Origin of the sequence: Ramlibacter cellulosilyticus (assembly GCF_014297465.1) — a bacterium.
Taxonomy (GTDB): domain Bacteria; phylum Pseudomonadota; class Gammaproteobacteria; order Burkholderiales; family Burkholderiaceae_C; genus Ramlibacter; species Ramlibacter cellulosilyticus.
This window is the reverse complement of the sequence record NZ_JACORT010000002.1, coordinates 223,686-279,897: the sequence shown is the minus strand read 5'-3', so window position 1 is coordinate 279,897 and position 56,212 is coordinate 223,686. Positions and strand designations below refer to the sequence as shown.

The window sequence follows — 56,212 nt, the reverse complement described above, 5'->3', positions numbered from 1 at the left end:
TTGGCCGCGTACGGCAGGTTCTGGCGCGACAGCAGCAAGGCGGTCGGGCGGTTCGCGTTCTCCAGCGCGACGCCCCAGGCGACGGCGGTCTCGGCCGTGTCGGCCGGACGCCAGACGTCCAGGCCGGGAATCAGGCGCAGGCTCGCGGCGTGCTCGATCGACTGGTGCGTCGGGCCGTCCTCGCCGAGGCCGATGGAGTCGTGCGTGAACACGTGGATCACGCGCCGCTTCATCAGCGCCGCCATGCGGATCGCGTTGCGGCTGTAGTCGCTGAAGGTCAGGAACGTGCCGCCGTAAGGGATGTAGCCGCCGTGCAGCGCCACGCCGTTCATGATCGCGGCCATGCCGAACTCGCGCACGCCGTAGTTGATGTGGCGGCCGACCTTGCCGTCGGCCAGCACCACGTCGCCGGACTGGTCGAAGCGCAGCGCAGGCGTCCTCTTCGTGTTCGTGAGGTTGGAGCCGGTGAGGTCGGCCGAGCCGCCCAGCATCTCGGGCAGGGCGGCGGTGAAGGCTTCCAGCGCGATCTGCGAGGCCTTGCGCGAAGCGACGGTCTCGGCCTTCTCGTTGGCGGAGGCGACGGCCTGCGCCACGATGTCGGCGAAGTTGGCGGGCAGCTGGCCCTTCATGCGGCGCACGAATTCGGCGGCGAGCTCCGGATGCTCGGCGCGGTAGGCGGCGAAACGCGCGTCCCAGGCGGACTCCAGCTCGTCGCCCTTGGCGCGCGCGTCCCACTCGTCGTACACGCCTTGCGGCAGCACGAAGGGCTCGTGCTCCCAGCCCAGCGCCGTGCGCGTGAGCTTGATCTCGTCGGCGCCCAGCGGCTCGCCGTGCGCCTTGGCGGTGTTGGCGCGGTTGGGCGAGCCCTTGCCGATGTGCGTCTTGCACACGACCAGCGTCGGCTTCTCCGCGCTGCGGCGCGCGTCGGCGATCGCGCGGTCCACGGCCTCGATGTCGTGCCCGTCGATGGGGCCGATCACGTTCCAGCCGTAGGCGCGGAAGCGCGCGGGGGTGTCGTCGATGAACCAGGGCGTGACCTGGCCGTCGATGGAAATGCCGTTGTCGTCGTAGAGGGCAACCAGCTTGTTCAGCTTCCAGGCGCCGGCGAGCGCGCAGGCTTCGTGGCTGATGCCTTCCATGAGGCAGCCGTCGCCCAGGAACACATACGTGTGGTGGTCGACGACGGCGTGGCCGGGCTTGTTGAATTCAGCGGCCAGCAGCTTCTCGGCGAGCGCCATGCCCACGGCATTCGTGATGCCCTGGCCCAGCGGGCCGGTGGTGGTCTCGATGCCGGGGGTCACGTCCACTTCGGGGTGGCCGGGGGTCTTGCTGTGCAGCTGGCGGAAGCCCTTGAGCTCGCCCACGGGGAGGTCGTAGCCCGTGAGGTGCAGCAACGCGTACACCAGCATCGAGGCGTGGCCGTTGGACAGCACGAAGCGGTCGCGGTCGGCCCAGTGGGGGTTCTTCGGGTTGTGCCGCAGGTGGCGGTGCCAGAGGGCGACGGCGATGTCCGCCATGCCCATGGGCGCGCCCGGGTGGCCCGAGTTCGCTTGTTGCACGGCGTCCATGGCCAACGCGCGGATCGCGTTCGCCATCAGGGATTCGTTGGCCATTCGGGGGCAGCTCCGGGAGGGGTGTCAGGGGAAACCCGGCATTTTAAAGGAGCGGGCCGGCGCGACTTCCTTGGCAGGTCAATGCGGCTGCTTGGCATACATTCAGGGCATGAAGGGCCTGCACCTGACCGCCGACCTGTACCGCTGCCGCTGCGAAGCGGCGTGGCTCACGGACGCGGCGAAGCTCGGCGCCTGGTGCGTGGAGGCCGTGCAGGCCGTCGGCCTGGAGGCCGTGGACCACTTGTTCCACACCTTTCCCGCCACGGCCAAGGGCCCGGGCGGCGTCACCGCCACGGTGCTGCTGGCCGAGTCGCACGTCTGCCTGCACACCTGGCCCGAGGAGCGGGCCGTGACCTGCGACGTGTACGTCTGCAATTTCAGCGGCGACCACTCCGCCAAGGCGCGGGGGCTGATGTACGCGCTGGTGAACCGCTTCCAGCCCGAATGGACCGAACAACGCTCCCTCGACCGGGGAGAGGAATGACATGAGCATCGCGCAGGCCATGATCCTGGCCGCAGGGAGGGGCGAGCGCATGCGCCCCCTCACCGACACCTGCCCCAAGCCCCTGCTGAAGGTCAAGGGCAAGCCCCTGCTCGAATACCACCTGGATGCCTTCGCGCAGGGCGGCTTCCGCGACGTGGTCGTCAACACGGCCTGGCTCGGCGAGCAGATCGAGGACCACTACGGCCACGAGACCGCGCAAGGCGCGCGCATCGTGTACTCGCACGAGGGCAAGGACTTCGGGGGCGCGCTGGAGACGGCCGGCGGCATCGCCCGTGCGTTGCCCAAGCTGGCGGACGCCTTCTGGCTCGTCGCGGGGGACGTCTGGATGCCCGGCTTCCTCTTCACGCGGGCGGCCTACGACCGCTTCTGCGCGAGCGGCGACCTCGCGCACCTGATCCTCGTGCCCAACCCGGCGCACAACCCGAAGGGCGACTTCGGCCTGTCGCCGGACGGCCGCGCGCTGAACCAGGCGGACACGCGCCACACCTATTCCACCGTGGCGCTGCTGCGGAAGGACCTGTTCGCGTCGCTGCCCGCGGGCAATCCGCAGGGCCTGAAGGTCAAGCTCGCCCCCTTGCTGCGAACCGCCATGGACCAGGGGCGTGTCGGCGCGGAGCTCTACCACGGCCCCTGGGTGGACGTGGGCACCCCCGAGCGGCTGGCCCAGCTCAACGCCTGATTCCCGGACAATGACCCCATGAACACCACCGTGCCCACCTCCGTCTACGCGCAGCGCCGCGCACGCATGGCGGCGCAGCTTGGCGCCAACGGCATCGCGCTGATCCCCACCGCGCCCGAGCGCCAGCGCAACCGCGATTCCGACTTCCTCTTCCGGCACGACAGCTACTTCTACTACCTGACCGGCTTCACCGAGCCGAACGCGTGGCTGGTGGTGACAGGCGACGGCAGGAGCACGCTCTTCTGCCAGCCCAAGGACCTGGAACGGGAGATCTGGGACGGCTACCGCCTCGGCCCCGAAGCGGCCGTAGGCGCCCTCGGCGTCGATGCCGCCTTCTCCATCGGCGAGCTGGACCAGCAGCTGCCCCGCCTGCTGGAAAACCGCGACACGGTGTGGTTCCCCTTCGCCACGCACCAGGGCCTGGAGCAGCGCGTGGCGGGCTGGCTGAACCAGGTGCGCGCCCGCGTCCGCTACGGCGCGTTGTGCCCCGAGCAGCAGCGCGACCTGTGCGCCGTGCTCGACGAGATGCGCCTCGTGAAGGACGCGCACGAGCAGGACATCATGCGCCGCGCCGCGGCCATCAGCGCCCGCGCCCACGTGCGGGCCATGCAGGCCAGCGCCCGCATGCTGCGCGAAGGCAGGGACGTGCGCGAGTACCACCTCGACGCGGAGCTGATGCACGAGTTCCGCATGGGCGGTTCGCAATATCCCGCCTACAGCTCCATCGTCGCCGCCGGTCCCAACGCCTGCGTTCTGCACTACCGCGCCGACGTGGCGCCGGTGCGCCCCGGCGAGCTGGTGCTGATCGACGCCGGCTGCGAGCTCGATGGCTACGCCAGCGACATCACGCGCACCTTCCCCGCCGACGGCAGGTTCACCGGAGCGCAGCGCGCGCTCTACGACCTGGTGCTGGCCTCGCAGGAAGCGGCGGTCGCGGCCACGAAGCCCGGCGCGCGCTTCACCGACCCGCACGAGGCGGCGGTGAAGGTGCTGGCGCAAGGCATGCTGGACGTGAAGCTGCTGGACGCGAACAAGGTCGGCACGCTGGACGACGTGATCGAGAAGCGCGCCTACTTCCCCTTCTACATGCACCGCACCGGCCACTGGCTGGGGATGGATGTCCACGACTGCGGCAGCTACGTGGAGCCGGGCGAGGTGGGGCAGGTGAGCGAGCGCAAGGACCCGCTCTCGGGCGAGACCATCAAGAACCGCCCGAGCCGCATCCTGCAGCCGGGCATGGTGCTCACCATCGAGCCGGGCATCTACGTGCGCCCCGGCGAAGGCGTGCCGGAGCAGTTCCACCACATCGGCATCCGCATCGAGGACGACGCCATCGTGACGCCGCAGGGCTGCGAGCTGATCACGCGGGGCGTGCCGGTCAAGGCGGACGAGATCGAAGCGCTGATGCGGCCCTGAGCGGTCGCGGGCTTAGCCCGAAATTGTTCAGTTGTGACAATTCCTGTCAGCCGGGGCGGCCCGGTCGTGCGGTTTTTCACGTTTGTCGCCTTGGCATGCCGCTTGCCTTTCCGCCCGACAAGGCATTTGGGGGCCGCGAGCATGGGAAGACGCAATCAGGCGGGGTTCAGCATCGTCGAAGTGGTCATCACGGCCTGCGTGGTGGCCGTCCTCTCGTCCGTCGCGCTCACGCAGTACCGGGAGTTCACGCGGCGGGCCAAGGTCTCCGAAGTGGTCCTGGCCGGCAACCAGTGCAAGACCATGGTGTCGGAGGCCTACCCGGTGCGTGACACCGCGCCGCCGGCCGGAGGCTGGGGATGCGAGACGGCCAGCGCGGGCACGAAGTACGCCGGCGCGGTCCGGACTTCCTCGAACGGCGTCATCCGCGTGACGATCGAGAACGTCGAGCCGCTGCTGAACGGTCGCCACGTCTTCTTCGTGCCTTCCAAGCCGGGTTCGGACGCGGGCCTCGTCACGCCCAACGACCTGGGGGTCAGCGTGCGCGCCTGGATCTGCGGGTCCGACTGGGAACCGGCGCGGAACTCGCTGCCGGCGAACTGCCGCATCGACACGACCACGTTCGCGTCCGACGACTTCGAGTGAACCTCGTCCGGCAACGCTGAGCCATCGTGGCTCAGCGTTGTGCATCCGGATACACAAGCACCACAAACCGATACGCCTCTTCCAGACTGGGCGCGTGCTCCGCACAGGGAGGCGTCCATGGCAGTCGCGCGCGCACCGGCACAGGCCGGCTTCACCCTCATCGAGTTGATGATCGCGGTGGCCATCATCGGCCTGCTCGCGGCCATCGCGCTGGGACAGTGGCGGGACTACACGCGACGCGCGCGCATGTCGGAGGCCGTGCTCGCGGCCACCACCTGCAAGACGCGCGTGAGCGAGTCCTACCTGTCGCTGCCGGAGCCGCCGGCGAGCGCGGGCGCGTGGGGCTGCTCCGGCGGCAGTTCGCATTTCGTGTCGGAGGTGCAGACCTCCCCGCGCGGCGTGATCCGCGTGACCGTCGCGAACCTCGACCCGGCCGTGAACGGCCTGCACCTGCACCTCGTGCCGATGCGCGCCGATGGCAGCGCGGCGCTCGATCCCGCCGCGGACCTCGGCAACGCCGTGGGCCAGTGGCTGTGCGGCTCGGACGCCGAGCAGGTGCGCAACGCGCTGCCCGCCAACTGCCGCCAGGACACGAGCACCTTCGCTGCCGAGACGTTCGAATAGGCGCGGCCGCTCACGCCGCGGCGCGATGCCCCAGCGTGAATGCCTCCTCGAAGATCGAATACCCCGCCCAGTCGGAATGCGCGAAGCGCAGGCGCCCCGAGGCGCGCGGCTGCGGCAGGGCCGCGAGCGTGCCGGGCACCGGGATGGCCATCGCGTGCCCGTAGCGCGCGACCGCGACGTGCGTGACCGTGCGAGCGAACTCAGGGTGCGGCACCGACAGCTCCGCCAGCACGCGTTCGCGCCAGTGCGTCCACGGCAGGCGCAGCACGTCGCCCCGCGCGGCCTCGCCCGGCGCGCAGTACCAGCTCAGCACGGTCGGGCCGGGCGCCGGGTCCAGCGACTGGTGCGTGGCCACGACGTAGCCGAGGCTGTCGCCCGCGCCGTACACGACGTTGTCCCAGGCGAGCGGCGCGCCGCCGCGCACCCAGGGCGGTTCGCGCAGGTGCAGGTTGGCGACGATCCAGGGCGCGTGCCGCGTGCGCGCCGCGAGCGAGCGCAGCGCGGGCGGCGCGTTCTCCACGACGCGCGCCGCCACGAATGCCGGCAGGGCCACGACGCACTGCTTCGCCTGCCAGCGCTCCAGCCGCTGCGCGGCGACGTCCCAGGCGTCCACCTCGACGCCGTGGCGCGTCTCGGCGATGCGCAGCACCACGCGGCCGCCGCGGAAGCGGTCGCCGAGCGGCCGCGCGAGCGCGCGCGAGAGGAAGCCGTTGCCCTCGGGCCAGGTGAGCAGCGCGTCGCGCTCGCCGCTTTCGTCGAATCCCGGCGGATGGAAGCCGTGGCGCGCGGCGAAGTAGTGCACCCCCGCCCACGCGGACACGATGGACGTGCCGGCACCGTAGTCGTCGCGGCAGCAGTAGTCCAGGTACCAGCGCAGCTGCGGGTCGGTGAAGCCGCGCGCGTCCAGCCAGTGCGCGAAAGTCTCGCCGTCGAGCGCCGCGAGCGGCTCGCGCCGGCGCAGCGGAATCGCGAAGCGGCGCGTGCGGCGCGCCGCCTCGACCTCCTGCGCGAAACGCACGTACTGCGCCCGCGTCGTCGCGCCGACGCCGGTCCAGGGCAGCAGCCCTTCCTGCCACTCGCCCTCGAAGTACAGCCGCTCCTGCGGTGCGTGGCACAGGTGGCGCTCGTCGGGCTGCCAGCGGCCCGCCACGCGGCGCAGGAGCCCCAGCTCCTGCAGCAGGTCCTGCACTTCGGGGGCGCCGTCGCCGGGCACGGGCAGGTAGTGCGCACCGAGCGGGCACGCGATGCCGCGCAGTTCGCCGGCGCGGCTGTTGCCGCCCGCGGTGTCCTCGAGGTCCAGCACGGCGAAGTCCTCGCGCCCGCGCAGGCGCAGGTGGCGCGCGGCGGCGAGCCCCGCGATGCCGGCACCCGCGACCACCACATCGGCCCGCAGCGACAGCACGGGCCCCTGCGGACGCGCAGCTCGCAGCAGGTGACCGCGTTCCACCGAAGCGCCCGTGAAGCCGCCTTCGACCGCGGGCAGCCGCTGGCAGCCCGCCACCAGCGCAGCCGCACCCGCGAGCGCCGTGCGCCGGGTGATCAAGGGTGCAGCTTGCCCCATTCGCGTTCGTAGGTCGTCACCAGCACCTGGTTGGCGAGCCGGTTCACGTCGGTGGGCACGCGCGCCATGTCGCGCGGGAAGTCGAAGAGCGGCGGAACGCCTTCCACCGTCAGGAAGCGCAGGCCGTCCGGCAGCGCGTCCGGCTTGCGCCACGGCCGGCGGCTCGCGACGACGAAGCCCCATTCGCCGAAGCTGGGCACGTTGGCGTGGTAGGGGAAGGTGCGCAGCCCCACCGACTCGATGGTGTTCACCACCGTCCAGAAACTCTCGCGCGCGACGAGGGGCGACGTAGTCTGCACCACGGCGTAGCCGCTGGCGGCCAGCCGCTTCTCAAGCAGCGCGTAGAAGGCGTTCGTGTACAGCTTGCCGATGGAGAAGTTGGTGGGGTCGGGGAAGTCGACGAGGATCACGTCGAACACCTCGCCCTCTCCCTGCAGCCAGCGGAAGGCATCGGTGTTGACGACGCGCACCTTGGGCGAGCGCAGCGCGCCGTCGTTCAGCGCGACGAGCGCCGGGTCCGTCGAGAACAGGCGCGTCATGTTGGGGTCGAGGTCCACCAACGTGATGCTCTCGACCTGCGGGTAGCGCAGCAGCTCGCGGACGGCGAGGCCGTCGCCGCCGCCCAGCACCGCCACCTTGCGCGGCGCGCCGTGCGCCGCCATCACGGGATGCACGAGCGCCTCGTGGTAGCGGTATTCGTCGGACTGCGAGAACTGGAGGTTGCCATTGAGGAACAGGCGCAGGCCCGCGCGCCCCTGCGTCACCACGATGCGCTGCCAGGGGGAGCTCTCCGCGACCACGATGCGGTCCTGGTAGAAGCGGTCTTCCGCGAGCGAGGTGATCTGCTGCGAGCCCGCCATCGCCGCGCCCAGCGCCCCCACGGTCAGCAGGCACGCGACCACGTGGGCGGCGAAGCGGCGCAGCTCGTGCCGGAACAGCCACAGCGCCCACAACGCCACGATCGCGTTCATCAGGCCGAACAGCAACCCCGTGCGGATCAGCCCGAGCTGCGGCACCAGCAGCAGCGGGAACGCGATCGACACCGCCAGCGCGCCGAGGTAGTCGAAGGTGAGGACCTGCGAGACCAGCTCGCGCAACTGCACGTTGCGCTTCAGGATCCGCATCACGAGCGGGATCTCCAGGCCGACCAGCAGCCCGACCAGCAGCACCAGCCCGTACAGCAGCGGCCGGAACGCTTCCGGCTGCCACGCGTGCGTGAGGAACAGCACCGCCGGCAGCCCGCCGCCCACCAGCGCCACCAGCAGCTCGATGCGCAGGAAGTGCGCGGGCAGCTGGCGCTCGAAGAAGCGCGAGAGCCAGGAGCCCACGCCCATCGCGAACAGGTAGGTGCCGATCACCGTGGAGAACTGCAGCACCGAGTCGCCCAGCACGTAGGAGGCGAGCGCGCCGGCGGCGAGCTCGTACACCAGGCCGCAGGCGGCGACGACGAAGACGGATGCGAGCAGCGCGACCTCGAGCGGCCGCGGCCCCGGAGCCTCCTTCATCCGTGCACGGCGGCCGCGACGATGATGGACACGCCGAGCGCCATCGCGCCGACCACGATGGCGAGCGCCATGTTCTGCTTCTCCACGATCTCCTCCCACAGCTTGTACGGGGTGAGCTTGTCGATGGCGACGAAGCTGACCCAGAACACGATCACGCCGATCAGGGCGTAGAGGATGGAGCCGAAGAAGGCGCTGGGCTTGAGCCATTCGAGCATGGCGATCTCCTGGGTTGAAATCATTTGTGCGAACCGCCGCCGGACCAGCTGCCGCCGCTGCTGCGATAGCTGCTGCCGCTGCTGGTCCTGCAGGTGAGTGTGCCGTCGGGGTTGCGGTAGCAATCCTCGTCGCAGGCCCTGAGCACCACCACGAGGAAGGCCAGCACGAGGAGGATGAGGAACAGCGTGCCGCAACCGCAGCCGAGCCCGCCTTTCGCCGCGGTGACCGGGCCGGCGTCGCCGCCGCCGCGCGCGAGCAGGTCCTTCCTGTTCCACAGCCCGAAGGCCCTGGCGACCTCGTCGCTGTCCACCCGGGTGCCGGCGGACCAGGTGCGCTCGCGCGGCGTCTCCTCCAGCGACAGCTGCTTGCCGCCGGCGGCGTAGTCGCGGTTGAAGGTGCGCTGGCCACGCTCCACGGGCCAGTAGAACTCGCCTTCGACGAACGTGACCTGCGCGTCGTAGGCGTACTGCTGCTGGTACCGCGTGCCCAGCCAGGTGGCGGCGGTCAGGTCCGAGGACAGCTGCGGCGCGCCGGTGAGCGTCTTCACGAAGCTCCAGCCGTCGCTCGTGTCCAGCAGGAAGCTGAAGCCCTGCGTGCGGTTGTAGAGCAGGTATTCGTCCCAGCCGAAGTGCTCGTCGGGGTCGTCCGGCTCGGTGCCGAGGCGATGCTGGTAGCCCACCACCTGCCACTCGCGGCCCTTGAACTTCCCCACCGTCCCGAGCGGGATCAGCGGCTCCACCGGCTCGTCCTGCTCCGCGTGGCGCAGTTCGCCCCCCAGCCCCTGCGTCAGGTCGATCAGGCTCTTGCAGGCGGGGCACGTGATCGCCTTCGAGTCCGCGAAGCGCGGCGTGACCTGCGCGCCGCAGTGCGGGCAGGCGAACTGGCGGCCCTGCTCGGTCTTTTCGCTCTGCTCGCGCAGGCCGGTGAAGCGCAACTCCTCCAGCGCCACCGGGCGACCGCGTGCGAGGGAAGGCGGCGTGCTGCCGTAGTCCACGGACAGCACTTCGTTGCCGGCGCTGCGCAGTTCCAGCATCGCGAACGGCACGCCCTCCGCGGGCAGGCGCGGCAGCTCGCCTTCGGCGGCCACGAGCCGGACCTGCTCGTTGGAGGCGACCTGGTAGCTGTTGCCGTTGATGGCGGTGGTGGCGCCGATGCGGAAGTGCGACGGCTGCGGCACCTCGCGCTGCGTGCTGGCGGGGAAGGACAGCACGTACTGGCCGTTGTCTTCCGCCAGCCAGGCGGTACCGCCATCTTCAAAGAGGCAGTGCCACTCGGTCCAGGGCCCGCTGGGCGCCCGGTACTGCAGGCGCCCCACCAGCGCGAAGGGCCGCCCCTCGTGCACGCCGCGGGCGTGCAGCTGCAGCGGGCTGTGGTTGTCGAACAGCTCCGCCATCTTCCCGATGCGCGAGAGCACCTCGCCCTGCCGCGCAACCGTGCTGCGGCAATAGCTGCACACCGCGAAGGCGGACTGCGCGCTGCGGAACTCGACCGGGGCACCGCACCCCGGGCAAGGGGCGGTGTAGCTGCGTTGCGTCGCCAACGCGGGGCTAGCTGATCTTCTTCAGGAGTTCGGCCTTCTTGGCGTCGAACTCTTCCTGCGTCAGGATGCCCTTGGCCTTGAGCTCGCCGAGCTTCTCCAGCGTGGCCATGACGTCCTCGGGACGCACGGTGGCCGCCGGTGCGGCTTCCGTCGCGGCCGGGGGCTGCAGCCCCTTCTGCAGGTTCTGCGCGAGCACCTGGCCGAGCGCGACGCCGGCACCCAGCCCCATCGCGTCACCCGCGATCCCGCCGCCGCCGCTGCCCGCGGTCTTCGCGAACTCGGGGATGGACTGCGCGGTCTGGTACTGCATGAACTTGCCCATGTCGTTGCCGACCATGCCCATGCCGATACGCTGGTCCAGCACCTTCTGCAGTTCCTCCGGCAGCGACACGTTCTGCACGGTCATGCCTTCCAGCTTCAGTCCGATGGCCTCGAAGGCCGGGCCGAGCTCCTTCTCGAGCGCCCGGGCGAACTCCACCTGGTTGGCCGCGAGGTCCAGGAAAGGCACGCCGCTCTGCGCGATGCCATCCGAGAGGTGCTGCAGGATCAGGCCGCGCAGCTGGCCGTCGAGCTCGTCGACGGTGTAGCGCTCGCGCGTGCCGGAGATCTTGGTGTGGAAGGCGCGCGGGTCGTGGACCGAATAGCTGTAGTTGCCGAAGGCGCGCAGCCGCACCGCGCCGAAGTCCTTGTCGCGGATGGTGATGGGCTGCGGCGTGCCCCAGCGCTGGTCGACGCGCTGGCGCGTGCTGAAGAAATAGACGTCGCTCTTGAACGGGGACTCGAACAGCTTGTCCCAGTTCTTCAGGTAGGTGAGGACCGGGATGGTCTGCGTCGTGAGCTTGTACATGCCCGGGCCGAAGACGTCGGCGACCTGGCCTTCGTTCACGAACACCGCCATCTGGCTCTCGCGCACCGTCAGCGAGGCGCCGTACTGGATCTCCATGCCCGCCATGGGGAAGCGCCAGGCGAGCGTCTGCTCGTCGGTCTCCGTCCACTGGATGACGTCGATGAACTGCTTCTTGATGAAGTCCATGAGGCCCATGAGAGGTCCCTCCTCGCTCTTGTGTGCGCGGGATCATAGCCCCGGGGTGCCCCCGGCGCCCCCACCCCCACCGTCGCCCGGAGGGGGAGGGAGCAAATTACGTCACACGAGGTTGCGCAATTCGCGCAGGGCGACGGAGAGCATGGCGAGGTCGCCGCCCGGGGCGTCCTTCAGTTCGGCCAGCAGGCGTTGCGCCCGCTCCAGCGCCTGGCGGTTGCCCTGTTCCCAGCGCTCCAGCACCTGGCGGGCGTCGCCTTCCTCGTGGCGCACCGCCTCCTGCGCGATGGAGCGCTGCAGGTCCGTCACGTCGTCGGCCAGCGCCAGCTTGGCGAGGCCCTGCCAGTAGCTGTCGGCGGGGAGCTGCTCGACCTGCTGGCGCATGCGCTCCAGCCCGAGGCGCTCGCCGACGCCCTGGTGCACCTGGGCGGTCAGGGCGACGGGACGCTTGCCCGCCTCGGCGATCTCGGCGATGTCCAGGGCCGAGAAGAGGTGCCCGGACGCATCCACCTGCGCGGCGAGTTCGCGGGGCACGCCCGCGTCCACCCAGCGCTGCGCGCGCGGGGACAGATCCGCGCGCGCGCCGTCCGTCCGCAGCGCCTGCACGACCGGCGCGAAGCGTCCCACCTGCTGCTCGGTGGGTTCGAACAGCCGGCGCGAGCGCAGGAACCAGGTGGTGGCGCGCGTGAGGAGCCCGCGCAGCGCGATGACCATCTCCGCCTGGACCTCGTCCGGCACGAGCGTGTCCAGCGCCTCGATCTGCTGCCACAGCGCAACCAGCCCGAACACCTCGCGGCTCGCGAGATAGGCGCGCACCACCTGCGGCGGCGTGGCGCCGGTGATCTCGCCGAGGCGGTGCACGAAGGTGGGACCGACGCGGTTGACCATGCTGTTCAGCACGTGCGTGGCGATGATCTCGCGGCGCAGCGGATGGCGGGGGATGAGGGCCGCGAACTTCTCCTTCAACTGCGTGGGGAAGTACCGCTCCAGCGCGGTGGCGATCCACGGGTCCTCGGGCAGGTCGGACGCGACGAGCGCGTCGTTCAGCCACATCTTCCCGTACGCGAGCAGCACGGCCCGCTCGGGGCTGGTGAGGCCCTGGCCCTTCGCGAGCCGCGCGGCGATCTCTTCTTCCGACGGCAGGTACTCGATGGCGCGATCGAGCTCGCCCGCCTTCTCCAGGAAGCGGATGAAGCGCGCCTGCTCGTCGAGCTGCTTCGCCGCCAGCCGCCCGCCGACGGACAGCGCCTGCGTCTGGAAGTAGTTGTCGCGCAGCACCAGCGCCGCGACCTGCTCCGTCATCTGCGGCAGGAGCGTGTCGCGCTGGCGCGGCGTGAGTTCGCCGTCGGCTTCCGCGATCCCGAGCAGGATCTTGATGTTCACCTCGTGGTCGGAGGTGTCCACGCCGGCGGAGTTGTCGATCGCGTCGGTGTTGATCTTCACGCCCGCCAGCGCCGCCTCGATGCGCCCGCGCTGCGTGAAGCCCAGGTTGCCGCCTTCGGCCACGACCTTGCAGCGCAGCTCCGCGCCGCTGATGCGCACGGCGTCGTTGGCGCGGTCGCCGACCTCCGCATGCGTCTCGCTGCTCGCCTTCACGTACGTGCCGATGCCGCCGTTGTAGAGGAGGTCGACCGGCGCCTTCAGGATGGCCGTCACCAGTTCGGCGGGCGTCATCTGCTCCGCTTCGATGCCCAGCGCGGCCCGCGCCTGCGGCGAAAGCGGCACGGACTTCTCTGAGCGGGCCCAGATGCCGCCGCCTTCGGAAATCAGGTTGCGGTCGTAGTCCGCCCAGGAAGACCGCGGCAGCTGGAACAGCCGCTCGCGCTCGGCGAAGGTGCGCTCCGCGTCGGGGCTCGGGTCGATGAAGACGTGCCGGTGGTCGAAGGCGGCCACCAGCCGGATGTGCCGCGACAGCAGCATGCCGTTGCCGAACACGTCGCCGGACATGTCGCCGATGCCGACCACGGTGAAATCGGTCGACTGCGTGTCGACGCCGAGCTCGCGGAAGTGGCGCTTGACGCTTTCCCACGCGCCGCGTGCCGTGATGCCCATGGCCTTGTGGTCGTACCCCTTGCTGCCGCCGGAGGCGAAGGCGTCGCCCAGCCAGTGGCCGTACTCGGCGCTGACCGCGTTGGCGTGGTCGGAGAAGCTCGCCGTGCCCTTGTCGGCGGCGACCACGAGGTAGGGATCGTCCCCGTCGATGCGCACGACCTGCGGCGGCGGCACCGTCTTGCCGTTCACCAGGTTGTCGGTCAGGTCCAGCAGGCCGCGCAGGTAGTCCTGGTAGCAGGCCACGCCTTCCTTCATGAAGGCTTCGCGGTCGCTCGCCGGCGGCGCCTTCTTCAGCACGAAGCCGCCCTTGGAGCCCACCGGCACGATGACGGTGTTCTTCACCATCTGCGCCTTCACCAGCCCCAGCACCTCCGTGCGGAAGTCGTCGGGCCGGTCGGACCAGCGCAGCCCCCCGCGCGCCACCTTGCCGCCGCGCAGGTGGATGCCCTCGAAGCGCGGGGAATACACCCAGATCTCGTACAAGGGCCGCGGCGCCGGCAGGCCCGGGATGCGCGCGGAGTCGAACTTGAAGGACAGGAAGGGCCGGCGCGGCCCCGGCGCGCCGCTGGCGCCCACGCCGGTGCGCCAGTAGTTGGTGCGCAGCGTGGCCTGCAGCAGCGCGAGCAGCTGGCGCAGCACGCGGTCTTCGTTGAGGTTGGCCACCTTCTCCAGCGCCTGCTCGAGCGCGTTCACCTGCGAGGCGGCGCCTTGCGTGTCGTGTGCCTGGGCATCGAAGCGCAGGCGGAACAGGGCGACCAGCATGCGCGCGATGCGCGGGTAGGTCGCCAGCGTCGCGGCGATCGTCGCCTGCGACTGCGGGAAGCCGATCTGCTGCAGGTACTTCGCGTAGGCGCGCAGGATGACGATCTCTTCCGCCGACAGGGCCGAGAGCAGCACGAGGCGGTTGAAGCTGTCGTTCTCCACCTCGCCGCGGAAGACGCGCACGAAGGCGTCCTCGAACAGGCGCGCGAGCGCCTGCGGGTCGTGCTCCGCGCCGGGCTGCGCCTCCAGCGCGAAGTCGTGCAGGAACATGGGCGGGTGGCCGGCGGTCTCGATGCGGTGGTTGTCCTCCGCGAGCACGCGCACGCCCATGTGCTCCAGCATCGGCAGGCTGTCGGAGAGCACCACCGGCGCGCCGAGGCGGTAGACCTTCAGCCCCAGCCGGCCTTCGGGGCCGCCCAGCGGCCAGTAGAGCGCGACCGCCATCGGCGCCTGTTCGGTCAGCGACTCGAGCTTGCGGATGTCGTGCACCGCGGCGCGCACCGGAATGCGTTCGCGATACGCGACCGGGAACGCCCCGCTCCAGCGCCGGTCGAGCGCGAGGCCGTTGCCTTCGCCTTCGGCTTCCACGAGGGCGTCGCGCAACTCGTCCTCCCAGCGGCGCGCCGCGGCGGCGAGCTTGCGCTCCAGGTCCTTGCGGTCGATCGCGGGCATCGGGTTCGGCGCCACGCGCACCGTGAAGTGGATGCGCGCGAGCTGCGTGCCGGAGAGCAGCACGTCGAAGTCGACGTGGGTGCCGTTCAGCGCCTGCAGCAGGATGCGCTGGAACTTCAGCCGCAGCTGTGTCGAGAACACGTCGCGCGGCACGAACACGAGGCAGGAGACGAAGCGCTGGAAACGGTCCTGCCAGAGGAAGAGGCGCAGCCGGTGGCGCTCGCCCAGCGCCAGGATGCCCATCGCCGTGTCGTACAGGTCCTCGTCGGCGATCTGGAACAGGTCGTCGCGCGGGAAGATCTCCAGCGTGTGCTGCAGCGCCTTGGCCAGGTGCCCGGTGGGCGACAGGCCGGCGCGCTGCGCCACCGCCTCGACCTTGCGCCGCAGCAGCGGCACTTCGGTCACGCGCGACGCGTAGGCCGTGGAGGTGAAGAGGCCGATGAAGCGGTCCTCGCCGATCACGCGGCCATCGGCATCGAAGCGCTTCACGCCGACGTAGTCGGTGTAGCCGTCGCGGTGCACGGTGGAACGCGTGTTCGCCTTCGTCACGACGACGGCGGGCGTCGGCGTGCGGGCCAGCGCGCGCGCCTGGGGCGGCAGGGCCGCGAAGCTGGCGGACTGCTCGCCGTGGCCCTCGCGCAGCACGCCCAGGCCGCTGCCTTCGACGAGCTGCAGCGCGAGCTCGCCGTCGCGCTCCACCAGGTCGTGCCGGCGGAACCCGAGCAGCGTGAAGTGGTCCTCCGCCATCCATTGCAGGAAGGCGCGGCTCTCGGCCGCCTCTTCGGGCGCCATGCCGGGCGGGGGCACCTGCAGCGAGGCCTGCGCTTCGGTGAGGCGCTCCAGCATGGGCTTCCAGTCGGCGACGGCCGCGCGCACGTCGGCCAGCACGCGCTCGATGCCGCGGCACAGCGCCGTGCGCTGTTCGGCGTCCACCATGCGGTCGACTTCGATGTACATCCAGGACTCGCGCGGCAGCTCCGGCGCGGCACTGCGAGGCGCCACGGACTGCAGCACGCCGCGGGCGTCGCGGCGCACGGCGAAGATCGGATGCACGAGGAGGTGCAAGGCCAGGCCCTGCCGCGCGATCTCCAGCGACACCGAGTCGACCAGGAAAGGCATGTCGTCGTTGACGACCTGCACGACGCTGTGGCGCGAGCCCCAGCCGTCGGCCCCCGGCGAGGGGCTGAACACGCGCACCTTGGGCACGCCCGGCGTGCGCTGCGAGGCGAACTGCCAGTGCGAGAGCAGCGCCCCCAGCAGGTCCTCCGGCGTGCGCTCGTCCAGGTCCTCGGGGTCGACCTGGCGGAAGTACTCGCGGGAAAAGGTGTCGAGCGGGACGTCCTTCGGCGCTTCGCGCTGTCCGGCGCGCGCCACCACGGCGGCGAGGCGCTCCTCGCGCTGGGCTTCGGTCAAGGCAGCCATGTCGTCGTTCTCCTGGGCTGGACGCTGCGGGCCACTGTACGAGTCCGCTCCGGTCAATGCCAATGCCCTTTGCCGGGCAGGGTATGCAATTCCCGCATGGCCCGGGGCCGCCGCATACGCAAAAGCACGGGCTAGGGTTTGCACGGACCGCTGGAGGGAGGGAGGTCTACAATGCCCTTCCCCGAAAGAAGGCGCGCCAGCAGTCCTACCGCGCCCAGGAGACCGCATTCATGTCCGATTCCTCCCCGGCGAAGACCGACAAGCGCGCCCAGCTGCGCCAGGCCGCCCTCGAGTACCACGAGCATCCCACCCCCGGCAAGGTCCAGATCGCCGCGACCAAGCAGCTTATCAACCAGCACGACCTCGCGCTGGCCTATTCGCCCGGCGTGGCCGCGCCTTGCGAGGAGATCGTCAAGGATCCCACCGCCGCCTTCCGCTACACCGCGCGCGGCAACCTGGTGGCCGTGATCACCAACGGCACCGCCGTCCTGGGCCTGGGCGACATCGGCCCGCTGGCCGCCAAGCCGGTGATGGAAGGCAAGGGCGTCCTGTTCAAGAAGTTCGCCGGCATCGACGTGTTCGACATCGAGATCGCCGAGAAGGAGAACCTCGACAAGCTGGTGGACGTCATCGCCGCGCTGGAGCCCACCTTCGGCGGCATCAACCTGGAAGACATCAAGGCGCCGGACTGCTTCTACGTGGAGCGCAAGCTGCGCGAGCGCATGAAGATCCCGGTCTTCCACGACGACCAGCACGGCACGGCCATCACCGTCGCCGCGGCGATCATCAACGGCCTCAAGGTCGTCGGCAAGGACCTGAAGCAGGTCAAGCTGGTCACTTCCGGCGCGGGCGCCGCGGCGCTGGCCTGCCTGGGCCTGCTGGTGAAGCTGGGCGTGCCGCGCGAGAACATCTTCGTGACGGACCTGGCCGGCGTGGTCTGGAAGGGCCGCAAGGAGCTGATGGACCCGGACAAGGAGCAGTTCGCGCAGGAGACCAAGGCGCGCACGCTCACCGAGGTGATCGAGGACGCCGACGTGTTCCTGGGCCTGTCCGCCGGCGGCGTGCTGAAGCCGGAGATGGTCAAGAAGATGGCGGCCCATCCGCTCATCCTCGCCCTGGCCAACCCGAATCCCGAGATCAACCCGGAAGACGCCAAGGCGGCGCGCCCCGACTGCATCATCGCCACCGGCCGCACCGACTATCCCAACCAGGTCAACAACGTCCTGGTGTTCCCCTACATCTTCCGCGGCGCGCTGGACTCCGGCGCGACGACGATCACCATCGAGATGGAGATCGCCGCGGTGTACGCCCTGGCCGAACTGGCCCAGGCGGAGCAGAGCGAAGTGGTGGCGGCGGCCTATGCGGGCCAGCAGCTGTCCTTCGGCCCCGAGTACCTGATCCCCAAGCCTTTCGACCCGCGGCTGATGATCAAGATCGCGCCGGCCGTGGCCAAGGCGGCGGCGGACAGCGGCGTGGCCCTGCGCCCGATCACCGACATGGACGCGTACCGCGAGAAGCTGCAGAGCTTCGTCTACGCGTCGGGGACCACGATGAAGCCGATCTTCGCGCTGGCCAAGACGGCCGCGAAGAAGCGCGTGGCCTTCTGCGAGGGCGAGGAAGAGCGCGTGCTGCGCGCCGCCCAGATCGTCAGCGACGAAAGCGTGGCCCGCCCGACGCTGATCGGCCGCCCGAAGGTCATCGCCGAGCGCATCGAGAAGTTCGGCCTGCGCCTGCAGGAAGGCCGCGACTACGACGTCGTCAACACCGACTACGACGAGCGCTACCGCGACTTCTGGCAGACCTATCACCGCATGACGGACCGCAAGGGCGTCACGGTGCAGATGGCCAAGATCGAGATGCGCCGGCGCCTGACCCTCATCGGCGCCATGCTGCTGGCGAAGGACCAGGTCGACGGCATGATCTGCGGGACCTGGGGCACCACCGACATCCACCTGCGCTACATCGACCAGGTGATCGGCAAGCGCCCGGGCTGCAAGGTCTACGCGGCCATGAATGGGCTGATGCTGCCGAACCGCCAGGTCTTCCTGGTCGACACGCACGTCAACTACGACCCGACGGCGGAACAGCTGGCCGAGATCACGGTCATGGCGGCGGAGGAGATGCTGCGCTTCGGCCTCAAGCCCAAGGCCGCGCTGCTGAGCCATTCCAACTTCGGCAGCAGCAACCAGCCCAGCGCGGTGAAGATGCGCGAGGTGCTCGAGCTGCTGCGCGACCAGGCGCCCTGGCTGGAAGTGGACGGCGAGATGCATGGCGACGTGGCGCTGGACGGGCAGGCGCGCGCCAAGCTCATGCCGCACAGCACGCTGGCCGGCGACGCCAACCTGCTGGTGCTGCCGAACATCGACGCAGCCAACATTTCCTACAACCTGCTCAAGACGGCGGCGGGCGGCAACATCGCCGTCGGGCCCGTGCTCCTGGGCGCGGCCAAGCCGGTGCACATCCTGACGGCCAGCACCACCGTCCGGCGCCTCGTGAACATGGCGGCCCTGACGGTCGCGGACGCGAACGCGGCCCGTTAAGGTCCGGCAGGAGAGCCGGCGCTAACTTACTGATTACGCCGCCGGTCGCCAAAGGCCATGCCGCCTGCCCAAAAATTGGGCGGCGGCTTGCGCTGCGACGCCGCAACTGTCACACTACCGGCCTTGAAGTTTCCGGGTTTACCCGGGGATGAAGGAAGTCCGGGACCCTGACGGGAACCGGGCGGCGTCCCTTGAAGATCTCCCAAGAAGGTCCGTCCATGGCCCGTTTCGCGGCAGTCAAGTTAGCGCTGACTAGCCTCTTGACTGCCGTCGCGATCAGCGGCGCTCCCCTGGCGCAAGCCTGGGACTGGAAGGGCCGGCCGGCGGAAGCCGGCGTGGCGGCTGCGGCGACGGTGCATGTCACCCAGCTGCCGAGCCACGGACGGGAGACCTACGAACTGATCCGCCAGGGCGGACCGTTCCCGTACGACAAGGACGGCGCGGTGTTCGGCAACCGGGAGCGGCTGCTCCCGATCGAGAAGCGCGGCTACTACCGCGAATACACCGTGAAGACGCCTGGATCGCGCGACCGGGGCGCCCGGCGCATCGTGTGCGGAGGCCCGCAACGGACGCCGCACGCCTGCTATTACACCGCTGACCACTACGCCAGTTTTCGCAAGATCGTCGAGTGAACCCCAAATGAAGCGGGACCTGTTTTTGACCAGAGAGAAAGAAACGGAAATGGACCAACGAGACGTTCGTCCTGATGTATCCCAGACGCCGCTCAAGGGCGTGCGCAGCAACATCGTGCAGTCGATCCGCGCCTACCGGGTGCAGGACCTGCAGGACACTGCCACGCAACTGGGCCACCACTTCCTCTATGCCAACCTGGCGACGGCGCAGAGCAAGCAGGACGTGCTGGACATGATCGCCCAGCAGTTCACCTTCCCGGCGCACTTCGGCAAGAACTTCGACGCGCTGTACGACTGCATGACGGACCCCCTGCACAAATCGGGCCCGCAGCCCGGTTTCATCGTGGTCCTGGAGCACATCCCGGCCAACGGCAAGTTCGACAAGGAAGCGCGCGAGCAGCTGCTGGACATCTTCCGCGACACCGCCGACTACTGGGCGGACCGCAAGGTGCCCTTCCGCTGCTTCTACTCCTTCGCGGTCGCGCGTTCCGCGCAGGCCGGTGCCGACAAGGCCGAAGGCCAGGCCGCCCCGGTGCAGCAGCCGGTGGCGAACGACGGCGAGAAGATGCCCACGGACAAGATCCTGGACGTGAGCCCGCTGGCGCTGCGCATGAGCAGCCCGTTCAATGCGGGGTATTGGCTGGCGGCGGCGTAAGCGGGTCGCACCACGAAAAAGCCGGGCGTTGCCCGGCTTTTTCTTTGCGGTGGGGTTCGCTGGCGCTCACCTTCCGGCGCTGGCGCGCCGCCACCCTACAGACCGCGCCCAATCCCGTGCCCGCATTTGTAGGGTGGCGCGGCGAAGCCGCGGAAGGTGAGCGCCAGCGAACCCCACCGTTCCACCTCAAAACCCCGCGTTGTCCCGCATCACCTCCACGCACAGTGCCAGGTACTCCGCCACCGGCACTTCCTCCGCGCGCCGCTGCACGTCGAACTCCCCCGCGAACCCCTTCTGCTCCAGCCACTTGCCCAGCGTGTGGCGCAGCAGCTTGCGCCGCTGGCTGAAGGCCACCTGCACCAGTTCTTCCAGCAAGCCCACGTCCACCACCACGGGCTGCTCCCACGGCACCATGCGGACCACGGCGCTGTCGACCTTGGGGGGCGGGTCGAAGGCTTCGGGCGGGACGACCAGCACGCTTTCCATCGCGTAGCGCCACTGCAGCATCACCGACAGGCGCCCGTAGTCCGCCGTCGCCGGCGCGGCGACCATGCGGTCGACCACTTCCTTCTGCAGCATGAAGTGCTGGTCTTCCACCACCGCCACGTGCTCCAGCAGGTGGAACAGGATGGGGCTGGAGATGTTGTACGGCAGGTTGCCCACCACGCGCAGCCTGGGCGCACCGATCTCCGCGGCCAGCGCGGTGAAGTCCACCTTCAGCACGTCCGACTCGACGACCTTCAGCTGCGGATGCTGCCGCAGCCTCGCCGCGAGGTCGCGATCGAGTTCCACCACCGTGAGCTGGCCCACGCGCTCCACCAGCGGCTGCGTGAGCGCGGCGAGGCCGGGGCCGATCTCCACCATCGCCTGGCCCGGCCGCGGCGCGATCTCGCGCACGATGCCGTCGATCACGGACTGGTCGGCCAGGAAGTGCTGGCCGAAGCGCTTGCGCGCGACGTGCTTCATGCCGGCCGCCCTACTGCGGCGGCTCGCGCAGCTCCACGTACGCGCGGCCGCGCACCTCCTGCGCCCAGCGCACGTAGGCCTCGTCCATCTTCTTCTCGCGCAGCAGGTTGCGCACCACCTCGCGCTGCTCCTTCGGGTTGAGCTGCGACTGGCGCCGCTCCAGCAGCTGGATCAGGTGCACGCCGAAACGCGTGGTGATGGGGTCGGCGATCTGCCCGGGCTGCAGCGCGTCCAGCACTTCCTCGAACTCGGGCACGAACATGCCGGGGCTCGCCCAGCCCAGGTCGCCGCCATTGCGCGCGCTCGCGTCCTGCGAGCTCTCGCGCGCCACCGCCGCGAAATCGGCCTGCCCCGCCTGGACGCGGCGCTTGATGTCCGCCAGGCGCTGGCGGGCCTGCGCTTCCGTCATCTGCGCGCTGGGGCGCAGCAGGATGTGGCGCGCATGGGTCTGGGTGACCGCGATGCCGGTCTTGCCCATCTCGCGCCGCTCCAGCAGCTTGACGATGTGGAAGCCCGCGGCGGAACGCACCACGTTGCTGATGCCGCCTTCGGGCAGGTCGCGCACGGCGTCCACGAAGAGCGGCGGCAGCCGGTCGGCCGTGCGCGCGCCGATCACGCCCGCGTTCTGCGCGGCGCCACCGGCGTCGGAGTTCTCCCGCGCCAGCTTGCCGAAGTCCTCGCCGCCGCGGGCGCGCTGCAGCAGCTGGTTCGCCTTGGCCTGGGCCTGCGCCACCTGCTGCTCGGTCGCGCCTTCGGGCACGCCCACGAGGATGTGCGCGATGTTGATCTCGGTGAGCGCGGGGTCGCCCGAAGGCCCCTGCTCGCGCAGGTACTGGTCGATGTCCAGTTCGGTGATCTTCACGCGCGCCTGCAGCTCGCGGTCGCGCAGACGCTGCAGCAGGATCTGGTTGCGCAGGTCCTCGCGGAACTGCGACAGCACCATGCCGTCGGCCTGCAGGCGGCGGCGCAGTTCCTGCACGCTCACGCCGTTCTGGCGCGCCACCGAGGCTTCGGCCTGGTCCACCACCGCGTCGTCCGCGCGCACGCCGGTGTCCCGCGCGAGCTGCAGCTGCGCCTTCTCGGTGATCAGGCGCTCCACCACTTCGCGCGCCAGCTGCGAGCGCGGCGGCATCGGCGAACCCTGCGCGGCGAGCTGCTGCTCGTAGCGCACCATGCGCCGGCGCACTTCGTTGTTGGTGATCGGCTCGGAGTTCACCACCGCCACGATGTAGTCCGCGGGCAGCGGGCCGGCATCCGCCCGGGGGGCCGTGCGCGCGCCGAGCTCCGGCGAGGCGCGCAGGCCTTGCGCCGCGGCCGGCCAGGCCAGGGCGGAGGCGAGGAGGGCGCAGCCCAGCGCCAGGGATCGAGGAATCATCGTGCTTGCACTCTAGTCGTAATTGCTGAACCGGCTCGGCGTCGTCACGCGCTCGCGCAGGAACTGGTAGCGGGGGATATTCTGCTTGAGCGTCTGCAGCGCGTTGGAACCCAGCTTGCTGAAGCCCACGAACTCCAGCTGGAACAGCACGCGCTTGTTGACGTCGCTGCCGGCCTGCATCCGCTCCAGCACGACGCGGCCGATCCAGCAGCCGCCATCGTATTCCAGGCCGATGATGCCATCCACGAGGCGGCTGTCCTTCAGGCTGTAGTTCAGGCGCCCGACGCTGTACCAGCGGCCTTCGCCCTCGCCGGCCCCGGGGCCGAGGTTCTGGCCCTTGTCGCCCCAGAGGTCGTTCAGCGGCCATTGCCAGCCCACGTCGATCTGCTCGCTCAGGCCCTGCTGGCGCCGGTACGCCGCGGAGATCACGCGGTAATTGCCCGGGTTGTAGCGCACGCCGAAGGTGGAGCGGATGGACTGGCTGGACTTGTAGTTGTATTGCAGCAGGCCGTCGGCGCTCCACTTCGGCAGGAAGCTCACCGACGCGCCGAACAGCACGTCCGAGAGGCGCTCGCTCACGGGCTGCTGCCCCGGCAGCACCACGTCCTGGTCCGAGAACCGGATGCGCTGCGCGATGCCGAACTTCGCCGCCTCCGCCCCCGTGGCCGGGTCGAGGAAGCGGGTGTTCACGCCCAGCGTGAGCAGGTTGTTGTCCGCGATGCGGTCGTGCCCGCCGTACTGGTTCTCGGTGTAGATCGTCGCGAAGTTGAAGTCCACCTGCGCGGAGTCGTACGTCGGCAGCCGGTTCTGGTCACGGAACGGGGTGTACACGTAGAAGGCGCGCGGCTCCAGCGTCTGCACGAAGCCGCGGCCGAAGAGATTGGTCTCGCGTTCCAGCACCAGGCCGCTGTCCAGGCTGAAGGTGGGCACCGTGACGGCGGCCGTGTTCTGGCCGGTGGCAAGCGGCGCGTCGAACGCGTAGTAGCGCGAATGCACCTGCGCCTTCGGGATCACGAACCAGCCCGGCGCCTGCCAGGGCCGGCTCACCTGCGCGACGAGGTAGCTGCGCTGCCCGTCCGGCTGGTTCACTTCCGGCGTGGTGGGGAAGGCGTTGCGCACCAGCGCGTCGATGCTGTGCGTGAAGTGCGTGTAGTCGCCTTCGACGTAGGTGTCCAGGCCGCCCCAGACATCGGTGCGCGACCAGCGGCCGGTGAGCTGCGGCGCGCGGTCGTACGGCGGCACGATGGGCGCGTCGGGGTCCTGCAGCGTCTGCCACTTCTGCACGCGCCCGTTGAAGTTGATGCCCGCCCAGCCCCAGGCCAGCGTGCCTTCGTTGACCAGCAGCCGCTGCGTGAGCGATGCGGAGCTGCGCGAGAAGTCGCGCCAGTAGTTGTCGTCGCTGACGCGGTTGAGGTTCAGGTTGAGCGCCGAGGTCCCCAGCACCGGCAGGTTCAGGCCCTGGTTGTGCTGCGCCGTGAAGCCCCAGCGGTCCTCGTGGTCGCGCAGGCGGTCGCCGGGCAGGTAGTGCCCGCGCGCCATGCCGCTGTAGCTCGGCTCCAGGTAGCGGAACTCGCCCGCGAGGTCGATGCCGCGGCGGGTCATGATCGTCGGGTACAGCGTCGCGTCGCGGTTGGGCGCGATGTTCCAGTAGTAAGGAAGGGTGAGTTCCAGGCCGCTGCGGTTGTCGAGGCCGATGGTGGGCGGCAGCACGCCCGACTTGCGCTTGTCGCTGAGCGGGAAGCTGATGGCCGGCACCGGCAGGATGGGCACGCCCTTGAAGCGCAGCACCGCGCCTTCCGCGTGCCCGACTTCCTCCTCCTGGTCCAGGCTGATGGAGGCGGCGCGCAGGATCCAGTCCGGCATCCAGCTCGGGCCCGGGTGGCGCTGGCAGGTCGTGTACGACGCGTTGCGGATCACGGCGCGGTCGGCGTCGATGAAATCCACGCGGTCCGCCTCGCCGTAGGCGTCGTTCTGCAGGAAGCGGTAGCGCGGCTGGTTGAAGAAGCCGTGGAAGGCGTCGACCTCCAGCTCCAGCAGCGGGCCTTCGAAGGTGTTGCCCGCCTTGTTGATGTAGACGTCGCCCTCGGCCCGCGCCTTGTCGGTTGCCTGGTTGTATTCGAGGCGGCGCGCGCGGATCACGGTGTCGCCGCGGCGCAACTCCGCATTGCCTTCCACCACGGTCTCGAGGTCGGGGCGGCCCTGGATGCGGTCGCCTTCCACGAAGGTCGGAAGCTGCGCGCCGTCCTGGGGCGTCGTGGTGTCGCGCAGCGCGGGCGACGGCTGGAGGCGCGGCGAAGTCTCGGCCGCGGCCTGGGCGAAGACGCCCGCCGGCTGCAGCAGCGAGGCGGCCACCAGCGCGATGGGGCTCAGGGCGAAGCGGGCGAGGGACGCCTTGTTTCTTGGGTGATGCATCGGGGTTCTTGGACCCGGGCGCCCGCGAGGCGCGCCACGTTGGATTTGTAGAATCGATTATCCATGAGCGATTCCGCGCAAACCCCTTCCCGGGCGGCGTCCGCGCAAGCGGCGGTGACCTGGAGCGACCCCCGGCGCGAAGCCGCTTTCCGTGACTGGCTGGCCAGCGTCGCGCCTGCCCATGCGTTGCAGGCCGATACGGTCCGGCCGGCGTCCGCCGATGCGAGCTTCCGCCGCTACCTGCGCGTGGACGGCGCCGGCGGCAGTTACATCGTCATGGACGCCCCGCCCGACCGGGAGGACTGCGCGCCCTTCGTGAAGGTGGCCGGCCTGATGGCCGATGCCGGCCTGAACGTCCCGCGCGTGCTGGCCTGGGACGCGCCGCAGGGCTTCATGCTGCTGGACGACCTCGGCGACCGCACCATGATCGAGGCGGTCGACGCGGAGCCGACCCGGGCGACGCAGGGGCTTTACCTGCGCGCGGTGGACGCGCTCATCGCCTGGCAGCTCGCGTCCAAGCCGGGCGTGCTGCCGCCGTACGACGAGGCGCTGCTCGCGCGCGAGCTGTCGCTCTTTCCCGACTGGTACCTGCAGAAGCACCGCGGGGTGGAACTGACCGAGGCGCAGCGCCAGACCCTGGACCAGCAGTTCAAGCTGATCATGGCGCGCAACCTCGCCTCGCCCGGCGTGTACGTGCACCGCGACTTCATGCCGCGCAACCTGATGATGCCGCGCGACCCGGCGGAGCCCCGCCTCGGCGTGCTGGACTTCCAGGACGCGGTGCACGGCCCCATCACCTACGACATCGCCTGCCTGATGCGCGATGCGTTCCTGAGCTGGGACGAGGAGTTCGTGCTGGACATCACCGTGCGCTACTGGGAAAAGGCGCAGAAGGCCGGCCTGCCGGTGGACGCCGATTTCGGCGAGTTCTACCGGGCCGTCGAGTGGATGGGGCTGCAGCGCCACCTCAAGGTCGCGGGCATCTTCGCGCGCCTGACGCTGCGCGACGGCAAGCCGAAGTACCTCGCCGACGCGCCGCGCTTCATCGCCTACATCCGCGCCGCCTGCAACCGTTACCGCGAGCTGGCGCCGCTCGCGCGCCTGATCGACCAGGTCGAAGGCAGCGACGCGGTGACCGGCTTCGCCTTCGGGCGCGTCTGAGCGCCGTGCCGCGGCTGCACTGCGGCGAGCCCCTCGCGAGCGGCGCCTCCATCGCCCTGCCGCCGGGGGCGGCACGCCATGTGCAGGTGCTGCGGCTGCAGCCCGGCGACGGGGTGACCCTGTTCGACGGCCGCGGCGGCGAGTACGACGCGGTGGTGGAGCACATGGGCCGCAGCGAGGTCCGCGTGCAGGTCGGTGCGCACCATGCCATCGAGCGCGAGGCGGGCGTCGCGGTGCACCTGGCGCTGGCCATGCCCGCCAACGAGCGCATGGACTGGCTGGTGGAGAAGGCCACCGAGCTCGGCGTCGCCTCCATCCAGCCCCTCGTCAGCGAGCGCAGCGTGCTGCGCCTCGCCGGCGAGCGCGCCCAGAAGAAGCAGGCGCACTGGCAGTCGATCGCGATCGCCGCGTGCGAGCAGTGCGGGCGCAACCGGGTGCCGGCGGTGCACGCCGTGCAGCCGCTCGCGTCCTGGGTCGCGGGGCAGCCGGGCACCGGGTGGATCCTGTCGCTCGCCCACGGCTCGCAGGCGCTGGGCGCCCTTGCCGGTCCCTCGCAGGTCACGCTCCTGAGCGGCCCGGAAGGCGGCCTCGCGCCGGCGGAGGAACAGGCGGCCCTCGCCCGCGGCTGGATCCCCGTCAACCTCGGGCCGCGCGTGCTGCGCGCGGAGACGGCCCCCCTTGCTGCACTCGCGGCCCTGACCCTCGCGCAAGGAGCGCCATGAACCGCAACCTCTGGCTGCTCGCGGTGCTGCAAGGCCTGTTCCTCACGAACAACGTCACCTTCATCGCGATCAACGGTCTGGTGGGGCTGCAGCTCGCGCCGTATGCGTGGATGGCAACGCTGCCCGTGATGGGTTACGTGGTGGGGAGCGCGATGTGCACCGGGCTGGTCGCGCGCAGCCAGGCGCGGCTGGGGCGGCGGCGTGCGTTCCAGATGGGGCTGGTGGTGGCGATGGGCTCCGCGCTGCTGTGCGCCTTCGCGGCGAGCACGCGCCAGTTCTGGCTGCTGTGCGCCGGGACGGTGGTCGCCGGCTACTATGCCGCCAACGCGAGCCTGTACCGCTTCGCCTCCGCGGAACTCGCCGAGCCCTCCGCGCGCGAGAAGGCCGTGTCGCTCGTGATGGCCGGCGGCCTGATCGGCGCCGTGGTCGGCCCGAACCTGGCGTCCGCCACCCGCGACTGGGCGGCCACGCCTTTCACCGGGGCGTATCTCGCGCTGTGCGGCGTCGCGGCGCTGGCCCTGGTGCTGCTGGCGTTCATGCGCTTCCCGCCGGTGGCGGCCGTCGCGGCGAAGCGGGCTGGGCGCAGCGTCGCGCAGTTGCTGCGGCAACCCACCTTCCTCGTCGCGGCGCTCGCCGGCGCCCTGGGCTACGGCGTGATGAACCTGCTGATGGCGGCCACGCCGCTGGCCATGCAGCAGTGCGGCCTGCCGTTCTCCGACGCCGCCTTCGTGCTGGAATGGCACGTGATCGGCATGTTCGCGCCCGGCTTCTTCACGGGGCACCTGATCAAGCGCTTCGGCGCGCTGCCGGTGATGGCGGTGGGCGTGGCGCTCAACGTGGCCTGCATCGCGATCGCGCTCTCCGGCGTGGAGCTGCGGCACTTCGGCGTCGCGCTCTTCCTGCTGGGACTGGGCTGGAACTTCCTCTTCACCGGCAGCACCACGCTGTCGCTCACCGCCTATGCGCCGGAGGAGAAGGACCGCGCGCAGGCGGCGCTGAACTTCTTCATCTTCGCCACGCTGGCCTGCACCTCGTTCGCTTCGGGCGTGCTGGTGACCACGCAGGGCTGGACCTGGCTGAACCTGGGCTCGCTGGTGCCGGTGGCGCTGGTGGCCGCGGGGCTGGCGTGGCTGGCGTTCAGGAACGCGCGTCCGGCGACGGCGTGAGGACGGCGTGGCCCCGCCCGTAGGCTGGGTTGCGCGAAGCGCACCCCAGCTTTCACGCGCGGTGCGGCTTTGCTGGGGTGCGCTTGCGCGCAACCCAGCCTACGAACTCCTGCAACCGATCAGGGAAACCTCGCCCACCAGCCTCAGAACCGCGCATCCAGCCACTGCTTCAGGCACGCATAGACGGGCTGCGCATCGCGCTCGTTGAGGATCTCGTGGTACAGGCCCTCGAAGCGGCGCGCGCTCAGGACCTGGCGCGGCGCCGTGGCGGCGAAGAACTCGCTGCCTCCGGGGTCGACCATGTGGTCTTCACCCGCGTACATCAGCAGCGTGGGCACGTTCCAGGACGGCGCGCGCGAGCGCACCAGCGCCTGCTCTTCCTCCATGAACAGCGCCAGCCGGCCGGAAATGCGGTCGTGCACGCGCGGGTCGTTCAGGTAGGCCTGCACGACGCGCCGGTCGTGCGAGAGGTACTGCGGGTCGAGGCCGTTGCCCACCGTGAGGTTCGGGGCGATGCGCGGCACGATGGCCATCAGCAGGCGCTGCACGGGCCCGAGGCGCATGGCCAGCGCGGGGGAGGACAGCACCAGGCCGTCGACGGCATGCAGGGTGCGCGCGACGAAGCTCGCCGCCACCAGCCCGCCCAGGCTGTGCCCCAGCACGATCAGCGGCATGCCGGGGTTGCGCACGCGCGTGCTTTCGACCAGGTCGGCGAGGTCGTCGAGCAGGCGGTTGGCGTGCGGCAGGCCGCCGCGCGTGCCGTCGGATTCGCCGTGGCCGTACTGGTCGTAGCTGCGCACCGCGAAGCCCCACGCATTGAGCACGCGCGCGAGTTCGTCGTAGCGCCCCGCGTGCTCGCCCAGGCCGTGGACCACCAGCACGGCGCCGCGCTGCCGGGCGCCGTCCGGCAAATACCAGTCCTGCACCGCGAGGTTGTCGCCGTCGCTGGCGGTGAACGTGGATAGCGTGGACTCGGCGCCAGCGTGGCTCATCGGGGCCGAATCATGGCCGAGGCGTTGCCGGTGTCAATGCCCCGATTGGTGCAATCGTTCCGTCCCGGAGAACGCGGCGCCGGACGGCACTCAGGGCATGCGTGCCATCACTTCCGCGACGGCGGCCGTCAGGCGCTTGGCGTAGGGCACGTGGAGGAACTCGTTCGGCCCGTGTGCGTTGCTGCGCGGACCCAGCACGCCGCACACCATCATCTGCGCCTGCGGGAAACCCTGGCTGAGCATGTTCATCAGCGGGATCGTGCCGCCCTGGCCGATGTAGCCGACCGGCGCGCCGTAATGCGCCAGCGAGGCGGCGTTCAGCGCCTGCTCGAACCACGACGTGGTGGGCGGCGCGTTCCAGCCGGAAGCGGCGCCGCTGCCTTCGAAGGTCACCTTCGCCTGGTAGGGCGCGTTGTCTTCGAGCAGGGTCTTGAGTTCCTGCACCGCGGCCGCGGCGTCCACCAGCGGGGGCAGGCGCAGCGACAGCTTGAAGGCGGTGTAGGGCCGCAGCACGTTGCCGGCGTCCTGCATCGCGGGGAAACCTTCGGCGCCCGTGACGGACAGCGTGGGCGTCCACGTGCGGTTGATCAGGGCCTGCACGGGATCGGTGGTGGTCGGCAGGGCGAACGTGGTGGAGCCGCCGCAGTCCGCGTGCGCCCAGGGGAAGCGCTTGTAGACCTCGTCGCCAAGGATGGCGGCCGTGGCTTTCGCCTGCTCCAGGCGGTCCGCGGGGATCTCGCAGTGGAAGCTTTGCGGCAGCAGGCGGCCGGTCTTGCTGTCCTCCAGGCGATCGAGCACCTGGCGCATGATGCGGAAGCTGGAAGGCACCAGGCCCGAGGCATCGCCGGAGTGCACGCCTTCGGTCAGGATCTGCACCTTGAGCGTCCCGCCCGCGAGGCCGCGCAGCGAGGTGGTGAGCCACAGCTGGTCGTAGTTGCCGGCACCGGAATCCAGGCAGATCACCAGGCCCACGTCGCCCAGGCGCGGACGCAGCGCGTCGACGTAGGGCAGCAGGTCGTAGGAGCCGGATTCCTCGCAGGTCTCGATGAGGCCAACGATGCGGGCGTGCGGCTTGCCCTGCGCCTTGAGCGCCTGCAGGGCGGCGATGCTCGCGTACACCGCGTAGCCGTCGTCCGCACCGCCGCGGCCATAGAGCTTGCCGTCCTCGTACTTGGGCGTCCACGGGCCGAGGTCGTTGCGCCAGCCGGTGAACTCCGGCTGCTTGTCCAGGTGCCCGTACATCAGGATGGTCTGCTGGCTGTCCGCCTTGGTCGCCGGCACCTCGAAGAACAGCACGGGCGTGCGGCCTTCCAGGCGCACGATCTCCAGCTTCAGCCCCTCGACCTTCTGCGCCTCGACCCAGCTCGCCGCGTTGCGCAGCACCGTGTCGATGTAGCCGTGCTGCTGCCACTGCGGATCGAAGCCCGGCGACTTGGCGGGAATGGCGATGTAGTCGGTGAGCTGGCGGACGATGTCGGCGTCCCACTTCTGCGTCACCTGGTCCAGGGCGCGGGCGCTGTCGAGCACGGTGGGCGGGAGTTCGCGGTGGAGGGGGGCGTTCATGGCGGAGGGGCTAGGGGCTAGGGGCTAGGGGCTAGGGGCTAGGGGCTAGGGGCTAGGGGCTAGGGGCTAGGGATTACTGTACGCGGTGCGTTGGCGCTGGGCTAGCATGACGTCGATTCCCTCTAGTCCCTAACCCCTAGACCCTCACCCCTCTCATGCCCCGCATCCATGTGGGCGTCGGCGGCTGGACCTTCGAGCCCTGGCGCGACAACTTCTATCCGGCCGGCCTGCCGCACAGCCGCGAGCTGCACTACGCGAGCCGCCAGCTCACCGCCATCGAGGTCAACGGCACCTTCTACAGCACCTTCAAGCCGGACACTTTCGCGAAGTGGCGCGACGAGACGCCGGACGGCTTCGTGTTCAGCCTCAAGGCGCACCGCTTCACCACCCACCGCAAGGACCTGGGCACGGCGCAGGAGGGCGTGGACCGCTTCACGGGCAGCGGCATCGCGCAGCTCGGGGACAAGCTGGGGCCGCTCGTGTGGCAGTTCATGCCGACCAAGCGCTTCGTGGCGGAGGAGGTCGAGAGCTTCCTGAAGCTGCTGCCGCGCGAAGTGGAGGGCCGGCCCTTGCGCCACGTGCTGGACGTGCGGCACGAGAGCTTCGCGACGGAGGAATACCTGGAGCTGCTGGCGCGGCACGGGTGCACGACCGTCTACACGGATTCGCCGAAGTTCCCGGCAATCCCGCATGCGAAGAGCGAGCTGGCCTACCTGCGGCTGATGCGCAGCGAGGCGGATTGCGCGACGGGGTATGCGCCGGAGGCGTTGCGGCCGTGGGTGGAAGGCGCGAAGGAGTGGGCGGAGATGGGGGAAGCGAACGAGGCGTTCGTGTATTTCATCAATGGGGCCAAGGAGCGGGCGCCCGCGGCGGCGATGGAGTTCCTGAAGCAGCTGGGTTGAGGATCGGTGGGGTTCGCTGGCGCTCACCTTCCACGGCTTCGCCGCGCCACCCTACAAATACCGTCATGCGCGGGAAGGCTGCCTTCTCGTAGGGTGGCAGCGCGCCGGCGCCGGCAGGTGGGCGCCAGCGAACCCCACCGCTAGGCGAGCCACGCGAGCTGCCCCTGCCCCACTTCGTTCAATCGCGCCCGCAATCCCGCCACCACATCCTCCGGCACGCTGAACGCGATCTCCACGCTTTCGCCGTGCACCACCTCGCCGAGCGCGGCCCCCGCTTCCTGCAGCACCCGCCGGACGAGCCCCTCCTGCGCATAAGGGACGGTGCACGCGAGCTGCACCAGCTTCTGGAGCGTGACCTTCTCCGCCCCCAGCAACGCCTGCGCCACCGCATCCGTGTACGCCCGCACCAGGCCCCCCGCCCCGAGCTTCACGCCGCCGAAGTAGCGCACGACGGTCGCCAGCACGCCTTCGAGCTGCTGGTGCCGCAGCACCTCCAGCATCGGCCGCCCTGCGGTCCCGCCCGGCTCGCCGTCGTCGTTGGCCGCCGACTGGCCGCCGGCCAGCAAGGCCCAGCACACGTGCGCCGCGCCCGGGTGTTCCGCGCGCAGCCGCTCCACCACCGCCAGCGCTTCGGCGCGGCCCGCCACCGGCTGCACGCATCCCAGGAAACGGCTCTTCTTGATCAGCAGTTCGCTGTGGACGGCATGGGCGAGCGTCAGGGGCATGGGCCGAGACTAGCGCACGCAGGCCCGGCCGACGCGGCGTGGCGCTACCGTCCGACAACGCTGAGCCACCAGGGGTGGTGCACTGGCGGGCATGTTCGACATGTCCATTCCCTGGTGGGAGTTCGTCGTGCGGGCCGGCGTGGTCTACATCGTCCTGCTCGTCATGGTGCGCATCAGCGGCAAGCGCACCGTCGGCCAGTTCACGCCCTTCGACCTCGTCGTCGTGCTGCTGCTGTCCGAAGCGGTGAGCGGCGCGATCAACGCGCAGGACGAATCGCTGCCCGGCGGCCTCATCGCGGCCGCGACCCTGATCGCGCTCGACATGCTCATCGCCGTCGCCACCTCCCGCAGCAGGCGCATCGACGCGGTGCTGCAGGGCAATCCGGTGCTGGTGGGCCGCGACGGCGTGATCTACGACGAGGTGCTGCGGCGCGAGCGCGTCTCGCGCGGGGATGTCGAGAAGGCGCTGCGCGACGCCGACTGCGAGATCGAGGACATGCGCATGGCCATCCTCGAGGCGGACGGCAACATCAACGTCATGAAGAAGGCGTGAGGCGGCGCAGCCAGCCCAAGCCTTCGCTCGTGCCCCCCGCCTGCGCGCCGCGCGCCGGGCGGTATTCGCAGCCGATCCAGCCCTGCCAGCCGCACGCGGCCGAGACCTCGTCGATCACCGAGAAGAGGTACGGGTAGTTCAGCTCGCCCACGTCCGGCTCGTGCCGCTGCGGCACGCCCGCGACCTGGAAGTGGCCCACGCGTCCCGTGGGCAGGTACTGCCGGATCTTCATCGCGAGGTCGCCCTCCACGATCTGGCAGTGGTACAGGTCCATCTGCACCTGCACGTTGGCTTCGCCGATCTCCGCGAGCAATTCGTGGGCGTGGTCCTGGCGGTTCAGGAAGAAGCCCGGGATGTCGCGCGTGTTGATCGGCTCCAGCAGCACGTTCACGCCCTGCTTCGCCGCCTCGCGCGCGGCCCAGCGCACGTTGGCCACGTAGGTCGGGCGCAGGTCGGCGCGCTCGCGTCCCTGCGGCACGAGCCCCGCCATCACGTGCACGCGCGGGCACTCCAGCGCCTCGGCGTAGCGCAAGGCCTGCACGACGCCATCGCGGAACTCCTGCTCGCGACCGGGCAGGCAGGCCGTGCCGCGCTCGCCGCCGTCCCAGTTGCCGGGCGGCGCGTTGAACAGCACCTGCTCCAGGCCGTTGTCCTGCAGCCGCGATGCGAGCTCCTTCGGCTCGTACGCGTAGGGGAAGAGGAACTCGACGCCACGGAAGCCGTCGCGTGCCGCGGCGGCGTAGCGGTCCAGGAAGTCGTGCTCCGGGTAGAGCATGGACAGGTTGGCGGCGAAGCGCGGCATGGCGGTCTCCTCAGCGCAGCGCGAGGCGCACGGCCTGCGGGTTCTCTTCGATGTACTCGCGCACGATCGCCTCGAAGCTCGCATCGTTGCGCAGGCCGAGGCTGCGCGCGCGGTCCCAGGCCACGTCGCCCGGCCAGCTGCGCACCAGCTTGTCGACGGCAGGGTCGGGCTGCCAGTCCAGGAGGGCGGTCGCCTGCGGGCCCGCCACCTTCTCCAGCGCCGCGGCCATCTCGCCGACGGTGGTCTTCAGCGACGGCAGGTTGATCCCCGTGCGCTGGCCCCAGTCGGCATCGCTCGCCTGCGCGGCGCGCACGAAGCCCTCGATGGTGCGCGTGGGCGAAGCGAGCGCCACCGGCGTGTCCGGCGCCACCGGAATGCGTGCGCGCTCGCCGGCGAGCGGCTCGCGGATCATGCCGCTGAAGAAGCCGGAGGCCGCGCCGTTGGGCCGGCCGGGACGCACCGCCACCGTCATGGGGCGGACGCTGCGGCCGGCGATGAAGCCCTTGCGCGTGTAGTCGGCGACCAGCTGCTCGCAGATGAACTTCTGGATGCCGTAGCTGCCTTGCGGGGTCGGCAGCGTGTCGTCGCGCATGGTGCCCAGCGGCGGCTGCCCGGGCTGCTGCCCGAAGACGGCCAGCGAGCTCGCGAACACGAACACCGGCGTGCTGCCCAGTGCGCGGCAGGCATCCAGCAGCGCGCGTGTCGTGTCGAGGTTGCTGCGCATGCCGAGGTCGAAGTCGGCCTCGCACTCGGCGCTCACGGCGGCGGCGAGGTGGAAGACCAGGTCGGTGCCGGCCGCCGGCAGGTCGCGCCGCTGCACCAGTTCGATCAGGTCGCCCTGCACCGAACGCACGCGCGGGTCGGCGGCCAGGTCGGCGGGCGCCGGGCCGCGGTCGGCCAGCACCACCTGCTGGATCGGCCGGGCCGGTGCGCCGCGCAGCGACAGCGAACCGGATGCGAGCAACGCCCGCGCGAGGCGGGCCCCCAGGAAGCCGGCGCCGCCGGTGATCAGGATGTTCATGGGGCCAGCATAGCGCGGCGGGCCGCGCGCGGCATCAGCTGATTCCCGCCAGCCGGAGCAACATGCCCGTGACCGCGCAGGCGGCAATCACGGGGATCACGCCCGCCTTGAAGCGCAAGAGCGCGACCGCCGCGGCGGCGGCAATCGCCAGCGAAACCAGGTCCACCGGCATTCCGGGCGTGGGGTGCTCGCGCGCGATGTGCACCAGGAAGAACAGGCCCAGGCTGCCGATCACGCCGACCACCGCGGCCGTGATCGCGGTGAGGGGCGCCGTGAAGCGCACCTGCCCATGGGTGGACTCCACCAGCGGGCCGCCCGCGAGGATGAAGAGGAAGGACGGCAGGAAGGTGAACCAGGTCACCACCGTCGCTGCCAGCGCGCCGCCCAGGAACAGCGCGTCGGGGCCGAGCACCTGGCGCGTCCACCCGCCGACGAAGCCGACGAAGGCCACCACCATGATGAGCGGCCCGGGCGTGGTCTCGCCGAGCGCGAGGCCGTCGATCATCTGCGTGCCCGTGAGCCACTGGAACTGCTCCACCGCGCCCTGGTACACGTAAGGCAGCACCGCGTAGGCGCCCCCGAAGGTGAGCAGCGCCGCCTTGGTGAAGAACCAGCCCATCTGCGCCAGCGTGCCGTGCCAGCCCTGCACCGCCGCCAGCAGCGCCATCGGTGCGATCCACAGCAGCGCGCCGACGCCGACGACCGCCGCCAGCCGCGAGCGGCGGAACAGCGCATGCGGCGGCGTGGGCGTGTGGTCGTCGATCAGCGCCGGCCCGTACGACTTCTGCGCCGCCCCATGCCCGCCGCCGCCCGCGAACTGCGCGGGCACCACGCGTGCGCCCACCACCCCGATCAATGCCGCCGCGACCACGACCAGCGGGAAAGGCACGTGCAGGAAGGCGATCGCCACGAAGCTCGCGAGCGCCGTCGCCCACAGCAGCGGCACCTGCCGCGGGCTGCGCAAGGTGCGGCTGCCGATGCGCCACACGGCCTGCAGCACGATGGCGGCCACCGCGGGCTTGATGCCGTAGAAGAGCCCCGCGACCCAGCCCACGTCGCCGAACGAGACGTAGACCCAGCTGAGCGCCACCAGGATGAAGAGCGAAGGCAGGACGAACAGCGCGCCCGCGACGACGCCGCCCAGGGTGCGATGCATCAGCCAGCCGATGTAGGTCGCGAGCTGCTGCGCCTCCGGCCCGGGCAGCAGCATGCAGTAATTGAGCGCGTGCAGGAAGCGCCGCTCCGAGATCCAGCGCTTCTGCTCCACGAGCTCCCTGTGCATGATCGCGATCTGGCCCGCCGGCCCGCCGAAGCTGATGAAGCCGAGCTTCAGCCAGAACCTCAGCGCCTCGCCGAAAGGCACCCGGCTCGGTGCCTCCAGGGTCTCGCCGCGATCGGCGGGGACTGCGCTCATGCGTGGCCTTTCCAGGTATGCGTTTCACCCTGCGCGCCGCGGCACCAGGCGTACAACGCATCGTAGACCGGCAGCGCCGCCGCGAGCATCGCGTGGTCGTCGGCGTGCAGGCGGGACAGTCCCAGCGACACCGCGAGCAGCCCCGCGCACTGCGGCGCGAGGCCGAGCCGCGCCGTGTCGGCGCCACGCACGATCGTGGCGAGCGCTTGCAGCGCGGGCTCGCGCAGGTCGAAGGCTTCCATCAAGGCGTCGAAACTGCACTTCTCCCAGGCGTGGGTGATGGGGGCGCCTTCGATGTCGTAGGCGACGGCCTCCAGCCTGCGCGCCTGGTCCAGCACCTCGCCGGCCGGCACGTAGAAGAACTGGGCGCGCGGGTCGATGAAGCGCAGCACCAGCCACGGACAGGCGATGCGGTCGATCTTGGGCCGCGCGCGCGTGACCCAGCGCGAAGGCCGCTCGCCCGTCACGCCGAGGTCGGGGCGCTTGCGCATGCGCAGCGGCGGCGTCTCGCGCCAGCGGGCGAGGTCTACCAGGCGGTCCTCGCCGGGCTCGCCGCCTTCCAGGCCGCCTTCGAGCCAGCGTGCGTTCCAGCCGGCCGCGCGCAAGGTGCGCACGGCGTCCTGGCAGACGTGGTGGCCGTAGACGCAGTAGACGACCGCGTCGCGCGGCGGCAGCTCGCGCGCGAGCGCCGCGACTTCGGCCGGCGCGCAGTGCACGGCACCGGCGACGACGCGGTCGCTCCCGTCGAAGTGCTCGGGTTTGCGCACGTCCAGCAGCCAGGGACGGTCCGCGCGCCCGATCAGCGCGTTGAGTTCGGCAGGGGAAATGGAAGGCAGGATGGTGTCCACGGAAAACTCCACGCGAGTTCGCCAGCGCTTGGACGGGACACCGTCTTTCCGAGAGGGGACCGGGAGGCTGTATTCCCGATGGAGCACAGTCTAGTTCAGGCCCGCTCGAATTTAAAGACCGCGGTGCTGGCCGTGAGGTTCGGCAGCATCCGGCGCACCTCGCCGTCCTGCAGGCCGAAGGCATCCAGCACGGTCAGCCGGTTCTTGGTGGCCAGCACCTCGAAGTCCTTGAAGGTGCCGACGCGGATGTTGGGGGTGTCGTACCACTGGTACGGCAGGCGCTTGGTCACCGGCATGCGGCCGCGCACGATGGAGAGGCGGTTGGGCCAGTGCGCGAAGTTGGGGAAGGCGACGATGCCCACCTTGCCCACGCGCGCGGTCTCGCGCAGCATGGTTTCAGCGTTGCGCAGGTGCTGCAGCGTGTCGATCTGCAGGACGACGTCGAAGGTGTCGTCGTCGAAGATGCTCAGGCCCTGGTCCAGGTTCAGCTGGATCACGTTGACGCCGCGCTTCACGCAGGCGAGCACGTTCTCGTCGGCGATCTCGATGCCGTAGCCGGTGCAGCCCCGCTGGCGCTGCAGGTGGTCCAGCAGGGCGCCCTCGCCGCAGCCGAGGTCCAGCACGCGCGAGCCCTCGGGCACGAGCTGCGCGATCGTTTCCAACGTGCGGCGGTCGGTCACAGCACCGCTCCTGCCGGCAGCTCGCGCACCGGCGCCGGCGTGGGCGCCGGCGTGACGGCGGCGATGTGGTCGAAGTAGGACCGCACGACCGAGAGGTAGCGCGGGTCTTCCAGCAGGAAGGCGTCGTGGCCGTGCGGCGCGTCGATCTCGGCGTAGCTCACGTCCCGCCGGTTGTCCAGCAGCGCCTTGACGATCTCGCGGCTGCGCGCGGGCGAGAAGCGCCAGTCGGTGCTGAAGCTCACGAGCAGGAACTTCGCGCGGGCGATGGCAAGCGCCCTGGCGAGGTTGCCGTTGTGCCGCCGCGCGGGATCGAAGTAGTCCAGCGCGCGCGTGATCAGCAGGTAGGTGTTGGCGTCGAAGTACTCGCTGAACTTGTCGCCCTGGTAACGCAGGTAGCTCTCGATCTGGAACTCGATGTCCTGCGTCGTATAGGAGAGGTCGATGCCGTTGCGCAGCTGCCGGCCGAACTTCTCGTTCATCACGTCGTCCGAGAGGTAGGTGATGTGGCCGATCATGCGGGCGATGCGCAGGCCGCGCTTGGGCACGACGCCGTGCTCGTAGAAGTGGCCGCCGTGGAAGTCCGGGTCGGTCACGATCGCGCGGCGTGCCACCTCGTTGAACGCGATGTTCTCCGCGTTGAGGTTGGGCGCGCTGGCCACCACCACCGCGTGGCGCACGCGCTCGGGGTACTGCAGCGTCCACGAGAGCGCCTGCATGCCGCCGAGGCTGCCGCCCATGACAGCCGCGAGCTGCTGGATGCCGAGGCCATCGAGCAGGCGCGCCTGCGCGTTGACCCAGTCTTCGACGGTCACCACCGGGAAGTCCGCGCCGTAGACGCGGCCGGTGTCCGGGTTCACGTGCATGGGGCCGGTGGAGCCGAAGCAGGAGCCCAGGTTGTTGACGCCGATGACGAAGAAGCGGTCGGTGTCGACCGGCTTGCCGGGGCCGATCATCGAATCCCACCAGCCTTCGGACTTCTCCTGGCCCGCGTAGACGCCCGCGACGTGGTGCGAGGCGTTGAGCGCATGGCAGATCAGGACGGCGTTGCTGCGGTCCGCGTTGAGCGTGCCGTAGGTCTCGTAGGCCAGCGAATAGCCGCGGATCGAGGCACCGCTTTGCAGGGCAAGCGGCGCGTCGAAGGTCATGGACCGAGGCGTGGCGATCAGCGTCATGGAACGAAAAAACCCGGTCCGCTGAAGCGGGCCGGGTTCCGGCCTGTCTTTAGCGGCATTTATTGAGCGCCCGCAAGCGAGGCAAATCGGCGCTGGCAACAAGTATAGCGTTGCAACGGTGGGGTTCGCATGTGCTCACCGTCCGGCGCTGGCGCGCCGCCACCCTACAAGTCCGCCGCGACGCCGCGGCGATCGACGGGCCCGTAGGGTGGCGGCGGCAATGCCGCCGGCAGGTGAGCGCCAGCGAACCCCACCGATCGTCCTCACTTCGGCCAGAGCGCCACCACCCCCAGCCCCAGGAACACCACCGCCCCGATCGTGTGCACCAGCTTGATCGGCACCTTGCGCGTGATCGCATCGCCGAACCACACCACCGGCGCGTTGGCGATCATCATGCCCAGCGTCGTGCCGGCCACGACCGCCGCCCACGCATTGAACTGCGCCGCCAGCATCACGGTCGCGACCTGCGTCTTGTCGCCCATCTCCGCCAGGAAGAACGCGACCACGGTCGTGAGGAACACGCCGAACTTCGGGCCCTTGCCGGCCTCGTCCTCGTCGATCTTGTCGGGGATGAGCATCCAGATCGCCATGGCGATGAAGGACGCGCCCAAGATCCAGCGCAGCATGTCCGGCCCGAGGACGCCGGTGACCCAGCTGCCCACGGCGCCGGCGAGCGCATGGTTGACGGCGGTGGCGACGAAGATGCCCAGCACGATGGGCCAGGGCTTGCGGAACCGGGCGGCGAGGACGAGCGAGAGCAGCTGCGTCTTGTCGCCCATTTCGGCGAGGGCGACGATGCCGGTGGAGACGAGGAAGGCTTCCATGGAAACTCCGGCCGGACGAGAACACGTTTGACCGCGCACCCTCCCCGGCCTGGACGGAGGCTGCACGGTCAAAGGTCTCGCCAGATCCAGGTGGATCCGCCGGCGCCATGGGACGCGAAGTCCCAAGTCTGTTGACGTCCGGCCCCTCTCGCATTCGGAGGGAGGCTACTCCCCAATGACTGGCGCGCATTGTACCTGCGCGGCCATTTGCACCTGCATGGCGCGGTTATTGCTTCGTCTTGGTGCGAGAGCCGGAAAACCGGCCGAAACGCACCACGAACAAGCATCACCACCCAAAGGAACCCCATGGAAGCACTCAAACAGGGCACGGACGTCCTGTTCATCCTGCTCGGCGCCATCCTCGTCCTGGCCATGCACTCCGGCTTCGCCTTCCTGGAGCTGGGCACCGTGCGCAAGAAGAACCAGGTGAACGCGCTCGTGAAGATCCTGGTCGACTTCTCGGTGTCCACCGTCGCGTACTTCGCGGTCGGCTACGGCGTGGCGTACGGCACGAGCTTCCTCGTGGGCGCCGACCAGCTGGTGGCCAGGAGCGGCTACGAGCTGGTGAAGTTCTTCTTCCTGCTGACCTTCGCGGCGGCCATCCCCGCGATCATCTCGGGCGGCATCGCCGAGCGCGCGCGCTTCGGGCCACAGCTGCTGGCCACGGCGGTGATCGTCGGGCTGGTGTACCCGGTGTTCGAAGGCATCGCCTGGAACCAGCGCTTCGGCGTGCAGGCCTGGATCAAGGCGCTGGCCGGCGAGGAGTTCCACGACTTCGCGGGCTCCATCGTCGTCCACGCCGTGGGTGGCTGGCTCGCGCTGCCCGCCGTGCTGCTGCTGGGCGCGCGCAGCAACCGCTACCGCAAGGACGGCGCGATCTCCGCGCACCCGCCGTCCAACATTCCCTTCCTCGCGCTCGGTGCGTGGGTGCTCACCGTCGGCTGGTTCGGCTTCAACGTGATGAGCGCGCAGACCATCGACAAGGTGTCGGGCCTGGTCGCCGTGAATTCGCTGATGGCCATGGTGGGCGGCACGCTGGCCGCGCTGCTGCTGGGCCGCAACGACCCGGGCTTCGTGCACAACGGGCCGCTGGCCGGCCTCGTGGCGGTGTGCGCGGGCAGCGACCTCATGCACCCGCTCGGAGCGCTGGCCGTCGGCGGCGCCGCGGGGGCGATCTTCGTGGTGATGTTCACGCTGACCCAGAACCGCTGGAAGATCGACGACGTGCTGGGCGTGTGGCCCTTGCACGGGCTCTGCGGCCTGTGGGGCGGCATCGCGGCCGGCATCTTCGGCAGCAAGGCACTGGGCGGGCTGGGCGGCGTGAGCTTCTTCGCCCAGGTGATCGGCAGCCTCATCGGCGTGGCGTGGGCACTCGCCAGCGGCTTCGTGGTCTATGGCCTGATCAAGGCGACGATGGGCCTGCGCCTCTCGGCGGAGGAGGAGTTCGCCGGGGCGGACCTCGCCATCCACCGCATCGGCTCGACGCCCGAACGCGAGGTGACCTGGTAGCACCGCGCGTGGCGCCGCGCCATCACCTGGCGCGGCCGCAAGGCCTTCGGGCTACTCCGGAGGGACAAGTTCCGCGCACACGCGCATAATGCCGGGGCGAGCCTCCCGTGGGCTTGCAGGTATGCGGTGTTTGTCTTTGTCTCGCGTGGTCTTGATTGCGTCTTGCGGACTCCACTGCTTGTGCGTTTTTTTCAGGAGTCCCGAGAATGGGCAACAAACTCTACGTGGGGAATCTTCCCTATTCGTTCCGCGACAGCGACCTCGAGCAGGCTTTCAGCCAGTTCGGCCAGGTCAACAGCGCCAAGGTCATGATGGAACGTGACACCGGGCGCTCCAAGGGTTTCGGCTTCGTCGAAATGGGCAGCCCCGCCGAAGCGCAGGCCGCCATCGAGGCCATGAACGGCCAGCAGCAAGGCGGCCGCGCCCTCGTGGTGAACGAGGCGCGCCCGATGGAACCCCGTAGCGGCGGTGGCGGCTTCGGCGGCGGCGGCGGTGGCGGTGGCCGCGGTTTCGGCGGCGGCGGCGGTGACCGCGGCGGCTACGGCGGCGGCGGTGGCGGTGGCGGCCGTGGTTTCGGCGGCGGCGGTGGCGGCTACGGTGGTGGCGGTGGCCGCGACCGTTACTGATTGCGCCAGCAATTGAAGCAAAAGGGCCTATCGGGCCCTTTTTTCTTGCCCGCGCCGCGCGTCGCGCGCGCCCGGCATCGGGGGCGTACCCCTTGCCAGCGTACGGACTATCTGCTCCATAATGCAAAAGCGTGGTCCGTCCGACACGCTGGTGCGGTGATCAGGTGCCTTTCGCGTCGCTTCGTTGAACGTGTTTTCGGGACTCCATCGCCTCGCGGTTCTTCATTGTTTTTTCAGGAGTCCCTTCGATGGGCAATAAACTGTACGTAGGCAACCTGCCTTACCAGGTGCGCGACAGCGACCTGGAGCAGGCGTTCAGCCAGTTCGGCCAGGTCACGAGCGCCAAGGTCATGATGGAACGCGAAACCGGCCGTTCCAAGGGCTTCGGTTTCGTCGAGATGGGCAGCGACGCGGAAGCGCAGGCGGCGATCCAGGGCATGAACGGCCAGCCGATGGGCGGCCGCAGTGTCGTCGTGAACGAAGCCCGCCCGATGGAGCAGCGCCCGCGCGGCTTCGGCGGCGGCGGCGGTGGTGGCGGCTACGGCGGTGGTGGCGGCGGCTACGGCGGCGGCGGCGGTGGCCGCTCCGGCGGTGGCGGCGGCTACGGTGGTGGTGGCGGTGGCCGCTCCGGCGGCGGCGGTGGTGGCGGCCAGGACGGCGGCTTCCGCAGCCCCTACGGCGCCGGCCCGCGCGGCGGTGGCCGCTCGGGGGGCGGCGGCGGCGGTGGGTATGGTGGTGGCGGCGGCGGGTACTGATCGCCGGTCCCCATGAAGGCAAAAGGCTCCTGCGGGAGCCTTTTTCGTTGCTGCGTGCCGGACGCCGCCGGACTTCGTAGGCCGGGTTGCCCGCAGACTTCGTAGGCTGGGTTGCCCGCAGGGCACCCCAGCGTTCGCCGCATGCTGGGGTGCACTTCGTGCAACCCAGCCTACGGTGCCCGCCGGCGTTTGCGCGTCAGCGCTCCGCCTCCCGATGCTTGCGCGGCCGCCCCGCCAGCAAGCGATCGAACACCGCATTCGGCAACGCCCGCAGCAGCTTCGCCACCACCCCCATCTGCCACGGGATCACGCGATAGCTCACGCCCTTCGCGATCGCGCGATACGCCGCGTCGGCGAAATCCTCGGCCTGCATCAGGAACGGCATCCCGTACCGGTTCTTGCGCGTGAGCGGCGTGTCCACGTAGCCCGGGGCGAGCGTCACCACCTTCACGCCGGTGCCGCGCAGCTCGCCGCGCAGGCTCTCGCAGTAGCTGATCACCGCCGCCTTGCTGGAGCAATAGGCGCCGTGCCCGGGCAAGCCGCGGATGCCCGCGACACTCGCGATGCCCACCAGGGCGCCGCTGCCACGGGCACGCATCGGTTCCACGAACGCGTGGAAGGTCGCCGCCAGGCCGATGTTGTTGGTGGCGAAAGTGCGCGCCATCACGTCCAGGTCTTCGCGCTGCGCCGTGTCCATGCCGATGCTGATGCCGGCGTTGGCGATGACGACGTCCGGCACGCCCTGCTGCGCCATGCAGACGTGCGCCGCGGCGGCGATGCTGTCGATGTCCGCCACGTCGGCGGCGTACACCTGCCAGCGCCCGAAGGTGAGGCCCCGGTCCTCGGCCCACTCGGTCATCTCCGCGGCGCGCCGCGCCACGAGCGCGAGGCGCCAGCCGGCCTGGTAGTAGCGCCAGGCGAGCGCCTGGCCGATGCCGCTCGATGCGCCGGTGATGAAGACGAGCGGTCCCATCAGGGGGTCGTCCCGCGTGGACGCAGCGTGCCGCGCACGCGCCCGCGCAGCTCCAGCACGCGATCGAGGTTGTCGTATTCCATGTTGTCCGCCTGGAAGACATCGTTGCCGCGCTTCAGTGTGACGGGGCGGTCCGACTTCACCTTCTCCTCGTCGGCGTAGATGTGCAGGAAGTCGCCGCTGACTTCCAGCTTCGGCTGGTCTTTGGCGGGGGACTCGCGCGTGACGACCGCATCGCCGATCAGCTGCACCTGCGAGCCGTCGCCGTTGCTGATCGCCTTCTTCGCCGTCGCGACGGTCAGCGCGCCCGCTTCGCTGTACGAGCGGATGCGCGGGTTCAGGATCTCCAGCGTGTCCGTGTCGGGATAGTGGTAGCCCTCCGCGCCCTGGATCTCGGTCTTCAGCCGCCCGTTGCCCGCGAAGGATTTCACGGAGAAGTTCTTGAGGAAGTAGTCCGGCTCGTGCTTGCTCGGGCGGATGCTGCTGCTGCCGGGCCCGCCGCCCGTGGGCGTGCTGCGGGCCAGCCAGTAGGTGGCCAGCGCCAGCAGCGCCATCAGGATGATGGGCAGGTAGATGGTGAGCCGGTCCCAGGCACGGCCGAAACCGCGCAGCGTGGTCACCCGTAGGCCTCCAGCAGCTGCGCGTAGCGGCCGGAGGCGACCAGCAGCAGGTCGCAGAACTCGCGCGCCGCGCCATGGCCGGCCGCGGCCTGGGTCACGTAGCGCGCGCACTGGCGCACCTCGACGTGCGCGTCGGGCGGCGCCACCGCGATGGCGCAACGGCGCATGACGGGCAGGTCGGGCCAGTCGTCGCCCATGGCCGCGGCCTGGGACCAGTCCAGCCCCAGCGAGGCGAGCGTCTTCTCGGCGGCGGGGCGCTTGTCCTCGGTGCCGTAGTGCACCTCGCCCACGCCCAGCGCCTCGAGGCGCTTGCGCAGCGGCTTGGAGTCGCGGCCGGTGATGACCACCGGCGTGATGCCGGCACGCTGCAGCAGCTTGAGGCCGAGCCCGTCGAGCGTGTGGAAGCGCTTGAGGGTTTCGCCTTCGTCGGAGTAGAGGATGCCGCCGTCGGTCATGACGCCGTCGACGTCGAAGAAGGCAACCTTGACGCCCTGGGCGGCGAGCAGGAGTTCGGGCGCGAACGCGCGCGCGGGAGGAAGGGTCATGGGATCAGATGACCTTGGCCCGCATCAGGTCGTTGGAGTTCACGGCGCCCACGAGGCGGCCGTCGGCATCGACCACCAGGACGCTCGTGATGCGGAACTGCTCCATCAGCTGCGCCGCCTCGGCGGCGAGGGCGTCGGACCGGATGGTGCGCGGGCCGGGATGCATCACCTCGCTCGCGCGCACGGGGCGCAGGTCCACGCCTTTCTCGATCAGGCGGCGCAGGTCGCCGTCGGTGAAGATGCCGATCGGCCGGCCTTCGCCGTCCACGACGGCGGAGGCACCGAGGCCTTTCGCGCTCATTTCGCGCATCAGCGTCGTGAAGTTCGCGTCCGCCGTGACGCGCGGCACGCCCTCGCCGCTGCGCATCACGTCGGAGAGATGGGTGAGCAGCTTGCGCCCCAGCGCGCCGCCCGGGTGCGAGCGCGCGAAGTCCTCGGCCTGGAAGCCGCGCGCATCCAGCAAGGCCACGGCCAGCGCGTCGCCGAGCGCGAGCTGCGCAGTCGTGCTTGCAGTGGGCGCGAGGTTCAGCGGGCAGGCCTCTTTCTCGACGCCGCTGTCCAGCACGATGTCGGCATGGCGGGCGAGGGTGGACTTGCCGTTGCCGGTCATGGCCACCGTGGGGACGCCCAGGCGCTTGAGCACCGGCAGGATCACCGTGATCTCGTCGCTTTCGCCGCCGTTGGAGATGGCCAGCACCAGGTCGATGGGCTTGATCATCCCCAGGTCGCCGTGGCTCGCCTCGGCCGGGTGCACGAACATGGCCGGCGTGCCGGTGGAGGCCAGGGTGGCGGCGATCTTGCGACCGACGTGGCCGCTCTTGCCCATGCCCATCACGACCACGCGGCCGCGGATGCCCAGCATGGCCTGCACGGCCTGCGCGAAGGACGGGCCGACGCGGTCCTTCAGGCCGAGGACGGCGGCCGCCTCGATGTCGAAGGTCTCCCGCGCCAGCCGGATCGCGCGCGCGCCGTCGAAAGGCCCGGGCGCAGCGGAACCCGCAGCCGGCGTGGAAGCAGCAGTCATCCGCCGATTTTAAGGGGCGGGCCCGCGGCGGATAGCATCGGGGGGAATGACCTCGCTCGAGCTGACCCTGCTATACCTGCTGGCTGCCGTCCTGGGCGTGGTCTTGTGCCGGTCGCTGCGCCTGCCGCCGATGCTGGGCTACCTGGTCGTCGGCGTGGTGATCGGGCCGAACGCGCTGGCCGTCGCCGAAGACTCCGACAGCGTGCGCCACCTCGGCGAGTTCGGCGTGGTCTTCCTGATGTTCGTGATCGGCCTGGAGTTCAACCTGGCCAAGCTGCGCGCGATGCGCACGCACGTGTTCGGGCTCGGCCTGTCGCAGGTGGGCCTGACGATGCTGGTCGGCGTCGGCGGCAGCGTGGCGCTGGCCTGGGTGCTGCCGCAGTTCTGGCGGATGTCCTGGCAGAGCGCCGTCGCGCTTTCGGGGGCGCTGGCCATGAGCTCCACGGCCATCGTCGTGAAGATGATGTCCGACCGGCTGGAGCTGGAGTCGGAGCACGGCAAGCGCGTGATGGGCGTGCTGCTGTTCCAGGACCTCGCCGTGGTGCCGCTGCTGGTGCTGATCCCCGCCCTGGGCAGCCCGCCCGAGGTGCTGCTGCGCGAGATGGGCATCGCCGCCCTCAAGGCCGCCGCGCTGATCGCGCTGCTGCTGGCGGGCGGCCAGCGCCTGATGCGCTGGTGGCTCACGCTGGTGGCGCGGCGCAAGAGCGACGAACTCTTCGTGCTGAACCTGCTGCTGGTGACGCTGGGCCTCGCGTGGCTCACGGAACTGGCGGGGCTGTCGCTGGCGCTGGGTGCCTTCATTGCCGGCATCCTGATCTCCGAGACCGAATACAAGCACCAGGTGGAAGCGGACATCCGCCCCTTCCACGACGTGCTGCTGGGGCTCTTCTTCATCACCATCGGCATGCTGCTGGACTGGCGGCCGGTGGCGGAGCGCTGGAGCCTGGTGCTGCTGCTGGTCACGGGGCCGGTGCTGTTCAAGCTGCTGCTGGTGACGGCGCTCGCGCGCGCGTACGGGGCGTCCATGGGCGTGTCGCTGCGCACGGGGCTCTACCTGGCGCAGGCGGGCGAGTTCGGCTTCGTGCTGCTGGCGCTCGCGCGCAACAACGGCCTCGTCGCCGACCGGCTGATCCACCCGGTCCTCGCGAGCATGGTGATCTCCATGATCGCCACGCCCTTCATCATCCAGTGGAGCAACCGCGTCGTGATGAAGCTGGTGGCCAACGAATGGCTGCTGCAGTCGCTGCAGATGACCACCATCGCGCGCAAGTCCATCAACGCCAACAAGCACGTGATCATCTGCGGCTACGGCCGCTGCGGGCAGAACCTGGCGCGCATGCTGGAGCAGGAAGGCATCCCCTACATGGCGCTGGACCTGGACCCGGACCGCGTGCGGCAGGCCGCGGCCGCCGGCGACTCGGTGGTGTTCGGCGACGCGGCGCGGCTGCAGGCGCTGATCGCCGCCGGCCTCGCGCGCGCGTCGGCGCTGGTGATCACCTACCTCGACGTGCCCGGCGCGCTGAAGGTGCTGGCCAGCGCACGGTCGCATGCGCCGAACGTGCCCGTGATCGTGCGCACGCAGGACGACTTCGACCTGGAGCGCCTGCAGCGGGCGGGCGCCACCGAGGTCGTGCCCGAGACGCTGGAAAGCTCGCTGATGCTCGCGAGCCATGCGCTGGCGCTGGTGGGCGTGCCGATGCGGCGGGTGATCCGCATCGTGCAGGACCAGCGCGACGCGCGCTACAACCTGCTGCGCGGCTACTTCCACGGCGCCGACGACAGCACCTCGCAGGAGGTGGAGCAGGAGCGCCTGGCCACCGTGACCTTGCCCATGGCCGCCGGCGCGCTCGGCCGCGCGCTGAGCCAGCTGCGGCTGGACCGTGAAGGCGTGCGCGTCGTCGCGCTGCGGCGCGTGACCGGCCGCACCGTCGATCCTGGCACGGACCCGGTGCTGGAAGACGGGGATACTCTGGTGCTTTCCGGCCGGCCCGAACCCCTGGCGCTCGCCGAAGAGATCCTGCTCAAAGGTTGAACATGACGAACGACGACGCGCTGGACGTCAGCGACTACCTGCGCCGCCACATCCGCACCGTGCCCGACTGGCCGGCCCCCGGCGTGCAGTTCCGCGACATCACGCCCCTGCTGCAGGACCCGAAGGTGTTCCGGGTCCTGATCGACGCTTTCGTGCATCGCTACATGGATCGCCGGCCCGACGTGGTGGCCGGCCTGGACGCGCGAGGCTTCATCCTCGGCTCGGTGGTCGCGTACGAACTCGGGGTGGGCTTCGTGCCGATCCGCAAGAAAGGCAAGCTGCCTTTCACCACCGTGGAAGAGACGTACGAGCTGGAGTACGGCAGTGCGACCGTGGAGTTGCACACCGATGCCGTGAAGCCCGGCCAGCGCGTGCTGCTGATCGACGACCTGATCGCGACCGGCGGGACGATGATGGCGGGGAAGAAGCTGCTGGAGAAGCTCGGGGGAACGGTGATCGAAGGCTGCGCGATCGTGGACCTGCCGGAGCTTGGGGGGTCGGAGAGGTTGCGGGAAGGTGGGCTGGAGGTGTTCACCTTCGTGCATTTCGGGGGGCATTGAGGAGCGAACGCCCTTCGGTGGGGTTCGCTGCGCTCACCTTCCGGCGCTGGCGCGCCGCCACCCTACAAGCCGGGGCGCCGAAACATGCCTCACATGTAGGGTGGCGCGGCGAAGCCGCGGACGGTGAGCGCAGCGAACCCCACCGCCCGCGTCAGCGGTCAGCGCAAAGCCCCCCACTGCGTCCCGCTCAAATGCTCCCTCACGTCGTTCTCCACCATCTCGGTGTCCTCGAACCCGGTGAGCAGCGTCACGGTGCGCGGTTCCTTCCCCTTGTTCGCGGAGGCCAGCGCCTTTTCCCCGCGCACGCCCGCATCCAGCGCACGCCGGAACGCGGCCACTTCGTCGTCCTGCAGCGGGTCCACGCGCTGGCGTGAAGCCTGCGTCGTCGGGCGCGACGGCACTTCCAGCGGCGCGGGCCGCGACGTCGTGGCTTCCAGCGGCGCAGGCTGCGAGATCAGCGGCTTCGCGGACGTGAAGTGCGCCGGGTCGCCGATGGCCACGTGCTCGTTGGCGCGCCAGTAGACGGCCGACACCAGGATGTCGTAGCGCGCCTTCGCGGACTGCGCCACCATGGCTTCGATCTCCGCGAGGCGATGCGTGTCGCTCGCCGCGCCCTGGGCCAGGTCCACCATCACGAGGAACTGGCGGCCGCGGTGGTCGAGCGAGAGCACCTTGAACTTGTAGCTGGAGGAGAGCACGCCGGCGCGCACCATCGCTTCGCGCACCACGGCGTAGAGCAGCTCGCGGCGCTCGAGGCGCTCGTGCTTGCGGTTGCCGGGCTGCGCGCTGCCGCCGTTGCCATGGCGCGCCTGGTTGGCGGGCTTGGTCGATTCGAGTCGCGACAGGCCGGAAGTGGCGGGCTCGCTGTCCTGCTCTTGCTTCTTCTTGCCGGAGAACCAGTTGAACATCTTGTTGGTCTTTCGATTCGGCTGAGGGATGCGGCCAGTGTGGCGGGGCAACTGTTACGCCCTTGTAAGCGCCGGGGCCCTGCGGACAGGCGCGCGCGGAGGCAAGACGAGCGGCGAACGCTGTCGCTCAAGTCACGGCGACGCGTTTCGGACGGTTGGCGAGACGGCGCGACACCAGCGAGCCGAGCGCCATCGCCACCTCGAGCGCGAGTTGCGGTTGCCGGTTCGTGAGTTCGGTGAAGCGGATCGGGCTGAGCGACCACAGCTTCGCGGCGCTCGCGGCCTGCACGGTCGCGTTGCGCGGCTGGCGCGTGAAGAAGGCGCCTTCGCCGACGGCGGATCCTGCTTCGACCACCGCGAGGCGCAGCCGCCCCTTGTCGTCTTCGTAGTGCACGGTGAGCTGCCCCGTCTCCACCAGGTACACCGTGCGGTCGCTCGCGTTCTGCTCGATCACCACCTGGCCCTGGCGCACCGCGAAGGGCTGCAGGTAGGTGCCGAGCAACTCCCACTGCTTGGCCGTCAGGCTGGCCTGGAAGGCGTCGATCGACTGGTTCTGGGCGACGGCATGCACGAGGCCTTGCACGTCGAAGTGCAGCTGGGTCGGAAGTGGAGCGTTCATGGGCGCGACGGTAAGGGCCCACGGTCGCGCTTTACAAGGCGGTTTGCGTTCCATTACAGGTGATACGGCGCTGCGTTGCGCCGTAACGCGGGCGCGGGACGGGCGGCGCGCGCGCGCCGCCGAACGGCCTTGGATTTCAGGTCGTTTCGGAGGCGTCGAAATCGAGTTCGACGCGGGCGCCGTTCGGGTCGTGGCAGAAGAGTTGCCACGTGCCGGCGCCCTTCTGCCGGCGCAGTTCGTACGGCGTGCCGCTCGCGTCGAAGCGTGCCTTGGTCTCCTTCAGGCCTTTCGCCGTGAACGCCATGTGGTCGATCACGCCGGCACGCTGCTGCGGCACGGGACGATCGAAGTACACGTGCACCACGGCGCGCCCGCCTGCGTACAGCCATGCGCCGGGAAAGCCGAGGTCCGGACGCCAGCCGTCTTCCAGCCCCAGCACCTGCGTGTAGAAGGCCATGGTGCGCGCGGGATCCTCCGCGATCACGGTGAAGTGGTTGAGGCCTTCGATCATGGGCTCCTCCGGTGCGTCGTTCAGGGCAGCAGCACGAGCGAGCCGGTGCTCGCGCGCGATTCGAGTTTCTGGTGCGCGGCGCCGGCCGCGGCGAGCGCGAAGCGTTCGATGCGGGGCGCGGGCAACGCACCGGCCGCGAGCGCGCGCCACACGCGCTCGGCGCGCTCCTGCAGTTCGCGCTGCGTGGCGACGTAGTCGAACACGACGGGACGCGAGAAGGTCAGCGACTTGGCGAGCAGGCGGTCCGGGTCCAGCGGCGGCAAGGGGCCGCTCGCCTGGCCGAGGCTGATCCAGTGGCCGCGGCGGTCGGCGGCGGCGAGGTTCTCGTCCACCGCGGCGGCGCCGAGGCCGTCGACGATCACGTCCGCGCCGCCGCAGAAGGCCTGCACGGCGTCGGCGAAGCGGTGGTCGCGCGCGACGACCACGTGCTCGCAACCCTGGTCGCGCGCGATGCGCGCCTTCTCTTCGCTGGAGACGGTGCCGATCACCGTGGCGCGCAGGCGCTTCGCCCAGGCGCACAGCAGCGAGCCGACGCCGCCTGCGGCCGCATGCACCAGCAGGCGCGTGCCGGGCCGGATGCGGCCGAGGTCGTGGAGGAGGTAGTCGGCGGTGATGCCCTTGAGCAGGATCGCGGCGGCGGTTTCGTCGTCGACGGTGGACGGCAGGCGCACGACGTGGCGCGCGGGGAGGGTGCGGACGGAGCAGTACGCGCCCGGTTGCGGGCAGAGGTAGGCGACGCGGTCGCCGGGGAGGACGTGCGTGACGCCGGTGCCGACGTCGATGACCGTGCCTGCGGCTTCCATGCCCAGGACGCCGGGGAGCGGGAGCATGCCGGGGATCCAGCCGCGGCGGAGGTAGATGTCGAGGAAGTTGATGCCGATGGCGGATTGGCGGATGCGGACCTGGCCGGGGGCGGGCGGGGGAGCCGCTGAAGCCACTGTTTCCAGTTCTTCCGGCCCGCCGTAGCGGGCGAGGCGCGCTTCGCGCGAAGGGAAGCCCTGGGTTCCCGCGGAGCCTGCCCCTGCGTAGGCAGGGGCGGGAAGGACGGAGCTTCTGACGGTCGTCTGCGAGAGATACGCCCGCAGGTTCGCAAACCCCGCCTCGTACACCCCTTCCGCCACCATCGTCCGCAGTTCCTGCTCGCGCCCCCGCGGCGCCTCGAAGCTCGATTCCCAGTGCCAGAAGGTCCGGTCCCCGTCCGTCACCGGCTTCAGCGTCACCGTCGCCACGTAGCGCTTCAGCGGCACCGTCGCATCCAGGATGCAATACGTCGACTTGTATTCGCTGTCCGACAGCCCGAGCAACTGCTCGCGGATGCGGTTGCCGTCCTTCAGGGTGAAGCTGCGCACGCAGCCGACGCGCGAAGAGGGTTCGCCGTGCTCGATGCGGCTCTGGTCCACCACCGCGTGCCACTGGTCGTGGCTGTTGAAGTCGCGCAGCACCTCCCAGACGCGACCGATGGGCGCGTCGATGATGGCCGAGCGCACGACCTTCTGCAGCATGGCGCTAGCGGCGGTGGCCGAAGTGGCGCTTCAGCGCGTCGAAGCCGCCCTGGAACACCTGCCCTCCGACCAGGTCGGACAGTTCCTGCTCGCGCCGCTCCTCGCAGTCGAACTCCGCGCTCCACTCCGCGAAGGTGCGCTCGCCGTCCGTCACCGGCGTGAGCTTGAGCGTGGCGATGTAGTTCTCCACGCCCATGGGACTTTCCAGGATCGCGTAGCTGCAACTGTACTCGTAGTCGGACAGCGCCAGCAGGCGCTCGCGGATCAGCCCGCCGTCGCGCGTGTGGAAGTTGCGCACGCAGCCGATCTTGTCGGCGGCCTCGCCGTTCTCGATGCGGCTGTCGGCGATGCCCGGGTGCCATTGCGGCAGGCCGTTGAAGTCGCGCACGCGCCGCCACACGGCTTCGGCGTCCGCATCGATCACGCTGGAGACGTAGACGCGCACCATGGCCTCAAGCCTTCTTGCTCGCGTCCTGCACCGGGATGGGCGGGATGGCCGTGGCGGGCGGGATCGCGGCAGCCACCGCGTTGGTGACGCCCAGCGCGCCATTCACCATCCCGTTGATGTCCGCGCCGCCCTGCAGGCCGATTTCCTTCAGCAGCTGGTCGACGATGGGCGCCTGCGCGCGGAAGCGCAGCGCCGAGTTCACCACGCCGTCGGCGAAGTTGGCCTGGGTCGCGATCGGCGCCACGCTGCCGCCGCCCCCCAGCAGGCCGTCGACCTGCAGGATCTTGATGCCCTCGATGCGCTCCATGGGCTTGACCGACTCGCGGATGATGCCTTCGGCCTTGTCCACCACGCGCAGGCGCAGGGCGGAAGCGCGCGCCTCGGGCGACAGCACGTTCTGCGCCTCGTTCATCAGGCGCACGCCTTCGGCTTCGGCCTCGCTGCGCACGCGGATCGCCAGCGCGCGGATCTTCTCGGCTTCCGCATCGGCCTCGGCCTGCAGCCGGATCGCCTCGCCCTTGTCCATGCTCGCCAGCTTCTCCGCTTCGGCGGCACGCGTGAGCTGCAGGGCCTCGCGTTCCGCGGCCTGGGCGGCAGCGATCAGCTCGATCGCCTTGCGGCGCTCGGCCACTTCCACCTCGCGGGCGGTGAAGACCTTCTCCTCCGCGGCGACGGCGGCGGCACGCGCCAGGTCGGCCGCGGCCTGCACCTCGCTCTGGTTCCTGCTCTCGCGGGCCACCGCGATCGCGCGCTGCTGCTCGGCGAGGTCCATCGCCTGGCGGCGCAGGATCTCGGCTGCCTGGAGCGCCTTCTCCTTGGCGATGCGCTCTTCCTCGAGCGACTGCTCGCTGCGGATGCGCGCCGCCTCGATCGCCTGCTTCGCCGCGATCTGCACGGTCTCGGCGTCCTGCTCGCGCTCGGCGCGCTCGGTCGCCAGGTCGGCACGCTGGCGCGCGCGGGCGACTTCCACTTCGCGCTGCTGCGACAGGCGCGCGTACTCGCTCTCGCGGTCGATCTCCAGCGAGAGCTTCTCCGCCTCCAGGTTCTTGTTGCGGATGGCGACCAGCGTGTCCTGCTCCACGTCGTTGCGCTGCTTCTTGCGGCGCTCGATCTGCTCGGTGAGGCGCGTCAGGCCTTCGGCGTCGAAGGCGTTGCTCGGGTTGAAGTACTCCATCGAAGTCTGGTCCAGCTGGGTGAGCGAAGCGGACTCCAGCTCCAGGCCGTTCTTGGTCAGGTCCTCGGCGACGGACTCGCGCACGCGCTTGACGAAGCCGCCGCGCTTCTCGTGCAGCTCCTCCATCGTCATCTCCGCGGCCGCGGTGCGCAGCGCGTCGACGAACTTGCCTTCCACCAGCTCCTTCAGCTGCTCCGGGGCCAGCGTGCGCAGGCCCAGCGTCTGCGCCGCGGCGGCAACGGCCGATGCTTCCGCCGCCACGCGGACGTAGAACTCGGCCACCACGTCCACGCGCATGCGGTCCTTGGTGATCAGCGCCTTGTCGCGCCCGCGCGCGACCTCCAGCCGCAGCGTGTTCATGTTCACGGGGATCACCTCGTGCACGATGGGCAGGACGAAGGCGCCGCCATCGAGCACGACGCGCTGGCCACCCAGCCCGGTGCGGACGAAGGCGCGCTCCTTGCTGCTGCGCAGGTACAGCCAGTGCAGCAGCCATACACCGATGGCCACGACGATCGCGGCCACGACGAGGCCGAGGAGGAAGGTGCCGAATTGGGCGCCGGTCATGGGGGTCTCCTTGTCTTATCGGGTGATCTGGACGAAGCGCCGCGCGGTCTCGGTGAGCGCGATCTCGGTCGGCAGCCGTTCCATGGAACTCGCCCCGTAGAAGCCGTGGCAGCCGGGGCATTGCGAGAGGATCCATTGCGCGTCCTGCGGCTCGGCGATCGGGCCGCCGTGGCAGAGGACCAGCACGTCGTGCTTCACCGCGCGGGCCGCGGCGGCCCAGGCGTTGATCGGCTCGACGCAGTCTTCCAGGGTGAGCGCCGTGTCGGCGCCTATGCTGCCGCCCGTGGTCAGCCCCAGGTGGCAGACGACGACGTCGGCCCCGGCCTGCGCCATCGCGCGGGCGTCCTCTTCGCTGAAGACGTAAGGCGTGGTCAGCAGGTCCAGCGCGTGGGCCTTCGCGATCATTTCGACCTCGAGGGCGTAGCCCATGCCGGTCTCTTCCAGGTTGGCGCGGAAGGTGCCGTCGATCAGGCCCACGGTGGGGAAGTTCTGCACGCCGGAAAAGCCCAGCGCGATCAGCCGCTGCAGGAATTCGTCGGCGATCATGAAGGGATCGGTGCCGTTCACGCCGGCGAGCACCGGCGTGCGCTTCACCACCGGCAGCACCTCGTGCGCCATCTCGCACACGATCTCGTTGGCATTGCCGTAAGCGAGCACGCCGGCGAGCGAGCCGCGGCCGGCCATGCGGTAGCGCCCCGAGTTGTAGATGACGATCAGGTCGAGGCCGCCCGCCTCCTCGCACTTGGCGGACAGGCCGGTGCCCGCGCCGCCGCCGACGATGGGCAGCCCCGCCTCCACCTTGCTGCGCAGCCGGTCCAGGATTTCCGCTCGGGGGATGCGTGCCATGGCCTTGTCCTTTGCGTTTGTCAGGCGAAGGCGCTGCGCGAGCGCTCGCGGGGCGTGGCGACTTCGCGCCAGGCCGCCACCAGCGCCTGCGCGAACGCCTCGTCGTTGATGTGGAGCGGCAGCCGGCGCAGCTGGCGCTCGGGTCCGCCGCGGAAGTTCGCTTCGATCGCGGCGAAGAGGGCGCGGTCCGCCTCCGGGTCGTGGAAGGGCTGGCCGGGCTTGTCGATCTGCGAGACGCCGCCTTCGGGGATGAGGAAGCGCACCGGCCCCTGCATCGCATTGAGCTTGCGCGCGATGAACTCGCCGATGGCGCGGCATTCTTCCGCCGTCGTGCGCATCAGCGTGACGCTGGCATTGTGGCGGTAGAGGCGCCGGGACTTGAAGCGCTCCGGCACCGTGTCCCAGGCACCGAAGTTCACCATGTCCAGCGCGCCGCAGGAGCCGACGTAGGGCAGCGCGTGCCGGGCGAAGACGTCCAGGCGCTGCGGCCCCGCCGAGAGCACGCCGCCGACGATCTCGTCGGCCACTTCGGTGGTCGACACGTCGATGGCGCCTTGCAGCAGGCCCGAGTCCGCGAGCTTCTCCATCGACTGGCCGCCGACGCCCGTCGCGTGGAAGACCAGGCAGTCGTACTCGTCGGCCAGCATGCGCGTGACCGCCTGCACGCAGGGTGTCGTGACGCCGAACATCGTGAGCCCGAGGGCCGGCTTGGTGGTCGCGGAAGGCAGCGAGGCGGCGTGCGCCATCATCCCGGCAAGGGCGTGGGCGGCATTGGCGAGCACCCGCTCGCTGATGCGGTTGATGCCGGAGACGTCGGTGATGGAATACATCATGCAGATGTCGCTCGGGCCGACGTAGCCGCGCGTGTCGCCGGAGGCCATGGTGGAGACCATCACCTTGGGCAGGCCGACGGGCAAGGCGCGCATGCCTTGCGTGGCCAGCGACGTGCCGCCGGAGCCGCCCGCGCCGATGAGGCCGCCGAGGTCGCGCCGCGTGAGCACGAAGCGTTCGAAGGCCTGCGCCATGGCACTCACGGCGCAGCCGCGGTCCTTGCTGAAGACGGCGGATTCGCCGTGCGGATGGTGGCGCGCGACTTCGCGCGGGTGCACGCTGGCCGAGGAGGGCTTGCCGGAGGTGGAAAGGTCGACGGTGACCACGCGCAGGCCGCGGCGCTCGAGGCACTGCTTGACGTAGGTGAGCTCGCGGCCCTTGGTGTCGAAGGTGCCGGCGACGTAGGCGGCGCGGGCGGTGGTGGCGGCGACGGGGAAGGTGAAGATCTCTGCGCTTTCGTCGACCCTCACCCCTGCCCTCTCCCGCAAGCGGGAGAGGGAGTCCTTGTCCTCACTCCCTCTCCCCTCCGGGGAGAGGGTGGGGGTGAGGGGCAGGTCAGCCACCTCGTCCCCCACCGCCCCAGCATTCCACCGATTGATCCCCCTGACCGTCCTCGCCGGCGCCGGCAGTGGCGACGCATCCGCCTCCGCATGCGCGCGACGCACCGTGAACATCCGCACCGGCGCGATCGACGTTGCAGGCTCCTGAGGCTCTTCGTCCTCGTTCGACCGGATCCCCAGCAAGCGCTCCTGCAGCCCTTCATCCGCCGCCAGCTCCTGCGCCGGCATC

At 70.2% G+C, this 56,212-nt stretch carries 49 protein-coding genes, 1 pseudogene and 1 riboswitch (1 of these 51 running past the window's edge); of the genes and pseudogenes, 18 read left to right on the top strand and 32 right to left on the bottom strand.

All coding sequences use genetic code 11. The features are described 5' to 3' along the window. Positions 1–1,613: the 5' portion of a transketolase gene (gene tkt / locus H8N03_RS07200; RefSeq protein WP_187075477.1), read on the bottom strand. Its footprint begins 403 nt before the window's first position; only the first 1,613 of its 2,016 coding nucleotides appear in the window; its start codon is at positions 1,611–1,613; the stop codon falls past the left edge of the window. 109 nt (positions 1,614–1,722) lie between these two features. On the opposite strand from tkt, the gene H8N03_RS07195 reads away from it, so the two are divergent. From H8N03_RS07195 to H8N03_RS07175, 5 genes are all read left to right on the top strand, one after another. After that, positions 1,723–2,097 (top strand): S-adenosylmethionine decarboxylase family protein, encoded by a 375-nt coding sequence (locus H8N03_RS07195; RefSeq protein ID WP_187075476.1) that lies wholly within the window; start codon positions 1,723–1,725, stop codon positions 2,095–2,097. A 1-nt stretch (position 2,098) separates the two neighbouring features. Continuing rightward, positions 2,099–2,797: an N-acetylmuramate alpha-1-phosphate uridylyltransferase MurU gene (gene murU / locus H8N03_RS07190; RefSeq protein WP_255428103.1), complete on the top strand. Its 699-nt coding sequence runs from the start codon at positions 2,099–2,101 to the stop codon at positions 2,795–2,797. Between the two features lie 18 nt (positions 2,798–2,815). Next, positions 2,816–4,213 carry an aminopeptidase P N-terminal domain-containing protein gene (locus H8N03_RS07185; protein ID WP_187075475.1) on the top strand — a complete coding sequence of 466 codons (1,398 nt, stop codon included), beginning with the start codon at positions 2,816–2,818 and terminating at the stop codon, positions 4,211–4,213. Positions 4,214–4,354: 141 nt separating this feature from the next. Further along, complete coding sequence (locus H8N03_RS07180; RefSeq protein WP_187075474.1) at positions 4,355–4,855, top strand: pilin; 501 nt, start codon at positions 4,355–4,357, stop codon at positions 4,853–4,855. Positions 4,856–4,972: 117 nt separating this feature from the next. Further along, entirely contained in the window at positions 4,973–5,479 is a 507-nt protein-coding gene (locus H8N03_RS07175; RefSeq protein ID WP_187075473.1) for a pilin, read from the top strand. 10 nt (positions 5,480–5,489) lie between these two features. On the opposite strand, the gene H8N03_RS07170 is transcribed toward H8N03_RS07175, so the two are convergent. The 6 genes from H8N03_RS07170 to H8N03_RS07145 form a co-directional block, all read right to left on the bottom strand. Then, on the bottom strand, positions 5,490–7,040 hold the full coding sequence (locus tag H8N03_RS07170) for an FAD-dependent oxidoreductase (RefSeq protein ID WP_187075472.1): 1,551 nt from the start codon (positions 7,038–7,040) through the stop codon (positions 5,490–5,492). Continuing rightward, complete coding sequence (locus H8N03_RS07165; RefSeq protein WP_187075471.1) at positions 7,019–8,545, bottom strand: polyamine aminopropyltransferase; 1,527 nt, start codon at positions 8,543–8,545, stop codon at positions 7,019–7,021. The genes H8N03_RS07170 and H8N03_RS07165 overlap by 22 nt, the downstream gene beginning before the upstream one ends. Continuing rightward, entirely contained in the window at positions 8,542–8,760 is a 219-nt protein-coding gene (locus H8N03_RS07160) for a DUF350 domain-containing protein (RefSeq protein ID WP_187075470.1), read from the bottom strand. The genes H8N03_RS07165 and H8N03_RS07160 overlap by 4 nt, the downstream gene beginning before the upstream one ends. 20 nt (positions 8,761–8,780) lie before the next feature. Further along, complete coding sequence (locus tag H8N03_RS07155; RefSeq protein WP_187075469.1) at positions 8,781–10,301, bottom strand: DUF4178 domain-containing protein; 1,521 nt, start codon at positions 10,299–10,301, stop codon at positions 8,781–8,783. A 7-nt stretch (positions 10,302–10,308) separates the two neighbouring features. Continuing rightward, on the bottom strand, positions 10,309–11,343 hold the full coding sequence (locus H8N03_RS07150) for an SPFH domain-containing protein (protein WP_187075468.1): 1,035 nt from the start codon (positions 11,341–11,343) through the stop codon (positions 10,309–10,311). Between the two features lie 102 nt (positions 11,344–11,445). Beyond that, positions 11,446–16,248 carry an NAD-glutamate dehydrogenase gene (locus H8N03_RS07145; protein ID WP_187075467.1) on the bottom strand — a complete coding sequence of 1,601 codons (4,803 nt, stop codon included), beginning with the start codon at positions 16,246–16,248 and terminating at the stop codon, positions 11,446–11,448. Between the two features lie 230 nt (positions 16,249–16,478). Here H8N03_RS07145 and H8N03_RS07140 point away from each other — a divergent pair, with 230 nt between their 5' ends. From H8N03_RS07140 to H8N03_RS07130, 3 genes and pseudogenes are all read left to right on the top strand, one after another. Continuing rightward, on the top strand, positions 16,479–18,788 hold the full coding sequence (locus tag H8N03_RS07140) for an NADP-dependent malic enzyme (RefSeq protein WP_187075466.1): 2,310 nt from the start codon (positions 16,479–16,481) through the stop codon (positions 18,786–18,788). A 218-nt stretch (positions 18,789–19,006) separates the two neighbouring features. Next, entirely contained in the window at positions 19,007–19,420 is a 414-nt protein-coding gene (locus H8N03_RS07135; RefSeq protein ID WP_187075465.1) for a guanyl-specific ribonuclease, read from the top strand. 49 nt (positions 19,421–19,469) lie between these two features. Next, positions 19,470–19,895, top strand: a pseudogene (locus H8N03_RS07130) (barstar family protein); the annotation flags it as partial. A gap of 366 nt (positions 19,896–20,261) precedes the next feature. Here H8N03_RS07130 and rsmA read toward each other — a convergent pair. From rsmA to H8N03_RS07115, 3 genes are read right to left on the bottom strand one after another with little or no spacing between them, the layout of a single operon-like run. Further along, positions 20,262–21,041, bottom strand: a complete 780-nt coding sequence (rsmA, locus tag H8N03_RS07125) for a 16S rRNA (adenine(1518)-N(6)/adenine(1519)-N(6))-dimethyltransferase RsmA (RefSeq protein ID WP_187075463.1) — start codon at positions 21,039–21,041, stop codon at positions 20,262–20,264. Between the two features lie 10 nt (positions 21,042–21,051). Beyond that, complete coding sequence (locus H8N03_RS07120) at positions 21,052–22,416, bottom strand: peptidylprolyl isomerase (protein WP_187075462.1); 1,365 nt, start codon at positions 22,414–22,416, stop codon at positions 21,052–21,054. Between the two features lie 12 nt (positions 22,417–22,428). Further along, positions 22,429–24,828 carry an LPS-assembly protein LptD gene (locus H8N03_RS07115; RefSeq protein WP_187075461.1) on the bottom strand — a complete coding sequence of 800 codons (2,400 nt, stop codon included), beginning with the start codon at positions 24,826–24,828 and terminating at the stop codon, positions 22,429–22,431. A gap of 63 nt (positions 24,829–24,891) precedes the next feature. Here H8N03_RS07115 and H8N03_RS07110 point away from each other — a divergent pair, with 63 nt between their 5' ends. Genes H8N03_RS07110 through H8N03_RS07100 form a run of 3 tightly spaced genes read left to right on the top strand, consistent with a single transcriptional unit; the run spans position 24,892 to position 27,877 of the window. Then, positions 24,892–25,989 (top strand): aminoglycoside phosphotransferase family protein, encoded by a 1,098-nt coding sequence (locus H8N03_RS07110; RefSeq protein ID WP_187075460.1) that lies wholly within the window; start codon positions 24,892–24,894, stop codon positions 25,987–25,989. Between the two features lie 5 nt (positions 25,990–25,994). Then, positions 25,995–26,711 (top strand): 16S rRNA (uracil(1498)-N(3))-methyltransferase, encoded by a 717-nt coding sequence (locus H8N03_RS07105; protein ID WP_187075459.1) that lies wholly within the window; start codon positions 25,995–25,997, stop codon positions 26,709–26,711. Beyond that, positions 26,708–27,877: an MFS transporter gene (locus H8N03_RS07100; RefSeq protein ID WP_187075458.1), complete on the top strand. Its 1,170-nt coding sequence runs from the start codon at positions 26,708–26,710 to the stop codon at positions 27,875–27,877. Before H8N03_RS07105 ends, H8N03_RS07100 begins: the two co-directional genes overlap by 4 nt. 143 nt (positions 27,878–28,020) lie before the next feature. Here H8N03_RS07100 and H8N03_RS07095 read toward each other — a convergent pair whose 3' ends face one another. Together H8N03_RS07095 and H8N03_RS07090 are read right to left on the bottom strand one after the other, a co-directional pair. Next, complete coding sequence (locus H8N03_RS07095) at positions 28,021–28,869, bottom strand: alpha/beta hydrolase (RefSeq protein ID WP_187075457.1); 849 nt, start codon at positions 28,867–28,869, stop codon at positions 28,021–28,023. Positions 28,870–28,959: 90 nt separating this feature from the next. After that, positions 28,960–30,432, bottom strand: coding sequence for a M20 family metallopeptidase (locus H8N03_RS07090; RefSeq protein WP_187075456.1), 1,473 nt, complete (start codon positions 30,430–30,432; stop codon positions 28,960–28,962). A gap of 155 nt (positions 30,433–30,587) precedes the next feature. Between H8N03_RS07090 and H8N03_RS07085 the strand changes: the two genes are divergently transcribed. Beyond that, a complete protein-coding gene (locus tag H8N03_RS07085) occupies positions 30,588–31,334 on the top strand; it encodes a DUF72 domain-containing protein (RefSeq protein ID WP_187075455.1) in 747 nt (248 codons plus the stop codon). A 140-nt stretch (positions 31,335–31,474) separates the two neighbouring features. Here the strand turns inward: H8N03_RS07085 and H8N03_RS07080 are convergent, their stop codons facing one another. After that, positions 31,475–32,059 (bottom strand): IMPACT family protein, encoded by a 585-nt coding sequence (locus H8N03_RS07080; RefSeq protein WP_187075454.1) that lies wholly within the window; start codon positions 32,057–32,059, stop codon positions 31,475–31,477. A gap of 91 nt (positions 32,060–32,150) precedes the next feature. Here H8N03_RS07080 and H8N03_RS07075 point away from each other — a divergent pair, with 91 nt between their 5' ends. Beyond that, positions 32,151–32,612, top strand: coding sequence for a DUF421 domain-containing protein (locus H8N03_RS07075; protein WP_187075453.1), 462 nt, complete (start codon positions 32,151–32,153; stop codon positions 32,610–32,612). On the opposite strand, the gene otnI is transcribed toward H8N03_RS07075, so the two are convergent. The 7 genes from otnI to H8N03_RS07040 all read right to left on the bottom strand — a co-directional run bounded on the left by otnI (position 32,596) and on the right by H8N03_RS07040 (position 39,373). Then, on the bottom strand, positions 32,596–33,414 hold the full coding sequence (gene otnI / locus H8N03_RS07070) for a 2-oxo-tetronate isomerase (RefSeq protein ID WP_187075452.1): 819 nt from the start codon (positions 33,412–33,414) through the stop codon (positions 32,596–32,598). The two genes, H8N03_RS07075 and otnI, sit on opposite strands and share 17 nt — an antisense overlap. A 10-nt stretch (positions 33,415–33,424) precedes the next feature. Beyond that, on the bottom strand, positions 33,425–34,435 hold the full coding sequence (gene denD / locus H8N03_RS07065; RefSeq protein WP_187075451.1) for a D-erythronate dehydrogenase: 1,011 nt from the start codon (positions 34,433–34,435) through the stop codon (positions 33,425–33,427). Positions 34,436–34,469: 34 nt separating this feature from the next. Next, complete coding sequence (chrA, locus tag H8N03_RS07060; RefSeq protein WP_187075450.1) at positions 34,470–35,849, bottom strand: chromate efflux transporter; 1,380 nt, start codon at positions 35,847–35,849, stop codon at positions 34,470–34,472. Next, positions 35,846–36,697, bottom strand: a complete 852-nt coding sequence (locus H8N03_RS07055; RefSeq protein WP_187075449.1) for a chromate resistance protein ChrB domain-containing protein — start codon at positions 36,695–36,697, stop codon at positions 35,846–35,848. Before H8N03_RS07055 ends, chrA begins: the two co-directional genes overlap by 4 nt. Positions 36,698–36,792: 95 nt before the next feature. Further along, positions 36,793–37,377, bottom strand: a complete 585-nt coding sequence (gene metW / locus H8N03_RS07050; protein ID WP_187075448.1) for a methionine biosynthesis protein MetW — start codon at positions 37,375–37,377, stop codon at positions 36,793–36,795. Beyond that, a complete protein-coding gene (gene metX / locus H8N03_RS07045) occupies positions 37,374–38,549 on the bottom strand; it encodes a homoserine O-succinyltransferase MetX (RefSeq protein ID WP_187075447.1) in 1,176 nt (391 codons plus the stop codon). Before metX ends, metW begins: the two co-directional genes overlap by 4 nt. A 263-nt stretch (positions 38,550–38,812) precedes the next feature. After that, positions 38,813–39,373 (bottom strand): TMEM165/GDT1 family protein, encoded by a 561-nt coding sequence (locus H8N03_RS07040; RefSeq protein ID WP_187075446.1) that lies wholly within the window; start codon positions 39,371–39,373, stop codon positions 38,813–38,815. A 2-nt stretch (positions 39,374–39,375) separates the two neighbouring features. Continuing rightward, positions 39,376–39,559, bottom strand: a riboswitch (yybP-ykoY riboswitch). Positions 39,560–39,679: 120 nt separating this feature from the next. Here H8N03_RS07040 and H8N03_RS07035 point away from each other — a divergent pair. The 3 genes from H8N03_RS07035 (at position 39,680) to rbp (H8N03_RS07025) (ending at position 42,263) form a co-directional block, all read left to right on the top strand. Beyond that, entirely contained in the window at positions 39,680–40,882 is a 1,203-nt protein-coding gene (locus tag H8N03_RS07035) for an ammonium transporter (protein ID WP_187075445.1), read from the top strand. Between the two features lie 206 nt (positions 40,883–41,088). Continuing rightward, on the top strand, positions 41,089–41,508 hold the full coding sequence (gene rbp / locus H8N03_RS26530; protein ID WP_187075444.1) for an RNA-binding regulator: 420 nt from the start codon (positions 41,089–41,091) through the stop codon (positions 41,506–41,508). A gap of 248 nt (positions 41,509–41,756) precedes the next feature. After that, positions 41,757–42,263: an RNA-binding regulator gene (rbp, locus tag H8N03_RS07025; RefSeq protein WP_187075443.1), complete on the top strand. Its 507-nt coding sequence runs from the start codon at positions 41,757–41,759 to the stop codon at positions 42,261–42,263. A gap of 196 nt (positions 42,264–42,459) precedes the next feature. Here rbp (H8N03_RS07025) and H8N03_RS07020 read toward each other — a convergent pair whose 3' ends face one another. Genes H8N03_RS07020 through H8N03_RS07005 form a run of 4 tightly spaced genes read right to left on the bottom strand, consistent with a single transcriptional unit; the run spans position 42,460 to position 45,425 of the window. Next, complete coding sequence (locus tag H8N03_RS07020) at positions 42,460–43,236, bottom strand: SDR family oxidoreductase (protein ID WP_187075442.1); 777 nt, start codon at positions 43,234–43,236, stop codon at positions 42,460–42,462. After that, positions 43,236–43,856: an LPS export ABC transporter periplasmic protein LptC gene (gene lptC / locus H8N03_RS07015; protein ID WP_354005089.1), complete on the bottom strand. Its 621-nt coding sequence runs from the start codon at positions 43,854–43,856 to the stop codon at positions 43,236–43,238. Before lptC ends, H8N03_RS07020 begins: the two co-directional genes overlap by 1 nt. Beyond that, positions 43,853–44,401: a KdsC family phosphatase gene (locus tag H8N03_RS07010; RefSeq protein WP_187075441.1), complete on the bottom strand. Its 549-nt coding sequence runs from the start codon at positions 44,399–44,401 to the stop codon at positions 43,853–43,855. Before H8N03_RS07010 ends, lptC begins: the two co-directional genes overlap by 4 nt. Before the next feature lie 4 nt (positions 44,402–44,405). Continuing rightward, on the bottom strand, positions 44,406–45,425 hold the full coding sequence (locus H8N03_RS07005) for a KpsF/GutQ family sugar-phosphate isomerase (protein WP_187075440.1): 1,020 nt from the start codon (positions 45,423–45,425) through the stop codon (positions 44,406–44,408). A gap of 46 nt (positions 45,426–45,471) precedes the next feature. On the opposite strand from H8N03_RS07005, the gene H8N03_RS07000 reads away from it, so the two are divergent. Next, on the top strand, positions 45,472–47,457 hold the full coding sequence (locus H8N03_RS07000) for a monovalent cation:proton antiporter family protein (RefSeq protein WP_187075439.1): 1,986 nt from the start codon (positions 45,472–45,474) through the stop codon (positions 47,455–47,457). A 2-nt stretch (positions 47,458–47,459) separates the two neighbouring features. Beyond that, positions 47,460–48,017 (top strand): adenine phosphoribosyltransferase, encoded by a 558-nt coding sequence (locus tag H8N03_RS06995; protein WP_187075438.1) that lies wholly within the window; start codon positions 47,460–47,462, stop codon positions 48,015–48,017. Positions 48,018–48,175: 158 nt separating this feature from the next. Here H8N03_RS06995 and H8N03_RS06990 read toward each other — a convergent pair whose 3' ends face one another. From H8N03_RS06990 to H8N03_RS26245, 8 genes are all read right to left on the bottom strand, one after another. Next, entirely contained in the window at positions 48,176–48,925 is a 750-nt protein-coding gene (locus tag H8N03_RS06990) for a hypothetical protein (RefSeq protein WP_187075437.1), read from the bottom strand. A 127-nt stretch (positions 48,926–49,052) separates the two neighbouring features. Then, complete coding sequence (locus H8N03_RS06985; RefSeq protein WP_187075436.1) at positions 49,053–49,544, bottom strand: Crp/Fnr family transcriptional regulator; 492 nt, start codon at positions 49,542–49,544, stop codon at positions 49,053–49,055. Positions 49,545–49,680: 136 nt separating this feature from the next. Then, positions 49,681–50,055 carry a VOC family protein gene (locus H8N03_RS06980; protein WP_187075435.1) on the bottom strand — a complete coding sequence of 125 codons (375 nt, stop codon included), beginning with the start codon at positions 50,053–50,055 and terminating at the stop codon, positions 49,681–49,683. Between the two features lie 20 nt (positions 50,056–50,075). Further along, entirely contained in the window at positions 50,076–51,557 is a 1,482-nt protein-coding gene (locus H8N03_RS06975) for an SRPBCC family protein (protein WP_187075434.1), read from the bottom strand. A 4-nt stretch (positions 51,558–51,561) separates the two neighbouring features. Next, positions 51,562–52,005, bottom strand: coding sequence for an SRPBCC family protein (locus tag H8N03_RS06970; RefSeq protein WP_187075433.1), 444 nt, complete (start codon positions 52,003–52,005; stop codon positions 51,562–51,564). Positions 52,006–52,009: 4 nt separating this feature from the next. Beyond that, positions 52,010–53,746, bottom strand: a complete 1,737-nt coding sequence (locus H8N03_RS06965) for a flotillin family protein (protein WP_187075432.1) — start codon at positions 53,744–53,746, stop codon at positions 52,010–52,012. A gap of 15 nt (positions 53,747–53,761) precedes the next feature. Then, a complete protein-coding gene (locus H8N03_RS06960; protein ID WP_187075431.1) occupies positions 53,762–54,592 on the bottom strand; it encodes a phosphoenolpyruvate hydrolase family protein in 831 nt (276 codons plus the stop codon). Positions 54,593–54,612: 20 nt separating this feature from the next. Then, complete coding sequence (locus tag H8N03_RS26245; protein WP_354005095.1) at positions 54,613–55,869, bottom strand: Tm-1-like ATP-binding domain-containing protein; 1,257 nt, start codon at positions 55,867–55,869, stop codon at positions 54,613–54,615. Positions 55,870–56,212: the final 343 nt, after the last annotated feature.

Coding starts and splice junctions, on each gene's coding strand:
- H8N03_RS07195 (WP_187075476.1), top strand. CDS start 1,723: ATGAAGGGCCTGCACCTGACCGCCGACCTGTACCGCTGCCGCTGCGAA.
- murU (WP_255428103.1), top strand. CDS start 2,099: ATGAGCATCGCGCAGGCCATGATCCTGGCCGCAGGGAGGGGCGAGCGC.
- H8N03_RS07185 (WP_187075475.1), top strand. CDS start 2,816: ATGAACACCACCGTGCCCACCTCCGTCTACGCGCAGCGCCGCGCACGC.
- H8N03_RS07180 (WP_187075474.1), top strand. CDS start 4,355: ATGGGAAGACGCAATCAGGCGGGGTTCAGCATCGTCGAAGTGGTCATC.
- H8N03_RS07175 (WP_187075473.1), top strand. CDS start 4,973: ATGGCAGTCGCGCGCGCACCGGCACAGGCCGGCTTCACCCTCATCGAG.
- H8N03_RS07170 (WP_187075472.1), bottom strand. CDS start 7,040: ATGGGGCAAGCTGCACCCTTGATCACCCGGCGCACGGCGCTCGCGGGT.
- H8N03_RS07165 (WP_187075471.1), bottom strand. CDS start 8,545: ATGAAGGAGGCTCCGGGGCCGCGGCCGCTCGAGGTCGCGCTGCTCGCA.
- H8N03_RS07160 (WP_187075470.1), bottom strand. CDS start 8,760: ATGCTCGAATGGCTCAAGCCCAGCGCCTTCTTCGGCTCCATCCTCTAC.
- H8N03_RS07150 (WP_187075468.1), bottom strand. CDS start 11,343: ATGGGCCTCATGGACTTCATCAAGAAGCAGTTCATCGACGTCATCCAG.
- H8N03_RS07145 (WP_187075467.1), bottom strand. CDS start 16,248: ATGGCTGCCTTGACCGAAGCCCAGCGCGAGGAGCGCCTCGCCGCCGTG.
- H8N03_RS07140 (WP_187075466.1), top strand. CDS start 16,479: ATGTCCGATTCCTCCCCGGCGAAGACCGACAAGCGCGCCCAGCTGCGC.
- H8N03_RS07135 (WP_187075465.1), top strand. CDS start 19,007: ATGGCCCGTTTCGCGGCAGTCAAGTTAGCGCTGACTAGCCTCTTGACT.
- rsmA (WP_187075463.1), bottom strand. CDS start 21,041: ATGAAGCACGTCGCGCGCAAGCGCTTCGGCCAGCACTTCCTGGCCGAC.
- H8N03_RS07120 (WP_187075462.1), bottom strand. CDS start 22,416: ATGATTCCTCGATCCCTGGCGCTGGGCTGCGCCCTCCTCGCCTCCGCC.
- H8N03_RS07115 (WP_187075461.1), bottom strand. CDS start 24,828: ATGCATCACCCAAGAAACAAGGCGTCCCTCGCCCGCTTCGCCCTGAGC.
- H8N03_RS07110 (WP_187075460.1), top strand. CDS start 24,892: ATGAGCGATTCCGCGCAAACCCCTTCCCGGGCGGCGTCCGCGCAAGCG.
- H8N03_RS07100 (WP_187075458.1), top strand. CDS start 26,708: ATGAACCGCAACCTCTGGCTGCTCGCGGTGCTGCAAGGCCTGTTCCTC.
- H8N03_RS07095 (WP_187075457.1), bottom strand. CDS start 28,869: ATGAGCCACGCTGGCGCCGAGTCCACGCTATCCACGTTCACCGCCAGC.
- H8N03_RS07090 (WP_187075456.1), bottom strand. CDS start 30,432: ATGAACGCCCCCCTCCACCGCGAACTCCCGCCCACCGTGCTCGACAGC.
- H8N03_RS07085 (WP_187075455.1), top strand. CDS start 30,588: ATGCCCCGCATCCATGTGGGCGTCGGCGGCTGGACCTTCGAGCCCTGG.
- H8N03_RS07080 (WP_187075454.1), bottom strand. CDS start 32,059: ATGCCCCTGACGCTCGCCCATGCCGTCCACAGCGAACTGCTGATCAAG.
- H8N03_RS07075 (WP_187075453.1), top strand. CDS start 32,151: ATGTTCGACATGTCCATTCCCTGGTGGGAGTTCGTCGTGCGGGCCGGC.
- otnI (WP_187075452.1), bottom strand. CDS start 33,414: ATGCCGCGCTTCGCCGCCAACCTGTCCATGCTCTACCCGGAGCACGAC.
- denD (WP_187075451.1), bottom strand. CDS start 34,435: ATGAACATCCTGATCACCGGCGGCGCCGGCTTCCTGGGGGCCCGCCTC.
- chrA (WP_187075450.1), bottom strand. CDS start 35,849: ATGAGCGCAGTCCCCGCCGATCGCGGCGAGACCCTGGAGGCACCGAGC.
- metX (WP_187075447.1), bottom strand. CDS start 38,549: ATGACGCTGATCGCCACGCCTCGGTCCATGACCTTCGACGCGCCGCTT.
- H8N03_RS07040 (WP_187075446.1), bottom strand. CDS start 39,373: ATGGAAGCCTTCCTCGTCTCCACCGGCATCGTCGCCCTCGCCGAAATG.
- H8N03_RS07035 (WP_187075445.1), top strand. CDS start 39,680: ATGGAAGCACTCAAACAGGGCACGGACGTCCTGTTCATCCTGCTCGGC.
- rbp (WP_187075444.1), top strand. CDS start 41,089: ATGGGCAACAAACTCTACGTGGGGAATCTTCCCTATTCGTTCCGCGAC.
- rbp (WP_187075443.1), top strand. CDS start 41,757: ATGGGCAATAAACTGTACGTAGGCAACCTGCCTTACCAGGTGCGCGAC.
- H8N03_RS07020 (WP_187075442.1), bottom strand. CDS start 43,236: ATGGGACCGCTCGTCTTCATCACCGGCGCATCGAGCGGCATCGGCCAG.
- H8N03_RS07010 (WP_187075441.1), bottom strand. CDS start 44,401: ATGACCCTTCCTCCCGCGCGCGCGTTCGCGCCCGAACTCCTGCTCGCC.
- H8N03_RS07005 (WP_187075440.1), bottom strand. CDS start 45,425: ATGACTGCTGCTTCCACGCCGGCTGCGGGTTCCGCTGCGCCCGGGCCT.
- H8N03_RS07000 (WP_187075439.1), top strand. CDS start 45,472: ATGACCTCGCTCGAGCTGACCCTGCTATACCTGCTGGCTGCCGTCCTG.
- H8N03_RS06995 (WP_187075438.1), top strand. CDS start 47,460: ATGACGAACGACGACGCGCTGGACGTCAGCGACTACCTGCGCCGCCAC.
- H8N03_RS06990 (WP_187075437.1), bottom strand. CDS start 48,925: ATGTTCAACTGGTTCTCCGGCAAGAAGAAGCAAGAGCAGGACAGCGAG.
- H8N03_RS06985 (WP_187075436.1), bottom strand. CDS start 49,544: ATGAACGCTCCACTTCCGACCCAGCTGCACTTCGACGTGCAAGGCCTC.
- H8N03_RS06980 (WP_187075435.1), bottom strand. CDS start 50,055: ATGATCGAAGGCCTCAACCACTTCACCGTGATCGCGGAGGATCCCGCG.
- H8N03_RS06975 (WP_187075434.1), bottom strand. CDS start 51,557: ATGCTGCAGAAGGTCGTGCGCTCGGCCATCATCGACGCGCCCATCGGT.
- H8N03_RS06970 (WP_187075433.1), bottom strand. CDS start 52,005: ATGGTGCGCGTCTACGTCTCCAGCGTGATCGATGCGGACGCCGAAGCC.
- H8N03_RS06965 (WP_187075432.1), bottom strand. CDS start 53,746: ATGACCGGCGCCCAATTCGGCACCTTCCTCCTCGGCCTCGTCGTGGCC.
- H8N03_RS06960 (WP_187075431.1), bottom strand. CDS start 54,592: ATGGCACGCATCCCCCGAGCGGAAATCCTGGACCGGCTGCGCAGCAAG.